This window comes from Corynebacterium sp. (genome assembly GCF_030532195.1).
Taxonomy (GTDB): domain Bacteria; phylum Actinomycetota; class Actinomycetes; order Mycobacteriales; family Mycobacteriaceae; genus Corynebacterium.
This window is the reverse complement of the sequence record NZ_JAUNLP010000001.1, coordinates 346028-403698: the sequence shown is the minus strand read 5'-3', so window position 1 is coordinate 403698 and position 57671 is coordinate 346028. Positions and strand designations below refer to the sequence as shown.

Below are 57671 nucleotides of genomic sequence, written 5' to 3'. Positions count from 1 at the left end.
GCGTGACCGTGACGTTCTCGATGCATTAAATGACGCATTAAATAAGGAGCAGTAACCGCAGTGGCACGTGTCCGAATTGCCCGTCCCATGCATGTTGTGGGCTGGGGTATTGCATTGGTTGCACTGGCGTGGTTCACCGGCACGCAGACGGCCGGGAACATTGACCGTGACTTCGCAGGTTGGGTCAGCGGCTTTCACGGCCAAGGCGGCGGCAGCGTGGACTCTTTCATGCTGAGCCTCAGCGAGATTATTCGCCCGTTGTATATAGCACCTGTCACCGTGGTGGGCGCGCTTGTGATGTGGTCGCGATTTCGCGCGTGGGCGCTGTTGCTGCCAGCTTCTTTCGGTTCGGCCATCCTGGTGACGTACGCGATGAAGTGGTACCTCGACCGCGATCGCCCCGGTGCGGAATTCTCCCTGGTCAGCCTGAATGATGCGGCATTCCCGTCCGCTCATGTCGCGGCGGTGACCTCCAGCGGCATGGCCACAATTCAACTAGCCATGCCGGTGTTGCGTCGCACGGCTAAAAAGCTGCTTGACCTCGCGATTATCGCGCTCATCGGCGCTGTGGCACTATCCCGCGTGTGGGTAGGTGCGCATTGGCTCACCGATGTTATCGGTGGCCTCATCGCAGGAATTATCGGCCTGATTATTGCGCTGTTAGTGCTTAGGAGATGGCCACGAGCACGGCGCTATGCGCATTTTTAGTGTCCTCGTAAAAGTCCACTAGCTCGCGGTAGCGCTTGGTCGCAGTGGCTTCGTCGATAAGCGAGCCGTTGTCCTTGATACGTGCTTCAATGTCGACGCCGGCGAGTGTCTGCAGCACCTCGCCCACGCGATCAGCGCGGATGACAGCGGCCAGCGGCTTGCGGCAGACGCGGTCGGCGCCGAGGATGGCCTCAGCCATGGGATCACCGAGCGCCTGGCCGTCGATGGGGTTTCCGGTCAGCGTGCGCAGCAGGGACTCCCAGTCGGTGTCGATGTCGAGGGCATCCTCATCGGGAACATCGACGAAGTGCTGCAGAATGAGCTTTTCCGCACCGTCGGCAACGAGACCTGCCGTGCCACCCTCAGTCGTCGACGCCGGCGCTGCCAGCTCCGTCAGCCGACCGGCTTCCTCGTCGGAAATGCGAAGGTATTCGGCGCAGAGTTTCTGCATCTGGGGACTCCTTTTCAGCGGGGCGCGTGCGATTGGGTACTTCTACGATAGTAAAGTGACCCGGGTGATTTCATCAGTTATTGCCCGAGAACTCGCCGACACTGGCGTAGACGTTGCCGAAAGCAGCATCGCCGCTGCCATCAAGCTTCTCGATGAGGGAAACACCGTCCCCTTCATCGCGCGCTACCGCAAGGAAGTAACCGGCGGGCTCGACGACACTCAGCTGCGTTTCATTGAAGAACGCGTCACCTACCTGCGCGAATTGGAAGATCGTAAGCAGACAATCCTCGCCGCTATCGAAGAGCAGGGCAAGCTTAACGACGATCTCAAGGCGCGCATCCTCGCATGCGATACCAAGGCTCGCCTGGAGGATCTCTACCTGCCGTACAAGAAGAAGCGCAAGACCAAGGCCGATATTGCCCGCGAGGCCGGTTATGAACCGCTGGTCAATGAGCTGCTGGCAGATCCCGCGGCAGATCCCGAGACCTTGGCCACCAAGTACGGTGAGGCAGCAGGCGCCGATGCCAAGGCTGCCCTGACCGGTGCCCGCGCCATTTTGGTGGATCGCTTTGCCACTGACGCCGACTTGGTCGGTTCCGTGCGTGAGCAGGTGTGGTCCAGCGGTTCCGCAGCCGCCTCCGTAGTCGAGGGCAAGGAGTCTGCGGGCGCGAAGTACCGCGACTACTTCGACCACAACGAACCGCTGGAGACCATGCCCAGCCACCGCGTGCTGGCTGTCCTGCGTGGTGAAGCCGAGGGGATTCTCACCCTTAATATCGACGCTGGCGAGGACGAAACCTACGAGCACATGATCCGCGAAGCCTTCGAGCTTCCCGACGGCGGCACCTCCAAGTGGATTGACCAGGCCGTTCGCTTTGGTTGGCGTACCAAGCTGGAAGTCTCTGCTGCCCTGGACGCTCGCACCCGCCTAAAGGAGCGTGCCGAGGCAGAGGCCGTCGAGGTCTTCGCCCGCAACCTTCGTGACCTGCTACTGGCAGCTCCTGCCGGTCAGCGTGCCACTCTCGGCCTGGATCCGGGATACCGCAACGGCGTCAAGTGCGCAGTTGTCGACTCCACCGGCAAGGTTCTGGACACCGCCATCGTCTACCCGCACCAGCCCCGCAATGACTGGTCCGGTGCCAAGGAGCAGCTGGCCACTCTCTGCGCCACGCATCGCGTGGAGCTCATGGCCATCGGCAACGGCACTGCCTCCCGCGAGACCGAGACTTTGGCCCGTGAAATTGCCGATCTCATCGCCCAGGCCGGTGGAAAGAAGCCGACTCCAGTAGTCGTCTCTGAGGCCGGTGCTTCTGTCTACTCCGCATCCTCGCTGGCTGCGGCCGAATTCCCGGACATGGATGTCTCCCTGCGCGGTGCGGTCTCCATCGCTCGTCGCCTGCAGGATCCGCTGGCCGAGTTGGTCAAGATCGACCCTAAGTCCATCGGCGTCGGCCAGTATCAGCACGATGTGTCCCAGACCAAGCTCGAGCACTCTCTCGATGCCGTGGTGGAGGATGCTGTCAACGCCGTCGGCGTCGAGGTCAACACCGCCTCCGCACCGCTGCTCGGCCGCGTCGCCGGTGTGTCTGCCACCGTTGCTGACAACATTGTCGCCTACCGAGACGAAAACGGCGCCTTCACCTCCCGCAAGGAGCTTCTCAAGGTTCCGCGCCTCGGCCCCAAGGCCTTCGAACAGTGCGCCGGTTTCTTGCGCATTCACGGTGCCGCCAATCCACTGGATTCCTCCGCAGTACATCCAGAGTCCTACCGCGTTGTCGACGCCATCGCCGCCGCAACCGGCGTCAGTGTTCAGGAACTCATCGGAAACACCCGTGTACTTTCCAAGGTCCGTGCCACAGACTTCGTCGATGAGGCCGCCGGTATTGGCTTGCCCACCGTCCAGGACATTTTGTCCGAGCTGGATAAGCCTGGTCGCGACCCACGCCCCGAATTTGTCACCGCTACTTTCAAGGAGGGCGTGGAGAAGGTCTCCGACCTCACGCCCGGCATGATCCTCGAGGGCACCGTCACCAACGTCGCCGCCTTCGGAGCGTTTGTCGACGTCGGAGTCCACCAGGACGGCCTCGTCCACGTCTCCAACATGGCGCGCGGCTTCGTTTCCGATCCGCACGAGGTGGTCCGCTCCGGCGAGGTCGTCAAGGTCAAGGTCCTCGACGTTGACGTCGAGCGCAACCGCATCGGTCTATCGCTCCGGCTTGACGACGACGCTTCGGATGCCAAGCCCAAGCGTGACGAAGGCGGCTCCCGCAGTAAGAAGCGGAGCAAACGCCGTGGCGGAAACCGGGGTGGCGGCGGTGCCATGGCCGATGCTCTTCGCCGCGCTGGTTTCTAGGCCCGCAGTCTATCCAGGCGGGCGTTGATATCGCCCGCCACCGCTCTGGCTTGGCCATCCGGTACGACCACTGTGTAACTCGCGCCTGTAGTCTCGATTTTGACTGCCTCGCCTGAGCGTGCCGCCAGCATCATCTGGCCATCGAAGTTGTAGCGCAGCCCCAGACCACCACCGTCTGCCCAGTTGTACTTTGATGGCTCGGCATACTTCACAGTTTTTAGGTCTAGCGGGATGCGAACTTTGAGTGGGCCACACCCCATGAAAAGCAGAATCTTGTCATCGTGGACATCTAGGCCGGTTTCGTAGCCAATCAAGAGCAGGGGAGTGCACAGCAGGAAGACCACGCCTACGCTGGGCATGAAAAATAGCAGCACTATGGAAACTGCCACCCACAGGCCAATAAAAACCCGCATGCTGTTCGAATATTTGACGGACATCCGTTCCGTTGGCCGCTCCCGCGGAAGACTTTTGGGTGGCGTGTCGGTTACCGGGACGTCGTAAAGCGAGCTGTAATCGCGCAGACCACGTGCTACCAGAAAGCCGATGGCGAGGCCGAGGAGCGTGCCCAAAACTACCCACTGCCAGGGCAATTCGACTGTTGTGGGGTCTTCGATGCCCATTTGCGGAAGTGTGATCCCCAGCGGAATGGCGCTGATGAGGCCGAAAATTGTCCATGCTGCCATCGCATTTATACGGCGGAAAACGAGTGGGCTTTTTGTTGAAGCGCTGAACCAGCCAATCTGAACTACGGCAAGTGACACAATGAGACAAGTCACCGCGCTTGCCAGCGGCGACATGAAGCCGTCTGGTCTACCTGAACCGCTCCAATGCGTTGCTACTTTCTCCGGCAATCTATCCGAAAGTGCCAGTACGAGGCCGAAAATTGCCGCAGCGACGATGCTTGGGACGATGATGGTGCCCCAGACCGCTCTGGAATCGAACTTGGGCACGGTTTTCTCTGCCATGAGGTTAGGGTAACAAAAGCGGCGGATTCATTGGCCTAAGTGTTCGAAAAAAATACGAGAAAAAGTCAAAAAGGGTATTGACGATTCGAACGTAATTGCTAGAATGGAGATATCAAGCATGAAAGTACTTGAACTTCTCTACTCGGCGCCGGGGCGGTAATTGGCGCCGGGTGGGGTTTGGGGAACAATGACTGATAGCAATAGTCCGACCGGCCAACCAACCGATGTTTACCAAGCGGCACTGCTGCCTGAAGCTCCGCAGTTTTTCCACGAAATGTCAGACAATCCACTAGCGGCCTTCGGTATCCATCGCAATCGCGTTGAGCTGGATATTGTCTTTAACTGTGTGCCGCCGTCTATGGATGTAGATGTAGAGGCATTCATTGCGGAAGTCGCACCAGAGCTGGGCATTTCCCGGTCAAAAGCGATTGGGTATGTCGAAATTGGCATTCAACTAACTGCCATGCCCCGCCTTGCTGCTTTCCTCAAAGCTCGAGCGCACTTGCCCATGTCGCACTTGCTCACCATCGCCCGTGCCACCGCACCCCTGCGGAAGCCGGAGGTGCTTACGGAGGTAGAGCAAGAGCTCGCGCGCTTTGTTATTCCGCGCAAGCATGGGGAGGTCCTCCGTGGTGTACGTAGCCTGCACAAGTTCCTGCAGCGCGTCATCGAACAAATCGAGCCTCAGCTGCGTCCGAAAAACCTGCCCGGCGATGTCGATCCACTTCTTCCCGCAGGTGAGCGCGAAGTAGCAGGCGAGAGTATTGGGTTTGAAGAAGGTGAATATTTCTCAGAGGTATTCATGGAACTGGAGAAAACCCGCGCCCTCGAACTCAAAGCAACGCTGGAGGCTATTTCCACCTCGGCTGGTTGTACCCGCGTCGAGGCGCTTACACATCTCCTTCGTGGAACTGCTGAGGCTAAAATCGTGCTCAACCTCTACTGCCCGGCCACCGAGGAGCGCCCCCGCGTTGCGTGGCTCGGCGGTGCCGGCTGGATCTCGGAAATGGCGACGCAGGCGTGGATAGACAAGGTCACGCATATCCGCTTGCTTGCCGACGAAACCACGGAGGGCTACGTCCCGACCGAGAGCCAGCGGGCCTATGTGCAAGGGCGTGATGGTACGTGCCGTTTTCCAGGCTGTGACGTCCCCGCGGAGTACTGCGATATTGACCACATCAACCCCTATAACAAGGAAAAGCCAGAAGAGGGTGGGGCAACCGAAACGCCCAACCTGCACTGCCTGTGTCGCAGACACCACAATTTGAAGACCGCAGGTCTCTGGAACGTCACACGTGACCGGGGCGGAGTAGAGGTGTGGGCGTCGTCAAGCACTGGAAAGCAAGCGGTGAGCATGGAAGACGGACCGCTCGCCGGACACGGTCGGTATAGCTTTGATAAGCGTGGGCTGCGGATGGCGCAGACTTTGGCGGAGTGGAATGAGTACCGGCGGCAGTTGATCGAAGGATCGGAGTTGTTGGTTGAGAAAGCTCGCGAGAAGGTGAAGCAGGATCGCGAGGCGCAAGAGGAAGCCGCCGATGCCACAGACAACAATCCCGACAAGGTGAGTGACACCTAGTTTGGTTTCTGACCTGGGAGTGTGTAATAATCTCCAGGTTGTCTTTATAGACAGCTTTACCTGTTTCGGGCATGAACCGGCCGAGCGTCCCAAGATATGGGAAAGAGCCGCCAGGGTCCTCTGTCTATGCGAAAAGTAAAGGAATAAGTTTCCATGAACATTCTTGACAAGGTTGATGCAGCGTACCTGCGCGACGACATTCCGGAGTTCCGCGCTGGTGACACCGTTGAGGTCGACGTGAAGATCGTCGAGGGTAAGACCGAGCGTATCCAGGTCTTCAAGGGCGTTGTCATCCGTCGCCAGGGTGACGGTGTCCGTGAGACCTTCACCGTCCGCAAGATGTCCTTCGGTATTGGTGTTGAGCGTACCTTCCCGGTCCACTCCCCGAACATCGATGAAATTCGTGTCGTCTTCAAGGGCGATGTCCGCCGTGCCAAGCTGTACTACCTGCGCAACCTGCGCGGTAAGGCTGCACGCATCAAGGAGCGCCGCTAATCTCTTAGCAGCTCCCAGCACTACTTGGTGCACAAAATCCCCGTCGGTACTCGGCGGGGATTTTTTAATGCGCTTTCGTCGCCTTAAGCGCAGTCGCGTATAGTCTTTTCCCATGACCGCCGACGAATCTCGCGAACAGTCCGAAGGCTTCTCTGGCTTTCGTAACCTCGATGAAACCCTAGATGAAGGAACCGAAAAGTCCACTCCGTGGTACATCGAGATTCCCATCATTGTCCTTATCGCTCTGCTGATTAGCGCAGGTGTGCAGAGCTTTATCGGACGTGTCTACGTGATTCCGTCCGAGTCAATGCAGCCGACCTTGAACGGCTGCGCTGGCTGTACAGGCGACCGAATCTGGGTGGATAAGGTCTCCTACAACTTCTCGGACCCCGAGCCTGGCGATGTCGTCGTCTTTAATGGCCCAGAATCCTGGAACAGCACGTATGTGTCGCAGCGTTCGACCAATCCGATTGCGAATTCTCTGCAGACCGTAGGCTCCTGGATTGGCCTTGTCGCGCCTGATGAAAATGCGCTGGTCAAACGCGTTATCGCAACTGGTGGTCAGACCGTCCAGTGTCAGCCAGGTGACCCCGGCATTATGGTCGACGGCAAGCTCACCGAGCAGGACTTCATCAAGACACCGCCGGACAAGCTAGTTAATCCGACCCTCGGCTCGGAACAGTGCGGTGGCCCGTACTTCGGCCCGGTGAAGGTCCCGGAGGGAAATTTGTGGGTCATGGGTGACAACCGCACCAACTCTGCTGACTCCCGCTACCACATGGGCGATGAGCTGCAGGGCACTGTGCCAATGGACAACGTCGTCGGCAAGGTTCAGGCAATCATCCTGCCGTTCAGCCGCATTGGTGGCGTCGATGATCCGGACATCCAGCACAATTAACGCCAGCACAATTAACCTGCCGCCAGCCCCCAAACTGCGCAAACTCAAGCAGGCGCGCACGATGGAAGTCGCCCTGTCCAAGCGCGGCTTTGGCCCGGTCGCGGGTGTCGATGAGGCCGGTCGCGGGGCCTGCGCAGGTCCCATCGTCATTGCGGCGTGTTGTCTGCCAGAGCGCCCCATCTCCGAGCTGGACAAACTCACCGATTCCAAGAAACTCACGCCACATATGCGCGAGCATCTGTTTCCTCTGATCAAGCGGTTTGCGACGTCGTATAGCGTGACGACGATTCCTGCGTCCGACATCGACCTATTCGGTATTCAGGATGCGAATGTGTCCGGAATGCGCCGAGCCGTCGCGGGGTTGGCACACAGACCTGGATATGTGCTGACCGATGCCATGAAAGTGCCAGGCTTTACCGCGCCCTATTTACCCGTAATTGGCGGGGATGCGGCATGTCGTTGCATCGCTGCTGCGAGTGTCTTAGCCAAAGTCACCCGTGACCGCATTATGGTTGACCTATCGGAAAAGTATCCGGGCTATGGTCTGGCGGAGCATAAGGGCTACGGCACTGCGTCGCATATGGAGGCGATTGCCAGCTTGGGAGCGACACCAGAGCATCGCTGGTCCTATCGCAATGTGCGCACCGCACAAGCGAAGTACCAGGCACTAGTAGCGGAATAACTTTGCCCCTCAACTATTTTTCAAAGGAGCCGTCGCGGTCGTGAGCGCAGAAGATCTAGAAAACTACGAGGCTGACGTTGAACTCTCGCTGTACAAGGAGTTCCGAGATGTTGTTAGCCAGTTTTCCTACGTCGTCGAGACGGAGCGCAGGTTCTATCTGGCCAACGCCGTGGAGCTGATTCCGCACAACAGCGAAAACGAGGTCTACTTCGAGCTGCGCATGTCGGATGCCTGGGTGTGGGATGTCCATCGCCCGGCGCGATTTGTTCGCTACGTGCGTGTCATTACGTTCAAGGACGTCAATATCGAGGAGCTGGACAAGCCTGACCTGCGGCTTCCGTAGCGTTTGGGTGCATGCAGCTAGTTATCCACAACTGAAAAACTATCCACAGATTGAGCCTTCCGGAACGCTTTCGGAAGGCCTTTGTTGTCTTTGTTATGTCACTGTTGAGTCCACGCAAACGGATAACAGGGGGACGGGGTCATGACGAATTTCAGTCAGTTGGATAACAGAGCGCTGGGCGCGGCCGGAGAGAGTCTGGTTGCGGGGATTCTACAGGCTGACGGGTGGGAGATTGTGGCTCGCAATGTCCGTGTGGGCCGCTTTGAACTCGACATTATCGCCACCGATGCGGATGGGCGTCTGCACGTTATTGAGGTCAAGACTCGCCGCGGCAACAACTTTGGCGATGGGCGAGAGGCAATCACAGACCAAAAGTTGAGGCATCTGCGGGTGGCATCGGCACGGTGGTTGGCGAAGCAGGACCGGTTGTGGACGGGCGGTATTGCCATTGACTGTGCGGAAGTCACAGTTTTGGGCCAGACTACGGCGCGTGTTGATTTCCTCGAAGAAGTGAGCGCGTAAATGACCGTTGGAACGGCACTGGCGGTGAGCCTCAGCGGAATTGAAGGAACAATTGTGCAGGTCGAGGCCGATGTTGGTAGAGGTCTGCCCGGTATGTACATCGGTGGGTTGGGCGACGCAGCAGTTGGTGAGGCGAAGCACCGCGTGCGCACGGCAGCGGCGAATTCGGAAATGCCATGGCCGAAGACCAAGGTCGTGGTGAGCCTGTCTCCTGCGCACATCCGCAAGCACGGCACAAGCTTCGATTTGGCAATTGTCTGTGCAATTCTCATCGCCTCCAGCGATAATGCGGAGGCTCGCGGTCGTCTGCGCCGCACTGTTCTCATCGGCGAATTGGGGTTGGACGGCTCGATTCGCGCAGTCCGCGGTGTGCTCCCACAGGTCCTCGCTGCCCGCGACGCCGGCGCGCGGTGGGTTGTCGTCCCCGCCGCCAACGCCGCGGAAGCAGCGCTCGTAGACGGCATCGCTATCGGCACCGCCGACACGCTCGCCCAACTATGGCAGTGGGTGGAAACCGGGGCAGGGCTTGCCACTGCGCTTGCCGACGGCCACAGCGACCCCACCTTCACAACAGATTTGGCCGATGTTGATGGTCAACCCGACGCACGCTTCGCGCTTGAGGTAGCCGCAGCCGGTGGCCACAACCTGTTTATGCAGGGCTCCCCGGGGACGGGAAAGTCCATGTTGGCGCAGCGCCTGCCAACTATCCTGCCGCCGCTTGAAAAGTGGCAGCAGCTGGAGGTCACCGCCCTACACTCGGTAGCAGGCGCACTGGGCGATACGGACACACTTGTGCATCAGCCACCGTTTGTCGCACCACATCACAGCGCGACGGTGGCAGCGCTGGTGGGAGGCGGAGCCGTCCCGAAGCCAGGTGCCATGAGCTTGGCGCACCATGGAGTGCTCTTTCTCGACGAAATCACGCTTATGCGCCCGGCAGTGCTCGATGCCCTGCGTATGCCACTGGAAAGTGGCGCGATCATTCACATGCGGTCGCACCATCGCGTCGTTTTCCCAGCCCGCACGCAACTGGTTATGGCCGCCAATCTCTGCAGATGCGGTGCGGCCTATGCCAGCGAGTGCACTTGTTCGAGTACGGAGCGCGCTAAGCACCAACGCGCGCTCTCCGGCCCGCTGCGTGACCGCATTGATTTGCATGTCACGCTGAGCCCCAGTGGTACCAGCCTGGGAAAGCGGGGTAATGAAAGCTCAGCGGTAGTGCGTGACCGCGTATTGGAAGCCCGCGAGAGAGCCGCCTGCAGATGGTACAAGTTGGGCATCGCCGAAGATGAGGTCACTACTAATGCGTCGGTGCCGAGACCGTGGCTTCGTCGTCAAGCGGGATTGGACGAGGAAGCGATGGCGCTTTTGGATTTTAAGCTCAAAGCGGGGGAGATAACGCAGCGGGGAGTGGACAAGGTGATTGCCGTGGCGTGGACGCTCGCGGATTTGGCGGGACGCGAGACCTTCGATTTTGAGCATGTGCAGCGTGCCTGTCGCATGCATGATCATTAGGAGGGGGAATATGGACGAACTGCACGCGTGGGCGTACCTCAACCGCGTGGTAGAGGCAACGCACCCAGAAATTGTGCCGCTCGTTGAGGAATTTGGGCCGGTCGAGGTGGCGGAGCGAATCAAGGCGCGCGCCGGGCTGACTCCAAGTGCTCTCAGCACAACCGGGGCGCGCGCCGATATCGACCGCAGCGCTCAAGATCTTGAGGAGGCCTGGGAACTCGGTTGGCGGCTGATTCATCCGGGGAGTCCCGAATGGCCGACAGAGCAATTCACGTGCTTTACGACGCTCGATGTCCGTGACCGCGCCGATGCCCCGCCTTTGGCGCTGTGGGTAAAGGGACAGGATTTGCGGGAGGCAGCAGCGGAGGCGGTCGCACTGGTGGGAACTCGAATGGCCAGTAGCTATGGACTGCAAGTGGCAAGCCAGTTCGCACAGCAGTGTGCTGAGCACCGCATTGGTGTCATCAGTGGTGGAGCCCTGGGAGTGGATGCCGCAGCGCATCGCAGCGCATTGGCTGCGGGCGGGACAACAGTGGTGGTTTCGGCAGGCGGTGTAGGCGTGAACTATCCAGCGTCGCATGCGGAGCTTTTCGACGACATTGCGCAGTCGGGCACGCTGATTACTGAGTATCCGCCGGGTGTGCGCCCGGCGCGGCATCGGTTTTTGACCAGGAATCGGCTGGTGGCAGCATTGGCGCAGGCCACGGTCGTAATTGAGGCGGGGTGGCGTTCTGGGGCCCGCAACACGGCGACGTGGGCAACGCGGTTGAAAAAGCCGCTGGGAGCCGTGCCGGGACCGGTGACCTTGCAGACAACCACTGGGTGTCACGATTTGATTCGACGCGGGGAAGCGGTGCTGGTGTGTAATGCCGACAATGTGCGCTCGCTCTATCAGACTGTGGGCTCTGTCGATGAGGATGGTCAGTTGGAATTGCAATGGGCACATTCGCCGGTACAAAAGCTCTCGCGCAATGAGCTTGCGGTGTACGACGCGCTCAATCCGGTAGAGCCCGTGGCGGTTCGAGAAATCGCCGCGCAAGCTGGCTTGTCAGTTGCCCTTACTACGCACCTGCTGCTGGAGCTGCAGCAGCAGGGCTTGACCTGCAGGGTTAGCGACGGCTGGATGCGCAGTTGAAGTCTTTCCAAAACTTTTTCAAAATCTATTGCATTCCCGCTCCCAATAAATATAATAGGTAAGGCAAGCCTAACTGGTTAGGGCTGGGCTTGTGACATGGGTGAGGCACGAGGCAGTGGTTCCGGCATAAGTCGGGGCCACTGCCTCTCTCGTTGTCTATAGCGCGTCCACTAGGGTTGACTGCGTGGCTATTGAATACGACGTGCACGATGAAGACCTGGGGCTCTCGCCAAATCTCGAGGCGATTGTCATGGACTTCCTCGATGAGCTGTCGTTTTCCCGCGGCCTTTCCGATGCCACCGTCCGCGCCTATAAGTCCGACCTGGTCCCGCTGTTGACCGGTCTCGACACCATCAACGATCTTTCAACCGCCGTTATCCGCGCGCACCTGGGGGCTAAGCACGCACAGGGTGCAGCGCGGTCATCGTTAGCCCGCTTGACGACGTCCATTCGGCAGTTCTGCAGCTGGCTTGTCGCACGGCAGATATTGGATGTGGACCCGTCGGCGCGGTTGTCGTCGCCAAAGAAGCATCGTCATCTCCCTGAAGTGCTCTCACCGGAGAAGATGGAAGGTGCCATCGACAAGGTAGCCCACGACGACAGTCCGACGGCTGCGAGGGATTTGGCCATCGTTGAGCTGCTCTACGCCACTGGAATGCGCGTTGAGGAACTCTGTAGCGCGGATATTGGCGATGTTGACTTCGGCGCTCATGTGGTCTCGGTGGTGGGTAAGGGCAACAAACAGCGCATTGTGCCCTTTGGCAAGCCGGCCGAAGCTGCACTCAAAGGCTGGCTGAAGGCGCGTGCAGAGATGATTGCGCAATCCGACAAGGCTGACACTCAAGCGCTCTTTTTAGGTGTTCGCGGTGGACGGCTCAACCCTCGCCAGGCGCGCAGGGTGGTGCATAAGTGGGCAGATGTCTCGCCACACGCGCTGCGGCACTCGGCGGCCACCGCAATGGTCGAAGGTGGTGCAGATCTGCGAGTGGTCCAGGAAATGCTAGGACACGCTAGCCTTGCAACCACCCAGATCTATACCCACGTATCCACCGACCGTCTCCGCGAAGTGCACAAGCGTACTCATCCGCGGGCGTAGCGGCCTTATTGCACTGGTTTATTGCGCTGGTTTCAAAACAATCGACCGACGCTGAAGTAAATCCAGTGGATTGAGGTAATCCTGGCCACGCAGCGCGCCCCAGTGAAGCCCCGGCTCAGGATGCTTGAGGTTAGAGGAAAGATGGCCGATAACATCACCGGCTGCCACAAGGTCGCCCTTTTTTAGCTCGGTCGTGATGGGCTGATAGGTGGTGCGAATGCCGTCGGCATGCATGATGGACACCGACGTCATGCCGGCAATGGAGCCGGAAAAGTGAACCACTCCCGCGGCCGAAGCGCGGACTTGCTGGCCGGGCCGAGCGTTCAAATCTACGCCGCGATGTCCAGCTTGCCAGCGCTTTTCGGGTGGGGCAAAGTCGCGCACAACAGTGCCATCGACGGGGCGGGTGTGACGGATGGTGGACAATGGTGCAGTAGAGGTTTCAGCGGCAGCGGTCGACAGGACGGCTACTGCGAAGAGTGCTACGGTGCCAACTAGCGAGCGCCTGATTCGCGGAAGAGTTCTCATGCGCGAAGTGTGACGGACGCAAGGACCGTCGACAAGCGAAAAATGCTCTTTTGATGGCGAGCTGTGGATGATTGCAGACCCCTGTGGATGCCTCGGCGTGTCAAATATTGCGGCTAGCGCGATATATCGGATAAGATGACGCTCGCGGTGTCTGCCTTAACTGGTAGAAACTAGCAAAAAGACTACGCGCGCGCCCCATTCCGGCTGTTTCATGGGTGCTCAGCAGAAAGTTGTTGGGTGTGGAGCAGCGGGGGAGCGCTAGGGCACAGGGAAAGCCTGTGCGATGACTCTAACCACCTATATCGGATAAGAAAGGAAGGGAAGCAGCCGCAGCCCTAGTCAGGCTGGCCGTGAGGATCTTCCCTGAACATGACATGGCTGTTGTTTCCATGCGAGAACTGCTCGATGCCGGTGTCCACTTCGGTCACCAGACCCGTCGTTGGAACCCGAAGATGAAGCGTTTCATCTTCACCGAGCGCAATGGCATCTACATCATTGACCTGCAGCAGACCCTGACCTACATCGACGAGGCTTTCGAGTTCGTCAAGGAGACTGTCGCCCACGGCGGCAACATCCTGTTCGTCGGTACCAAGAAGCAGGCTCAGGAAGCCGTCCAGAACGAGGCAGAGCGCGTTGACATGCCATACGTCAACCACCGCTGGCTCGGCGGCATGCTGACCAACTTCACCACCGTTTCCAAGCGCCTGGCTCGCCTGAAGGAGCTTCAGGCAATGGACGCTGCAGAAAACGGCTACGAGGGCCGCGGCAAGAAGGAAATCCTGATGCTGACCCGCGAGCGCACCAAGCTGGAGCGCACCCTGGGCGGCATTCGCGACATGTCCAAGGTTCCGTCCGCACTGTGGATCGTTGACACTAACAAGGAGCACATCGCTGTCTCCGAGGCTAAGAAGCTGGGTATTCCGGTTGTTGCCATCCTGGACACCAACTGCGATCCGGATGACGTTGACTTCCCGATCCCGGGCAACGACGACGCAATCCGCGCTGCTTCCGTGCTGACCCGTATCATCTCCACCGCTGTTGAAGAGGGCAAGAAGGCTCGCGCTGAGCGCGAGGCATCCGCTGCTCGCGAGGCAGCAGGCGACGCTCCGATCGAGTCCGCCGCTGAAAACACCGATCAGGCTGCAGAGATGGACGCCGAGGGCTCCGCTGCAACTGAGACGGCAACCGCTGAGTAAAGCTGAACTTTCTAACCACAACAAGGAGGAACGCCCAGCATGGCGAATTTCACCGCTGCTGACGTCAAGAAGCTCCGCGAGCTGACCGGCTCCGGCATGAAGGCTTGTAAGGACGCTCTCGTCGAGACCGATGGCGATTTCGACAAGGCCGTCGAGATTCTGCGTATTAAGGGCGCTAAGGACGTCGGCAAGCGTGCAGAGCGCACCGCTGCCGAGGGCCTGATTGCTGTTTCCGGCAACACCATGGTTGAGATCAACTCCGAGACTGACTTTGTTGCGAAGAACCAGGAGTTCATCGACTTCGCTAACAAGGTTGCCGAGGCTGCAGCTGCAGTTAAGGCAAACACCCCGGAGGAGCTCGCTGCCGCTGAGGTCGACGGCAAGACCGCTGCTGAGGCCACTCAGGAGCTGTCCGCCAAGATCGGTGAGAAGCTGGAGCTGCGTCGCGCAGTCACCCTCGAGGGTGAGAACATCTCTGTCTACCTGCACCGTCGTGCAGCTGACCTGCCGGCCGCCGTTGGCGTGCTGGTTGCCTACACCGGTGAGGGCGAGCAGGCTGAGGAAGCCGCTCACGCCGCTGCTATGCAGGTTGCCGCTCTGAAGGCTCAGTACCTGACCCGCGAGGACGTCCCGGCTGACCGCGTCGAGGCTGAGCGCGCTGTCTACGAGAAGATCACCCGCGAGGAAGGCAAGCCGGAGCAGGCTATTGCCAAGATCGTCGAGGGTCGCTTGAACGGCTTCTACAAGGACGTCGTCCTGCTGGATCAGCCGTCTGTCGCAGACCACAAGAAGACCGTCAAGTCCCTGATGGACGAGGCCGGCATCACTCTGACCGGTTTCGCTCGCTTCGAGGTTGGCCAGCACTAATTGCTGCTCCTTAGAGCATGTCTAGCTGCTAGCTAGGTTTCACAAACGCCCCGTCCTGGGTAAGGGTCGGGGCGTTTTTGCATGGCTTCGCTGCTTGTTCGCGCTGCTTGTCGATGGCGCTTATCGGTAGCCTCGGTGAGTCAAGTAGGCCTGACTGCCTCGATTAGGTAGACTCATCTGCGACTTTTTAATCGGCGAGAAAGGTGCAATAGAGATGGCGGAATCTGTCGAGCGCAATGGCTTCAAACGTGTGATGCTCAAGCTCGGTGGCGAGATGTTCGGCGGCGGCAAGGTTGGCGTTGACCCGGACGTGGTGCAAAACGTCGCCCGCCAAATTGCCGAAGTTGCTCGCGAGGGCGTCGAGGTCTGTGTCGTCATCGGTGGCGGCAACTTCTTCCGCGGCGCTCAGCTCCAGCAGCGCGGAATGGACCGCGCCCGCTCGGACTACATGGGCATGCTCGGTACGGTCATGAACTGCCTGGCGCTGCAGGACTTCCTGGAGCAGGAGGGCATTGACTGCCGCGTCCAGACCGCCATCAACATGGCGCAGGTAGCAGAACCGTACCTGCCGCTGCGTGCAAAGCGCCACCTGGAAAAGGGCCGCGTGGTCATCTTCGGTGCCGGCATGGGCATGCCGTACTTCTCCACCGACACCACAGCCGCTCAGCGCGCCCTGGAAATCGGCTGCGAGGTGCTGCTGATGGCCAAGGCCGTCGACGGTGTCTACTCCGCCGATCCGCGCGAGGTCCCGGATGCAGAGCTGTTCAAGGACATCACTCACCGCGAGGTCCTCGAACGCGGCCTGCGTGTCGCCGACGCCACCGCTTTCTCGCTGTGCATGGACAACGATATGCCGATTCTCGTGTTCAACCTGCTTACCGACGGAAACATTGCGCGCGCGGTTGCCGGCGAGCAAATCGGTACTCTGGTTCACAGCTGATAAATTTGTTGGTACCAAGCTTTTTCCCTCAAACACGAGAAATTCGAGGTTAACGAAATAATGATTGATGAAGTCCTGCTGGATTGCGAAGAAAAGTACGGTAACTCCGTGGAGCACTGCCGCGAAGAGCTGACCCACATTCGTACGGGTCGCGCAAACCCGGCAATGTTCAACGGTGTCATCGCTGAGTACTACGGTGTGCCGACTCCGATTACTCAGATGGCTACGATCTCCGTGCCGGAGCCGCGCATGCTGCTGATTAAGCCGTATGAGCTCAGCGTCATGGGCGATATTGAAAACGCAATTCGCAATTCCGACCTCGGTGTGAACCCGACCAACGACGGTCAGGTCCTGCGTGTGACCATTCCGCAGCTGACTGAGGAGCGCCGCCGCGAGATGGCCAAGGTCGCTCGTGCCAAGGGGGAAGATGCCAAGATTGCCATCCGCAATGTCCGTCGTAAGGGCATGGAAACTCTGAAGAAGATTCAGAAGGATGGCGACGCCGGTGAGGACGAGGTGCAGGCTGGCGAGAAGGAACTCGACCAGGTCACCAAGAACTACGTCGAGAAGGTCGACGAGCTGGTTGAGCGCAAGGAAGCCGAGTTGATGGAGGTTTAGGCCTTCACATTCGTCCGGGAGAGGGGAAATGAGGCGTCTATGCCATCGACGAGTCGGGATAAGGTCCTAGACGATATACGTCATATCAAGCCGCGAAATTCGGCGGGCAGGAATCTGCCGGTCGCAATTGGTGTAGGCGTCGCACTCGGCGCCCTTGTCATTACCTGCCTGCTACTGGGAACAGTCGCGTGGAACATTTTGATTGCCGTCGCAGGTGGCCTCGCTACGTGGGAGGTCTGTGAGCGACTGCGTGAATCCGATTGGCAGGTTCCCCGCCCGGTCATGATTGTTGGCGGGCAGCTCATGATTTGGCTGTCCGTCTTTTGGGGCGTTGACGGCCTCATCATGGGCCTAGCTGTCACATTGATGTCTCTGTTTGTGACGCGGCTATTCCTCCACGGTCCCGATGAATCACCGCGCAATTGGCTGCGCGATGTCTCTGTCGCCGTGTTTGTGATGATGTGGATTCCATTCTGCGTGGCCCTGGCTGCTCGCCTGGCGCAGATGGAAAACCCCTGGGGAGTTGATCCTCGGTGGGTGATGGTGACCTTCATGCTGGGCGTTGTCGCCAACGATGTCGGTGGCTACGCCGCCGGCGTGATGTTTGGTAAGCACCCGATGGCGCCGAAGGTCAGCCCTAAGAAGTCGTGGGAAGGATTCGGCGGCTCACTGCTGCTCGGCGGCATCACCGGTATCTTGACCACCACGTATCTCTTGCATGGTGAGTGGTGGAAGGGGCTCGTGCTCGGCATCGCCCTGGTTGTCTCCGCCACGTTGGGGGACTTGGTGGAGTCCCAATTCAAACGGGACCTGGGCATCAAGGACATGTCCTCGATGCTGCCAGGTCACGGTGGCCTCATGGACCGCCTCGACGGCATGCTGCCGTCAGCCGCGATGACGTGGCTGATTCTGCAGCTGTTTACCCTCGTCTAAAAAACCTACTTGTTGCCCTTGCGGATCTGTCGACGCAGATCCAGCATGCGCCAGCCACCAATCAGCGCGGTAATTAGCGCACCCAGGATCGCCGCGAACAGCATGCCCACGCCAACCGGGAAGTTCCAGGTCCAACCAAACAGGTGCAGCGCCGACTCCTGCTGGTTCTGCAGAATGAATACCAACAGGACAATCAGCAAAATAGCGCTGACAACAAGACCAACCCACATCGAGCCGGCAGTTGTCTTCTTCACCTTGGGCTTCGCCGGGGCAGGAGCCGGCTCCGGCTGTGTGTCAAAATCGCGGGTGGGCTCGAGATCGCGGCCAGCTCTAGCAGAGCCGGTTGCCGAAGGCGCCTGCGGGGTATCGAACGAAGCATCGTCGAAAAGCGGTCGGTCGCTTCCTGTCATGTCACCTCGTGGGGTGTCGTAGTTAGGCTGATTAGCGTTAGTCATACCTATTATTCAACACGCTTTTCCAAGTCTGTACCACTTGTAACGCGCACATAAATTGCGCGCATTAGGCCAAAACTGCCAGTACATGCGAAAATGGGAGCCATCATGGCATCTTCACTTCCAATTGTTCTTAACGCCCCACGTCGCGGCATGCCTGCGACTCACTTTGCGGACCTTGATGTTGAGGAGCGAAAGGCCGCGGTCAAGGAGCTGGGTCTGCCAGCATTCCGCGCTGACCAAATCGCGCGTCATTACTTCGGGCGCCTAGAGGCAGACCCGATGACGATGACGGACCTGCCAGAAGCAGCTAGGCAGAAGGTCAAGGACGCACTGTTCCCGGAACTTCTCACACCCGTACGCCACATCACCTGTGATGAGGGGGAGACACGCAAGACTCTGTGGCGCGCAGGCGACGGTACGTTGCTCGAGTCGGTACTGATGAAGTACCCAGACCGCGCCACGCTGTGTATTTCTTCTCAGGCCGGCTGTGGAATGGCCTGCCCGTTCTGTGCAACGGGGCAGGGAGGCTTGCAGCGCAACCTGTCGACTGCCGAGATTGTCGATCAGGTCCGTGAGGCCGCAGCGACAATGGCCGCAGGAGGCGGACGTCTGACCAACATCGTTTTCATGGGTATGGGTGAGCCGCTGGCTAACTACAAGCGCGTTCTTGCCGCCGTGCATCGCATCACCCGCCCGGCGCCGGAGGGCTTCGGTATCTCGATGCGCAACGTCACCGTATCCACCGTCGGTTTCGCGCCGAATATTCGCAGGCTTGCCGACGAAGACCTCTCGGTCACTCTGGCCGTCTCGTTGCATACGCCAGACGATGAGCTGCGCGACGAATTGGTGCCAATCAATAACCGATTCACCGTGGCCGAGGTCCTTGACGCCGCTCGGTACTACGCGGATAAGACCGGCCGTCGTGTGTCCATTGAGTACGCACTGATCCGTGACATCAACGATCAGGATTGGCGCGCAGATCTACTGGGCAAGAAGTTGCACAATGCATTGGGCTCCCGCGTGCATGTCAATCTCATTCCACTGAACCCAACTCCGGGCTCCAAGTGGGATGCGTCTCCAAAGAAGCGACAGGAGGAGTTCGTCCGTCGCGTCCAGGCTCAGGGTGTGCCATGTACCGTGCGCGATACTCGCGGCAATGAGATTGCCGCAGCCTGTGGTCAGCTGGCAGCCGAGGAAGTATAGAACTGGTCTGCTCCCCGCCATTTAAAGGGGAGCACATAGCAAAAAAGACCCGCACACCGAAAACAAGGTGTGCGGGTCTTTGTAATGTATACGCTTACTTGTCCTGGCCCTCCGGCAGTCGGTTCCAAGAACGCAGCTGGGAATCGGTCAGCTCAGCGTAGACGCCGGTGCCGTTAACCTGGTCGCGAGCCCACTCTGGCTCGATGTGACCCTCCGGCTTGTTGTGGCCGGTAACAGTGCGGACCTGAGAGCCACGCGGGGAGAACAGCTGCAGCAGCAGGCCGATGGCAATCAGAGCAGCAATGGCGATCAGCCAGTAATTCTCAACGTTGCCCTTGTGGTTACCAATGGTCATGCCCAGCAGGAAAATCACGGAAATCCAGCCGGCCTTCTGCATAGCGCTCTTGCTCAGACCGTGCCAGCCCCACTTCGCCGACGGCTCGTCGAGGGTGCTGACGCCGCGGTAAATTTCTTCCTTTGGCTCGTGGTTGCTCACTTGAAAGTCCTCCTGTTAACACTTCCGGCGAATTGCACTTAGTTATGCACTTCAGTCTAAAAGGCGATTTTGCTGAAAGCGACTGAGCGCATTTTCAGACAATCTTGAGTATCGGGTGTAAGGATACCTTAGAACTTGCTGAAATTGGGACTTAGCCCCGCGCGAAACTCCTTGACCGTGTGCTGGTTTGCCCAAAGTGGGGGTAGGGTGAGCTGTCGTGACATTTCTTCTTGGAGTTTTGCTCTTCGCTGTGGGCATCGCGGCGACTATCGCCCTTCACGAGTGGGGTCATCTCACCGCGGCTCGCCTTTGCGGGATGCGCGTGCGCCGATACTTCGTCGGATTTGGCCCAACGCTGTATTCCTTTAAACGCCATCACGAAGCAGGTGGCGGACACGACACGGAATACGGCATCAAGGCCATCCCATTCGGTGGCTTCTGCGACATCGCAGGCATGACGGCTCAAGATCCCCTCGAGCCGGGTGAAGAACCCTATGCCATGTACAAAAAGCCGTGGTGGCAGCGCATTATTGTGATGCTCGGCGGCGTGACCATGAACCTGATTATCGGGTTTTTGATCCTATACTTTATCGCCGTGACCTGGGGTCTGCCCAACATGGGAAAGGAAATGGCGCCGCGTATTCAGGCGGTGCAGTGCGTTTCTCCGGCACAGCGTGACGACGGCACCCTGGAGCCCTGCACCGGTGCCGGCCCTGCTGAGCGGGCCGGTGTGCGTCCGGGAGACGTAATTGAAAGGGTAAATGGCACCAAAATCACCTCATATCCCGAGGCCGTCTCTCTCATCGGCAGCGCCGCCAGCGGCGATATCGAGCTGACCCTCAATCGCGGCGGCACCGTTCACACGGTGACGGTCACTCCAGAGGTGGTCAAGCGCAAGACTAACGACGGTCATGACATCGACCAACCTGCCATCGGTATCGCCTTCCAGCGGCCAAAGACCATTGTCAATGAGTACAACGCGGTCAGTGCCATCGGTGGCGCGGCTAGCTTCACTGGCAGTCTTTTTGGTGCGGTCTGGACTGGTTTGTTGTCGATTCCGGAAAAGGTACCGGGAATCGTCTACTCCATCTTCGGTGGACAGCGAGATCCGGCCAGCCCAATGAGTGTGGTCGGTGCTTCTCGCGCCGGCGGCGAGCTGGTGGAGATGAACCAGTGGCCATCATTCTTCCTGCTGCTGGCCAACCTCAACTATTTCCTGGCGGTGTTCAACCTCGTGCCACTGCCGCCACTGGACGGTGGCCACATCGCAGTGGTGATCTACGAGCGCATTCGCGACCGTATTCGCCGCCTGCTGGGCAAGAGCGAGTTAGGACCTGCCGATTACACCAGGCTGATGCCGGTAACACTGGCTTTTACTGCGGTACTCCTAGTGTTCGGTGTGCTGGTTATGGCCGCCGATGTCGTCAACCCCATCGTGCTCAACCGCTAACCGTAAAGCAGATGTCAATTTGCGGCGTGCCAGCGTCGTCGTAAAGCATTGCGGTGCTAACGTCAGCCCACATGGAACATACTTCGCGCCGCAGGCCTCTGGCCCGGAGCATTTCGGCTGTGACAATTGCAGGACTTGTCATGTCGCTCGCCGCGTGTACTCCGCGGCCCGATACTGGGCGCGATGTTTTGGAAGAGTTCTTGAGCGCGCTGGGGTCGGGGGACGTAGCGCGGGCAGCGGCATTGACGGATCATCCGGAATCTGCGGAGGGGGATTTGCAGGCCGCGAAGTCGGGTCTGCAGGAAGCCGGACTGGACTACGAAATCGACAGTATCGATTCCAGCGGGAATCAGTCATCTGCGGATGTGGCGATGAATTGGAAGTTGCCACATGAGCGACACTGGAACTACGACACAACCTTCACGCTTACCAAGACGGAGTCGGGGCAGAAGGATTGGACACTGCGGTGGACTCCGGCATCGTTGCATCCACAGCTGGGGCGGAATCAGCATCCGGAGTTGCGTACTATACCGGCAACTCGACCGTCGGTAGTTGGCTCAGATGGTGCAGCTCTGCTGGAGCCGGGCACGGTGCACCGCGTCATTGTGGACCGCGATGCGGTGGTTGATGTGCAGTCGGCAATTAACCGCGCCGCCACGGTGATTAATAACGAAATGCCTGAAGACGGGCCGAAACTGGATGCCCGCAAAGTCGGGTCTGAGGCAATTGGTGGCAAGGGCAATTACTCGTTGATTGTGCTGCCGGCCAATACTCCGGATCGCGTGAAGGACGACCTGAATAATATTGACGGGATTACTGTCAACGATGAGGCCGCGATGGTACGTCCTGATCCCGGCTTTGCCCCGGATCTGATGAGCCGCGTGGAAAAGCTCGTGGCCGAGGGGGATTCCGGAGCTGATGGCTGGAATATCGTGGCTGCCAATGAGGATGGCGCGGTCGTCGGCACGCTCTTTGAAACCTCGCCGAACGTGGCGCCGGCCATTCAGGCATCCATTAGCAAGAAGGTCCAGGATGCCGCGCAGAAGGCCGTGGACACTCGCCAGGATGCGAAAGCAATGCTGGTGGCCATTCAGCCGTCGTCGGGAAAGATTCTGGCGGTCGCACAGACCGAGGAAGCAGACAAGGACGGTGATCTGGCGCTGATGGGGCAGTTCCCGCCGGGCTCGACGTACAAGATCATCACGGCGGCGGCTGGCGTGCAACATCAGGGCCTGACGGCTAGCTCCACGGTGCCGTGCCCAGGGTCTATGGAGATCGGGCCGCGAATCGTTACTAACTACAACGGCAGCGGAGTCGGAGATACCTCGCTCAGCGATGCGTTCGCGAGGTCTTGCAACACCACCTTCGGTAACATCGCCCACCAGCTCAAGCCAGGGGAATTCAAGGAAGAGTCCCAGAATTTCGGCATTGGCATCAATTACCACATTGCTGGGCTCGACACGATTACCGGCAGTGTCTCCGATGGGGAAAACGAAGTAGAGCGCATCGACGCCGGCTACGGACAGGGACACGACTTGGTCAGCCCGTTTGGCATGGCGCTGGTATCCGCTACGGTTGCGGCAGGTCGCACGCCGACGCCATCGCTGGTGCCGAGCGCGGGAACGTGGCAGTCGAAAGTCTCGCAGCCCATCGATCCAGCGGTGCTTGACCAGGTGCGCCAACTCATGCGTGCGGTGGTGACCTCCGGCACTGGTACCGCGATTGCCGGCCGTGGCGAAGTCTATGCCAAGACTGGTGAGGCCGAGTACTCTGGCGGTTCCCACGCATGGTTCACCGGATACCGCGATGACCTGGCCTTTGCCACACTGATTGTCGGTGGCGGCGGATCGGAACACGCGGTGGCCATCACGGACAGGTTCTTTGCCAATCTCGATGAGGGGCCGGCCGAGGACGAGGGAGATGCTGGAGCAGCTGAATAGCTAATCCGGGGTGGGGAGTAGAGTATGTGCCATGACTCAGCGTTCTCCACTTACTCAGCAAAAGTCCACGCCAATTCGAACTGTTCCGGCTCATATTGAGCGTCCTGAATACGCGTGGAAGGACGAAGTTCAGGAAGGAGTCGGCGAACCACTGGTTCAGACTCCGGAAGATATTGAGAATATGCGGGAGGTCTCTCGCATTGCCGCCAATGCCTTGGTTGAGGCCGGTAAGGCAGTTGCCCCTGGTGTAACCACCGATGAGATTGACCGTGTGGTTCACGAGTACCTGCTCGATCATGACACGTACCCGTCTACTTTGGGCTACCGCGGATATGAGAAGTCCTGCTGTGTTTCTCTCAATGAGATTGTCTGCCACGGCATTCCGGACACACAGGTGATTGAAGAGGGCGATATTGTCAATGTCGACGTCACTGGTTACAAAAACGGTGTCCACGGCGATACCAACGCCACTTTCTTCGCTGGTGAGGTCTCGGAGGAGCACCGCCTGCTAGTAGAGCGCACTTACAACGCCACAACGCGCGGCATCAAGGTCATCAAGCCGGGTCGTGAAATCAACGTTATCGGCCGCGTAATTGAGTCCTACGCCAAGCGCTTTGGATACAACACCGTCCGTGATTTCACTGGTCACGGTGTGGGGACGACCTTCCACAACGGTCTGGTTGTGCTGCATTATGACGAGCCGAGCCAGGACACCGTCCTGGAGCCAGGCATGACTCTGACGGTTGAGCCGATGATCAACCTCGGTGAGCTGCCGTACCACATCTGGGACAACGGCTGGACTGTCCAGAATGATGATTTCAAGTTCACCGCTCAGTTTGAGCACACCGTATTGGTGACCGACAGCGGCATGGAGATCCTGACCCTGCCGGATGAAAAGAATGTTCCTGGCCAGTTCCAGACGGGCTGGAGGCCAGAGGCATAAAAACAGATGCAGGCACCAGCATCGCTTATCGCTGGCTGTACGTCAGATGCCGGCAAATCGGTGCTAGTCGCCGGTATGTGTCGGCTGCTTGCGCGCCGTGGCGTAAAAGTCGCCCCTTTTAAAGCGCAGAACATGTCCAACAACTGCGCCGTCACACTTGACGGTGGAGAAATTGGTCGCGCGCAGGCGCTGCAGGCGCTGGCCTGCGGGCTTGAACCGGATGTCTCCTTCAACCCGGTATTGCTCAAGCCCGGCTCCGATCACACCAGTCAGGTGGTGGTCAAAGGCAAAGCTGACGGGCACGTCAGTGCGTTGACGTATCGGTCACGTCGTAAGGCGCTACGCAGTATCGTCGGCGAGACGCTGGAGCAGCTGCGCGCGGACTACGAGGTCGTCCTGTGCGAAGGCGCCGGAAGCCCCGCGGAGGTCAATCTGCGAGACTCCGACATCGCCAATATGGGGCTCGCGGAAATGGCGAACTTGCCCGTCGTCGTAGCTGGCGATATTGACCGCGGTGGGGTGCTGGCGCATTTCGTCGGCACACATGCAATTGTTAGTCCAGCTGACCGCGCGCGCATCACGGGTTTTATCGTCAACAAGTTCCGCGGTGATGTCTCACTGTTGACCCCGGGTCTGGACGTGGTGCGCGAGCACACGGGAGTGCCGGTGCTTGGGGTAGTGCCTTTTATTTCCGGGCTGTGGATTGATGCTGAGGATTCACTCGGCACCGTGGCGGGTGCTGCAGTCGGTCCTGCCACCGCACCGCTGGGCACGGAGACGCTGTCTGTCGCTGCAATCCGTTTGCCGCGCGTGTCCAACGCCACTGATATTGAGGCGCTGGCGTGCGAGCCAGGCGTGTCCGTGCACTGGACGGTCGATCCGTCAGTCATCGCCCGCGCCGATCTGGTCGTGCTGCCCGGATCGAAGTCGACGGTCGCCGATTTGGCGTGGCTCCGCGCCCAGGGGCTTGACGACGTCCTGGTGAACCGAGCCTCCCAGGGGCTGCCGCTGATGGGCATTTGTGGTGGATTCCAAATGCTTTGCACCACAATCAGTGACTCGGTGGAATCTTCCGCTGGCACTGTCCAGGGCCTCGGTGTGTTCGATATCGACATCGACTTTGCACAGACCAAGACTCTGGTGAGCCATCCGGATGGCTCATATGAGGTCCACAACGGCCAAGTTGTGCGCAGTGCGGAGCAGCCTTTTATTGAAGATGCCGCAACCGGAGAGACCGAAGGCGCGCGTCGCGGCATGGTCATTGGTACGCATCGCCATGGTTATCTCGAGGTTGACCAGGTTCGGCGTGACCTGCTTGAACAGGTTGCGGCGGCTGTGGGGCGCGACGGCTTCGTCGTCAACCCCAACACTTCGTTTGCCGCTGAGCGACTCCGACAGGTGGACCTGTTGGCGGATGCCGTTGAGCAACACCTGGCTGGACCTGCATTGGCCCGGGCAACAGGTATTGAACAGTTGGCCTAGTCGTCGAATTCCAGGCCCAGGATAGCGTTTTCAATCAGCTCTGGCAGCGCTGGGTGAATCCAGTGCTGTCCCTTGACAACTTCGCGTACGTCCATCTCGAAGCTCATCATCTGGATACACTGCTGAACCAGGGTAGCGGCCTGCTCGCCGATGAAGTGAGCACCTAGCAGACGACCAGTTGCACGGTCGGCGATGAGCTTGGCAAAGCCGTCCTTGTCCTCCAGTGCCCAGCCGTAGGCCACGTCACCGTAGTTCTGAATCTTGACTGTGATTTCCGTGCCGTTTTCCTTGGCCCAGGCGCGAGCCTCATCCTCGGTCATGCCGACCTGGCCAATCTGCGGGTGAGAGAATATGGCCGACGGAATGTAGCGGTGGTCGAAGGAACGCAGGTCATCCGGGTGCAAAACATTGTGGAAGACAACCTTGGCCTCGTGGTTGGCAATGTGCTTGAGCTGGTACGGGCTCGAGACATCACCGAGTGCCCACACGCCGTCTGCGGTGGTGTGACCGTGCTGGTCAACCTTGACTCGACCATCTTCATGCATCTCCACACCGCCGGCCTCGAGGTTCATGCGGTCGCCGTTTGGAACACGGCCGGTGGCCACGAGCAGAGCATCGGCTGCGAGCTCCGTGCCGTCGTTAAGCGAAGCCGTAATAATCTCGCCGTCCTGGCGAAGAGCGGTGATAGAAGTGTTCTTGCGGATGTCAATGTCGCGGGCGGCGACATCGTGGAAGCGCTCGGCGATATCGCGATCGCAGCCGCGCAGCATGACATCGGAACGCACAAGCATGTGTACCTTCGTGCCAAACGACGCGAAGACATGAGCGAACTCGCTGGCGATATAGCCGCCGCCGACGATAATCAGCTCACGCGGGAGCTCGTCGATGCGCATGATGTTTTCGTTGGTGTAGTAGTCAACACCTGACTCGGCGATGAGGCGTGGGATCTGCGCGCGCGAGCCAGCGGCGAGAATGATGTTGTCAGCGGTGATTTCGACATCTTCTTCACCGATGTCGGTGCGAATTGTGCGCGGGCCAACAAAGGTGGCGTGACGGTCGTAGACATCGATGTTCGGAGTTTCATCGCCGCGACGGTAGGCCTCGCCGCCATCAGCAATCTGGTCGATGCGCTGGGCAAAGACGCGATCCTGAATCTGCTTTAAATCGACAGAGTCGAACGTGCCGTGAACGCCCAGACGGCTGGCCTCACGGATATTGCGGGCGGCGTCGGCTGCGAGCACAAACATCTTGGTGGGAATACAACCGACATTAAGGCACGTGCCGCCGAATCGGCCTTCTTCGACCAGGGCGATCCGGACATCGTCATACTCCGGGGTGGGAATGGAATTACCAGACCCAGTACCGATAATGATGACGTCATAGTGGCGTGGGGAAGTCTTAGCGGTCACAAACTCTCCTAGCATTCTGGTCGAACTAGTCTGTTTCAACTGTACTTAGCCTTGATTTATTCCGACTCCGTGCCGGAATCGACAGTGGCGAGGAACCGGAATGTCTCATCGAAGGCGCGTTCCAGGGCATCTGGCTGCGACAAGTAGACATCGTGGAGGGCGCCCGGAATTGCGACATCGCGAGCCTGCGGGCCTAGGTTCGAGGTGGCCTCAGCAATCTGCTCGGTATTGAGAACAGAGTCCACGCGGCTGAGCTCTGGTGTGTAGTCGGAGCCGAGCAGGTAGTTGTCGGAGTGGAGCACCAGTGTGGGCACACCAGTGTCGATTCCGCGAGCGACACGACGCTGACCGGTCACAATGGCGCTGAGCCACTGCCAATTCTTGTCGTGGCCAGTAATGGGTTTGAAATTTTGGTCATATTCCCAACGTCCCTCGTGCTGGCCGCTAATGGATTTGCCGTAGCCGCCAGAGGACTGCACCGGGATGAGATTGTTCGGGCGAATCTTTGACATTACGCGGGCAGCCAGCGAATAGACCGGAGCCTTTGCCTTTGAGACATGCAGCGTCAGCCAGGGGGAATTCAGCACTGCCGAGGACACCGTAATCTGGCGGGTCGATGGGGCGTGGCCGCCAACAGAACGCAGCCAGTCCAGCCACAACACGGCGATAAGGCCCCCGGTGGAGTGTGCATTGATGGTTACCGTCGTGTGCCCAGCTTTCTCCAGCAATTCGAGTGCGCGGTTGAGCTCCTCGAAATAGTGCGTCAGATCGCTGCAGCCGTGCCACGTCTGTCCCGGCAGGTGGGCGCGGCCGCACTTGCGCAGGTCAATGGCATAAAAGGCATAGCCCTCGGCGTGGTAGCGCTCGGCCACGTGCGTTTGGAAGAAGTAGTCCGACATACCGTGAATCCAGAGCGCTGCGGGCCGTATGTGGAAATCGCCTGCCGACGAATCGGGGCAGTAGCGGACCAGTACTGCGCGGATGTTGCCCTCGCCATCGGGGTCTTCACCGAGCTCGATGACGTGTTGCCCATAACCTTCACCGAGGTTATCGGGGTTAAATCCGGGGGTAGTGAAATCTGGAATATCGGTAGTCACAGGCCCTAGCCTAGCGCCGAATTCCGGGGGTAGTGGGTTTGTGTGACACAATGGTTATTGGACTGAGTCGGTAGCTCTGTTTCGCGCCTACAAGATGTGCGCGCGTTCGTGCGCGGGCGCCAGTTGAATCGCCAGTTGAATTCAGTAATCAAGTTAGAAGGATGTTGACAGCAAAATGGCTGATAGCAAGCTTCCTGCTTCCAAGGGCGACGAAGTAGATGTCGTCCTCATCGGTGCAGGTGTAATGAGTGCGACGCTGGGTGTGCTGCTCAAGGAGCTCGAGCCATCCTGGTCACAGGTCCTGTTCGAGCGCCTCGATCAGCCCGCCAAGGAGTCTTCCTCCCCTTGGAACAACGCCGGTACCGGTCACTCCGCACTGTGCGAGCTGAACTACACGCCGGAGAAGAACGGCAAGGTCGATGTCACTAAGGCAAAGACTATTAATGAGCAGTTCCAGGTTTCTCGTCAGCTGTGGACCTCCCTGGTTGAAAACGGCACTTTGACCGACCCGAAGGCCTTCATCAACGCAGTTGACCACACCACCTTCGCTCAGGGCCCGGAGCAGATGGCATTCATGCGTCGTCGCTATGAGGCACTGGAGCAGGAGCCGCTGTTCCACGGCCAGGAGCTCATTGAAGATCCGGATCGTTTCGCCGAGTACCTGCCGCTGATGTCGGAGGGCCGTGACTTCTCCAAGCCGGTCTCCGCAATTCGTAACCCGAACGGTACTGACGTTAACTTCGGTGCACTGACCAAGCAGTACCTGGAGGCTCTGTCCGAGAAGGGCACTGAGATCCGCTACGGCCACGAGGTCACCGGTCTGAAGCGCGACGGTTCCAAGTGGATTGTCACCGTGAAGAACCTCCACACCAAGGACGTTCGTACCCTCGTTGCCAACTTCGTCTTCGTTGGTGCTGGCGGCGACGCACTGCCGCTGCTGCAGAAGGCTTGCATCAATGAGATTCGCGGTTTCGGTGGTTTCCCGGTTTCCGGTCAGTGGTTGCGCTGCACCAACGAGGAACTGATTGCCAAGCACGACGCTAAGGTTTACGGCAAGGCTACTGTCGGCACCCCACCGATGTCCGTTCCGCACCTGGACACCCGTGTCATCGACGGCAAGCGCGGCCTGCTGTTTGGCCCGTACGCCGGCTGGAACATGAAGTTCCTGAAGAACGGCAACAACCTGGACCTGATTAAGTCCCTGCGTCCGGCTAACCTGCCATCCATGATCGGTGTCGGTATTCAGGAGATGGGTCTTACCAAGTACCTGATTACTGAGGTCATGAAGGACTTCGATGCTCGCATCGAGTCCTTGCGTGAGTACGTCCCGAACGCTCGTCCGGAGGACTGGGAGCTCATCGTTGCTGGCCAGCGCGTGCAGGTCATTAAGCCGATGAAGGCTCCGAAGTTCGGTTCCCTCGAGTTCGGTACCGCTGTCATCAATTCCTGGGACGGCACTATCGCCGGCCTGATGGGCGCTTCCCCGGGCGCTTCCATCGCCCCGGCCGTCATGATCAGCCTGATCGAGCGCTGCTTCGGTCGCCACATGGGCAAGTGGGCTCCGAAGCTCAAGGAGCTCGTCCCGTCCTACGGCACCACTCTGGCTGATGACCCGGCTCTGTTTAAGCAGGTTTGGGAGGCTTCCCAGAAGACCCTGAAGCTGGAGCGCTAAGCCGCATAGGCCAAAGAGTTCAACTCGCTTAACAGTTATCTACCCCGCCCTGAGCGCTTCACTCACGGTGGGGTAGAACTGTATCTATGGAAAAAATCGCGTCGACAAGCCCTCGCAATGTGGAACCCACTTTTCCGTTTACCGCAATCGTGGGGCAAGAGCGGCTCCAGCTGGCGTTGATTCTCACCGCCCTCGTGCCTGAGATTGGCGGTGTTGTCATTCGCGGTGAGAAGGGCACTGCGAAGACCACGACGGTTCGCGCATTGGCGCCATTCCTCAGCGGCTTACTGGTCAATCTGCCGCTGGGTGCGACAGAGGACCGCGTCGTCGGTTCCATCGATGTCGAAACTGTGCTGACCACCGGTCATGCCCGCTTTAATCCTGGGCTGCTCAGCGCCGCTGATGGTGGCATTCTCTACGTCGACGAAATCAACCTACTGCCGGATCACCTGGTGGATTCCGTGCTCGACGCCGCAGCTACTGGTCGCGTCGTCGTCGAGCGCGATGGCATCTCTCATTCGGCTACATCACGCTTCGTGCTGGTGGGCACCATGAACCCCGAAGAGGGCGAACTGCGCCCACAGCTTCTTGACCGCTTTGGTCTCGCCATCGACGTGGTCGCCTCGAAAGATCCGTCGATACGCGCGGAGATTGTCTCCCGTCGGCTGGATTTCGACGCCAATCCTGAGGACTTTGTCACGCGCTTCGCCGACGCGGATGCCGCGCTCAAGGATCGCATCGAACGGGCGCGCACGCTGCTTGACGACGTCGCCCTGACCCCGACCGTCCTGGGGCAAATTGCCAGCGTCTGCGCTGCTTTTGATGTTGACGGTATGCGTGCGGATATCGTCATTGCGCGCACTGCCCGCGCTCATGCCGCATGGCGGGTGGCCGAAGATGAGTCCGCGCAGCCTGGTGAGCCTATTGGGATTGACCAGGAAGACATCAAGGTAGCCGCCGAGATGGCACTGCCGCACCGCCGTCGCCGCGATCCCTTTGACGAGCCCGGTCTGGACCAAGATCAGCTGGACGATGCCTTAGATCAGGCACAGGAGGAGTTTCCGGAGGAACCCATCGAAGAGCCGGATGATGCGGATTCGATAGGCCAGACAGAACAAGATGCCCAGCCAGAGCAGCCCGAGAATCAGCCTGCTGCTGGCGGAAAGGCAGGTCGCGCCAACGCTGGCGCCCCCTTTCGCCGTTCGTAAGATCAGCATCGACGGGGTCGGCCACGGTTCGGCCGGCAGGAGGTCCAAGGCTATCGGCCCGCGCGGCAGCACCATTGGCGCCAAACGCGGCGGACACGGAGTCCACGTGCCGGCAACCGTGCTGGCAGCCGCCAACCGCGGTGCCCGTATTGATCAGACAGCAACCGATGCGCAGGTTTTGCCGCTTATTCCTACGGACATTCACGGTGCGATTCGGCAGGGCACTGAATCCGATCTCGTGGTCTTTGTGGTCGATGCTTCAGGCTCGATGGCGGCCCGCGACCGCCTGGCCGCAGTCACCGGGGCCGTGACCTCGCTACTGCGCGACGCCTATCAGAACCGTGACAAGGTTGCCGTTGTAGCCTTCCGCGGCGGTGGCGCAGAGGTGCTGTTGCCGCCGACGAAGTCGATTGATGCGGCAGTGCGCAGGCTTGCAGATGTCCGCACCGGCGGCCGAACTCCACTTGCCCAGGGTCTCATCACCGCTCATGATCTGGTGGCGCGGGAGGCTCGCAAGGAGCCATCGAGGCGCGCAATCATGGTGCTGCTCTCTGACGGCCGCGCCACCGGCCAGGATGGCCTGCGGCAGGCGCGGGCGGCGGCCGCAACGATTCGTCGTCAAGCGTTGGCGGCATCCGTTGTCATCGACTGCGAGCGCTCCCGGGTGCGCCTCGGACTAGCGCAGGAAATTGCGGCGGAAATGGGCGCGACCTGCGTCAACCTCACCGAACTGAGTGCTGAATCCGTTGCCGGTGTCGTTCGTGCATATCATCATAGCCATGGCACAAGGAAAGCTTGACCCCAAATCTATTCCCGACGACGGGCTGACCACGAGGCAGCGTCGCATGATTCCGATCACTGCCGTGCACACTGGCCCCGGCAAGGGCAAGTCCACGGCGGCGTTCGGCATGGCGATGCGCGCGTGGAATCAAGGCATGAATATCGGCGTGTTCCAATTCGTTAAGTCTGCCAAGTGGAAGGTCGGCGAGGAAGCTGTCATGCGTCGGCTCGGCGCGCTTCACGACGACACGGGCGAGGGCGGCCCGGTCGAATGGCACAAGATGGGCGAGGGCTGGTCCTGGTCGCGCAAGAAGGGCACCGAGGAGGACCACGCCCAGGCAGCGGCGGAGGGCTGGCAGGAGATTAAGCGTCGCCTCTTGAATGAAGAGCACGACTTCTACGTCCTCGATGAGTTCACCTATCCCATCAAATGGGGCTGGATTGATGTCGACGATGTGGTGGAAACGCTGCGTAACCGCCCAGGCCGCCAGCATGTGGTGATGACCGGCCGCGATGCGGATCCGAAGCTCCTTGAGGTCGCTGACCTTGTCACCGAGATGACCAAAATCAAGCATCCGATGGATGTCGGGCGCAAGGGGCAGAAGGGCATCGAGTGGTAGCTCCTGGAATTGTCATCGCGGCGACGGCCTCGGGGACGGGAAAGACCACCATCTCCACTGGTTTGATGCGGGCGTTGTCACGCAATCACCAGGTCGCGCCGTTTAAGGTTGGCCCTGACTACATCGACCCTGGCTACCACGGTGTCGCGGCAGGGCGGCCGGGCCGTAACCTGGATTCGTTCATGTGCGCGCCAGAGACTATCGGTCCGCTGTATGCGCATGGCTCCGACGGCTGCGATATCGCGGTCATCGAGGGGGTCATGGGGCTTTTCGACGGCCGCATTGGGCACGACCCACTGTCCATCGAGGGATCCACTGCGGAGATTGCTTCGCTCCTGGGCCTGCCGGTCGTTCTAGTTGTCGACGCACGGCACATGTCGCAATCGGCAGCCGCAGTCGTGCATGGTTTTTCCACTCTGCGTACCGATGTGCGCGTCAGCGGTGTCATTATTAACCAGGTGGGAAGCCAGCGACATGCTGACATCATCACTCGCGCTGTCGAGGCAATGGGAATTGAGGTACTCGGCGCTATCCCGCGTGTGACCGATATCGAGGTGCCCAGTAGGCATCTGGGGTTGGTCACCGCAGTTGAGCAGGGCGAACAGCTGGAGGCCGTCATTGAATCGATGGCCAACTTGGTGGAGCGCTTTATCGATATCGAGCGGCTGCAAGGCCTGGCCAGTATGCCGTATCCCGCTGAGCCCTGGGATCCTTCGAGGAAGGTTCAGCCACTTCCAAACAAGCGCCGCATGCGCGTGGCAGTTGCGGCTGGCCCTGCGTTTTCCTTTACCTATGCCGAGCACCGCGAGCTGCTGCGCGCCGCCGGTGCCGAGGTTGTGGATTTCGATCCGCTGGTCGATGACCTGCCCGCCGCCGATGGCTACATTGTCCCCGGCGGCTTTCCAGAGGAGCACGCAGAAGCTCTGTCACTGCGCGATGATATTCGTCGCGATCTTGTCCGCGCTATCGATGACGGGGCTCTAGTCCACGGCGAATGCGCAGGTTTGCTGTGGCTACTGGAGGACTTGGGCGGTCGCCGCATGTGTGGTGTCATTCCGGGCCGCGCATTTATGGCACGGCTGAAACTCGGCTATCGCGAGGCAGTGTCGTTGACGGATTCGGCCTTGTGTCCCGCCGGCACCAGGGTTCGTGGCCATGAGTTCCACAAGACCGCGCTGTCGAAAGACACCGCAGCGGCCGCAGAAGCAGCGGGCTGGCGGCCAGCCTGGGCGTGGCGCGGCTACCACGGCGAGACTGTTCACGACGGTTTCATTTCCGAGTCAGGACGAATTCACGCTGGTTACCTGCACGTTCACCCTGTGGGTGCGCCAGCTACCGTCGGTAGTTTTGTCCGCGCGTGCGCCAGGTAAAGTAATAGCCATGAGTTTGCTTCTCAAAGACTACGGTGTGTTGGTGATTGGCGGTTCCACGGCTGCAGAGCGCGTGATTCCTCGGTTATTGGACTCTGGCGCCGACGTCACCGTGTGTGAAGGCGGAGAAGTAACCACCGCTATTGAAGCCTGGGCCGCAGATGGCCGTATTTCACTGTCTCGCACTGGTTTTACCGAGGCAATGAGCTGGGGCAAGGCCCTGATGGTGTGCTGCGATGAGAACCTGCTGCGCGAAGTTACTCGGGAGGGGCATCGCCGCGGCATTCTGGTCGACGATGAAACCGGTTCCGCACGGCCACTGACTCCAGTCGCGCTGACGGGACGCCGCGCGTCCCGCGCAGGTGATTTGGCAGGTCAGGTCGCGCTCGTCGGCGGTGGCCCGGGCGATCCTGGATTGATTACCGTCGAAGGCCGCAGGCTCCTTCGGCTTGCCGACGTCGTCGTGGCCGACCACTTGGGGCCGCTGTCGCTACTCGGTGAGTTGGAACCCGATGTCGAGATTATTGATGCAGGCAAGCTGCCCTATGGCCGCGCCATGGCGCAGGAGCGCATCAATGAGCTGCTGGTCCACCGCGCTCGTGAAGGCTACTTCGTTGTGCGACTCAAGGGCGGTGACCCATACATCTTCGGCCGTGGCTTTGAAGAGCTGAAGGAACTGCAGAAGGCCGGTGTACCCGTGCGCGTCGTGCCGGGTATTTCCTCCGCACTGGCAGTACCGAGCTCAATCGGCATTCCGGTGACCATGCGCGGCATCAACCACGAGTTCACCGTGGTTTCTGGCCATGTTCCTCCAGGGCATAAGACCTCGCTGGTCAACTGGGATGCGCTGGGGCGCATGCACGGCACCATCGTCATCATCATGGGCGTGAAGAACGGTCCGAAGATCGCTGAAGCCCTGATGAAGGCCGGTCGTAGTCCGAAAACACCGGCTGCTGTCATTCAGGACGGCACGATGCCGAATGAGCGCTCCCTGCGCTGCACACTGGGCGAGCTCGGCGAGCAAATTGTGGAGGCGGGCATCAAGCCCCCGGCCGTCATCATTATCGGCGAGGTCGCTGGTTTGGATGCGAGCAATGACGAAGCAGAATAAACCGAACAAGCAGAACAAGAGGGCAGGGCTTTTTACGCGCTTGCTTGCCGACGAACAGTTGCGCAGCGCCATCTGGTTCGGTGCGGCGGCCTTCCTGGTGTTCTACTTAGGCGCAATGCTGCTGCTTCGCTTAGTCATGGTTGACGGCAGCGGCTCCAGCTACGACAGCATCATTATCGCTGTCGTGGCGCTGATTGCCGCTGTTATTGCAGGCCGGAAGCGCTATAACGACGACGTTTAATTTTCCGGGACGCGGAAGATGAGGGTGCCGTCGTCAAGCGTGACATCGTGAACAGCAGCGCGTGCGATATCGACGGCATCATCCGGGGTGGCCGGGGCTTCGTCAGCGAGCGCAATCGTGCGCGCGAACAGGCCCTTGTAGTGCTTGTTGAAGTGACTGACCACCTTGTCATCGGCGGTGAGCACAGTCATGGTCGTCGCATTTTTGACTTTGCCGAGGTTGGCGTAGGTGCCTGAGCGTAGATCGATGAGGAAATCCACCTGCTCAAGTGCCTCGGTAATCGCTGTGCCCCAGCGACGTTTCATTGTCGGTGCAGGCGTACCTGGCTGATCAGCGTAGGGGAGCTTGACCGTGCCGGAGAGCCGATAGTGCGGGATGAGGTCCTCACCGCCGATGACACCGAAAAGGGCAGACCCGATGGCGAGCCGCGCGCGGCCGGTGGCGGGGAGATCCGCGGGGGAGAGCGCGTCGTAGAGCACGCCGGTGTAACGCTCGAGCGCGGGCATCGTGGGGGAGGCCATGAGCTCTGCGTTGGCGGTGACCTCATCTGCCAACCGAGGCCCCAATTTCAGTGTTTCCATTGCGAGCGCGGGGTCGGCACTCAGTGCTACCAAGTCCGATGCGATGTGCCTGCGAATTGGGGTGAGTGAATCGAAACTCAAGGTGGAAAAATTGAGTTTGGAATGGCTGCCACCTCGGGCTTTGGTCTCAGATGGGGGTAGGACAACGAGCATGGGCACCATAGTAATGCCCCACATGTTGCAAAGAATTGTCGGCGGGTAAAATCATCACTCATGATTACGCGAATGTCCCAGTTGTTCCTGCGCACCCTGCGCGAGGATCCCGCTGACGCCGAGGTCCCTAGCCACAAGCTGCTCGTCCGTGCCGGCTACATCCGGCGAACTGCTCCCGGCGTGTACTCCTGGCTGCCCCTGGGCTTGAAGGCTCTGCGCAACGTGGAAAAGGTTGTGCGCGAAGAGATGGAAGCCATTGGCGCACAGGAATTGGCATTCCCGGCACTTTTGCCACGTGAGCCGTATGAGGCCACAAACCGCTGGACCGAGTACGGCCCGGAGCTGTTCCGTCTGAAGGACCGCAAGGGCGCGGACTACCTGCTCGGCCCGACGCATGAAGAGATGTTCGCGCTGGCCGTCAAGGACCTGTTTAGCTCATACAAGGACTTCCCGACGACGCTGTTTCAGATCCAGACCAAGTACCGCGATGAGGCACGTCCGCGTGCCGGTATTCTGCGCGGCCGTGAGTTCGTAATGAAGGACTCCTACTCCTTCGACATGGATGATGAGGGACTGGAGCAGTCCTACCTCAAGCACCGTGGCGCCTACCAGCGCATTTTTGACCGTCTCGGCATTAAGTACGAGATTTGCCACGCAACCTCCGGTGCGATGGGTGGCTCGGCCTCCGAGGAGTTCTTGGCTGTCAGCGCCAATGGTGAGGACTCCTTCGTGGTCTCCTCCGATGGTCAGTACGCCGCAAATGTTGAGGCCGTGGATATTCCAGCGGCCGAGCCGCAGCCGATTTCGGGCCAGCCGGCGGCAGAGGTCCGTGAGACTCCGGACTGCACCACCATTTCCGCATTGGTGGACTGGGCAAATACTGCTGGCAACCTGGGCCGCGACATCACCGCTGCCGATACCCTGAAGTGCATCCTCGTCGCTGTTGACCCGAAAAAGGTTGACAAGGAGGGCAATGCACTGCCGGAGCAGCTGACCGCTATTTTGATTCCGGGTGACCGCGAGGTCGACGACAAGCGCCTGGAAGTTGCCTTCGAACCGGGCGAGGTGCGCCTGCTGGAAGACAAGGACTTCGCTGCCAACGACTTCCTGATCAAGGGCTACGTGGGCCCGAAGGGCCTGGCAGACCACGGTGTGAAGGTTCTCGCGGACCCGCGTGTCGCAGAGGGCACGTCATGGATCATCGGTGCCAATGAATCCGGCAAGCACATCGTCGGTGCGGTCGCTGGCCGTGACTTTGCCATTGAGGGCATCTGCGATGTCGCAGAGGTTCGCGATGGTGACCCAGCTCCGGCAGGCCACGGCACGCTGAAGATTGAGCGCGGTATCGAGATCGGTCACATCTTCCAGCTGGGCCGCAAGTACACCAACGCCTTTGAAATCGACATCCTCGACGTCAACGGCAAGCGTGCTCGTCCGACCATGGGCTCCTACGGCATTGGCGTCTCCCGCCTGGTGGCTGTGCTCGCTGAGCAGCAGCTTGATGAAAAGGGGCTGAAGTGGCCAGTCTCGGTTGCACCGTACAAGGTCCACATTGCTGTGGCCGGGAAGAATGCCGACGCCGCCGCTGCCGCTGAGAAGCTGGCAGAGGATTTGGACGCTTCCGGCATTGAGGTCATCTTCGATGATCGTCCGAAGGTCAGCCCGGGCGTGAAGTTCAAGGACGCTGAGCTGCTGGGCATGCCGTTTGTGGTCATCTTTGGCCGCGGCTACGCCGACGGCAAGGTGGAGCTGCGCAACCGACTCAGCGGAGAGACTATGGACGTGGCTGCTGACTCGATTACCGAGCAGTTAATCGAGCTGACCCGGCAGGCCTAATTGGTCAGATTTAACTCAGAGCCCCGGTAGGGGCTCTAGGTCATTTCCGGCCATCGCTGCCGCACCACCGGCAGCCACCCCAGCGGCCTGGAGCGCGAACAGGCGCATTGAACCATTCTTGGCCGCCTTGAACACATCCTCCCAGGCCTGCGCGCAGTAGCGCTCCAGGGCAGTGATGTATTCCACCGGCTTTTGCTGTGGTGATGGCACATCCTTAGGCATATAGCCAGCAGCCCCCTCGGGCACTTCTGCGCCGCTGGCCTCCAGCACGGTGCGGGCACGGTCGCGCAGCATGCGGTGGCGATCACCGCGAGCCATCAGTGCGGACGTGGCATCGGCAGTAGTCGCAGGCGCCGCCACACCAACGCCGTAAATCAGCATGTACTCGGCTTTCAACGCGGTGGTCAGCTGTTCCTCCGCGTCCGCGGTGAGTCCATCGCCTACGGGGACGGGCGGGATTAACTCCTCCCAGTCCGCACCTGCCGCACGAAGGCCCAAGACCAGTCCGCCGTCAACCGCCGTCGCCAAGCGAGCAGTGTGGTCCGCGCGCAGCGTATTGCGATTTTCCAGGCAGTCAGTTAGCGCCACATTGGACCGTGCGTCCATCAGCACATCCTTAGGTGTGGCGTTCGGGGGCAGAGGCACATCAATGGCCCGATCAGTGCCACATTCTTCAACTGGTTTGCCATCTTTACGAGTACCGCAGGCACGCGTGATTTCCTCGTTCAGTGCAGTCAGCTGCGCTTGACGCAGCGCTGCGAGGTTCGCGTCGGCGTCGTTAAGCACCTTGGCATCGCGCGATGCGAGGGCACTGAGGACCTCCACGCCGTAATCAGGCCGTGGCGCCACCAGATTCGAGCATGCGGCAAGCGCTGGCAGCGTACCCATCGCGAGTGCCGCGCCGAGAAAACCGCGGCGGGAGACGGCGCGCGAAGTGGTTGACGCGGAACCAAAAGCGGGGGAGGAGGACTGATCAATCACCTCACTATGGTGCCACGGCCGCGCGAACTTTGTGTCAATGTGGTGCTAGGAAACGGCCCCACCTGCACGCTTAAGGATTCGTGACCTGTACACTCTGTGGTTATGGCGATACCCGCACCCGAGAAAATTGAAGAGTTTGTGTCTCCCGTGCTCACGGAGATCGGTCTTGATGTGGAAAACGTCAAGGTCATTCGCGCTGGGGCCAAGTCCCAAATCATTGTGCAGGTTGACGCGGATGAGCGTCCTGACCTGGACGTTCTAGAGCAGGCGACCCACGAGGTCTCCGCAGCTCTAGACGCCGCCGAGGCGCGCGGTGACGCCGACTTCGGCACACAGGGCTACACGCTGGAAGTCTCCACGCCAGGAATCGACGCCCCACTGACGCAGCCACGCCATTGGCTCCGCAACCGTGGGCGCATCGCAGAGATTTCGCTTGCCGACGGAACGTCGCTGGCAGCCCGCATTGGCGCGCTGTCGCCAGATGGAGATTCGGTGATTCTGGTCACCTCAAAGGGGCCAAAGGGCCGTTTGAAGGCTGTCGGGCAAAGTGTCCAATTAACCGATGTCGCACGTGCAGTGGTACAAGTTGAATTCTCTAATCCACCCGCAGCTGAAACGGAATTTGCGGGTCTAGACTATGACGATGCCTTGACCAGGCTGGAGGATAACAAGTGAAGATTGAACTAGCCGCCCTTCGTACCTTGGAAAAGGAAAAGGGCATTCCCGTCGACGAAATGCTGGGACTGGTCGCCCGCGCATTGCGCGAGAGCTACCGCGATACCACTGCGCCGGCGCGCTACGCACGCGTCGAAATCGATCGTGAGACCGGTGACGTCATAGTCTTTGCCCAGGAACGCGATGACGAGGGCAACCTCATCTCCGAGTGGGACGACACCCCAGAGGACTTTGAGCGAACCGCTGCCTACGCAGTGCGCCAGACTATCCTGTCGCGTCTGCGCGATGCGGAAAGCGACAAGGTTCTCGACGAGTACGGTGATTTGTCTAACCAGGTCATCTCCGGCGTCGTCCAGCGGGATGTCTATGCCAATGAAAAGGGCATCGTTGTCGTACACATCGGCTCTGAGGCCAATGGCCGTGACGGCATCCTCATGCCGGCTGAACAACTGCCGGGCGAAGAACTCAAGCACGGTGACCGCATTAAGTGCTACGTCGTCGGCGTGAATAAGACTCCGCGTGGTGTGGCAATTCACCTTTCGCGTACGCACCCAGAGCTGATTCGCAAGCTCTTTGAGCTGGAGGTGCCGGAGGTCGCAGACGGTGCAGTTGAGCTGATTTCGATTGCCCGCGAGGCAGGTCACCGGACCAAGGTCGCTGTGCGTCCAACCGTCAAGGGTCTCAACGCCAAGGGTGCATGCATTGGCCCGCGTGGTCAGCGTGTGAGCTCGATTATGAACGAGCTCAAGGGCGAAAAGATTGACATCATCGACTACGACGAAGACCCGGCGAAGTTCGTTGGTAATTCCTTGGCTCCGGCCAAGGTGGTTAGCGTCAAGATTATCGATATGGAAGAGCGACGCGCGCATGTCGTTGTTCCGGATTACCAGCTGTCGCTGGCAATCGGTAAGGAAGGTCAGAACGCGCGTCTGGCCGCTCGGCTGACCGGCTGGCGTATCGATATTCACTCGGACGCGGAGTAATCCCCGGTTTCGCAGTAGCGAAGTTGCTGTCAGGGCGGAGAAGTTGCCTGGAGGTTGGCACTTTTCCGCCTTTTCGGGTTATGCTTAGAGGTGGCCAAACGACATGGCGTGGTTTTCTATGCGATTTTTCACGCCGAGATACAACGCAGAAAGGTGGGTGCGTCGAGAGTATGACGACATCGCGGGTTTTAAACCCGAATTCGGCTACTCATGCACCCACGCGTACTTGTATCGCAACCAAGCAGCGCCGAGATCGTTCGCAGCTGCTGCGCATTGTCGCAACTACCCGCCCAGATGGATCGGTTGCCGTAGTGCCAGACCCGTATCGGAAGATGCAGGGCCGAGGCGCATGGATTACGCCGACACTGGATGCCTGGGAAACAGCAAATCGGCGCCGAGCATTTGGCCGCGCACTGAAGGTGTCTACGCAGGTGGACGCGTTTCCGGTTAAACAGTTTATCGCGACACACTATGCCACGGAATCGCCTGATTCCTCGGCTGCTGTGGATTTCGATAAGCAGGGAGGCAGGAAAAATGAGAACAGAAAGTCCTAAACACTGATGAGCACACGATGAAGCATCAGCGATGAACGGCAATACGTAAAGAGGGAGCCCAGCAGGCGCTCTCGGTGCGCGGACCAATCCGTCACCGGGCGCTGCTCGGCCCCCACTAGTGAGGAGAGCAGTGTCCGGAAAGCTACGTGTCCATGAGCTCGCAAAGCAGCTCGGGGTCACCAGCAAAGAACTACTCGCCGAGCTGAAGGCTCAGGGCGAGTTTGTCAAGACCGCATCGTCGACCGTGGAACCCCCGGTCGTTCGCAAGATGAAGAAGGTCTACGAAGAGAAGAATGCAGCCGCAGGTGGCGGCGCTGCAGACGCCTCCAGTGAGGCAGCTGCGGCCAAGCCTGCCGCAAAGCCAGGCGCCAAGCCTGCTGCAAAGACTTCCGCTAAGCCGGCAGCGAAGCCAGGTGCAAAGCCTGCCGCCCCGTCGGCTGCTAAGCCTGCGGCAAAGCCAGGTGCAAAGTCTGCCGCCCCGTCGGCTGCTAAGCCAGGTGCAAAGCCTGCCGCAAAGCCAGGTGCTAAGCCGGCTGCTAAGGCAACCCCGACACCGGGGCCGGCGCCCAAGCCGGGTGCACAGCCCAAGCCGGCAGCCAAGCCAGCAGCAAAGTCCCCGGCCCCCAAACCGGGTCAGGAAATGCCACGCCCGCAGAAGCCGGCTGGCCCGAAGCCGGGTCCGAAGCCAGGCGCACGTGCTCCGCGTGTAGCAAACAACCCATTTTCCACTGGTGGGTCCTCTCGCCCGGCTCCGCGGCCATCGAATATGCCGCGTCCGCAGGGTCGTCCAGGCCCGAAGCCGGGCGGACGCCAGGGCGGACCGCGCCCACAGGGCGGCCACGGCCGTCCGGGACCGAAGCCAGGCGCACGCCAGGGTGGTTCTCGCCCACAGGGCGGACAGGGCCGCGGCAATAAGCCGAGTGGCAATCGTCCGACCCCGGCAATGATGCCGTCGCACCCGAACCCGGGGCAGATGCCGGCAAAGGCTCACCGCGGTGGCGGTGGCGGCTTCGGTGGTCGCGGCCGTGGGCCGGGCGGTCCAGGTGGCGGCCCGCGTGGTGGTCGTGGTGGCCGCCGCGGTGGAACTGCAGGTGCATTCGGGCGGCCAGGAGGCGCCCCGCGTCGCGGACGTAAGTCGAAGCGCCAGAAGCGGCACGAGTACGAGGCAATGCAGGCCCCATCCGTTGTCGGCGGCGTCAAGCTGCCTAACGGTAAGGGCAAGACCATTCGCCTCGCGCGCGGTGCATCTCTGTCTGACTTCGCTGAGAAGATCAATGCCGACGCAGCATCGCTGGTCCAGGCACTGTTCAACCTCGGCGAAATGGTGACTGCAACTGCGTCTGTCTCCGATGAAACCCTGCAGCTGCTGGGCGACGAGATGGACTACAAGGTTCAGGTTGTCTCCCCAGAGGACGAGGACCGTGAGCTGCTCGAGTCCTTCGACCTGCAGTTCGGCGAGGACGAAGGCGACGACGAAGACCTGCAGCAGCGTCCGCCGGTGGTTACCGTCATGGGCCACGTCGACCACGGTAAGACCCGCCTGCTGGATACCATCCGTAAGGCGAATGTCGGTGGTCACGAGTCCGGCGGCATCACTCAGCACATTGGTGCATACCAGGTGCCGGTGGAGCTCGATGGTGAGAAGCGCAAGGTGACCTTCCTGGATACTCCGGGTCACGAGGCCTTTACCGCTATGCGTGCTCGTGGTGCAAAGTCCACGGATATCGCCATCCTGGTTGTCGCAGCTGATGACGGCGTCATGCCGCAGACGGTTGAGGCAATCAACCATGCGAAGGCCGCTGATGTGCCGATCGTGGTTGCAGTCAACAAGATTGATAAGGAAGCTGCGGATCCGCAGAAGATTCGTGGTCAGCTGACTGAGTACGGTCTCACTGACGAAGAGTGGGGCGGCGACACCATGTTCGTCGACATCTCCGCTAAGCAGGGAACCAACATCGACCAGCTGCTGGAGGCAGTGCTGCTGACTGCAGACGCTTCGCTGGATCTGCGCGCCAACCCGGATATGGACGCTCAGGGTGTTGCCATTGAGGCTCACCTCGACCGCGGCCGTGGCCCGGTTGCCACCGTCATTGTCCAGCGCGGTACATTGCGCGTCGGTGACTCCATCGTCGTTGGCGATGCCTACGGTCGCGTTCGCCGCATGGTCGACGAGTACGGTCAGGATGTTGAGGAAGCCGGTCCGTCCCGTCCGGTTCAGGTGCTCGGCCTGACCTCGGTTCCGGGTGCAGGTGACAACCTCCTGGTGGTCGACGAGGACCGCACGGCTCGCCAGATTGCGGACCGTCGTGACGCACGTCGTCGCAACGCTATGCAGGCACGTCGTCGTAAGCGCGTCTCCCTGGAGAACCTGGACGAGATTCTGAAGGAGACCAACACCCTCAACCTGATCCTGAAGGGCGACAACGCCGGTACCGTCGAGGCACTGGAAGAAGCCCTGCTCAAGATCGAGGTCGACGACGAGGTTGCGCTGAACATCATCGACCGCGGTGTCGGTGCTGTCACGCAGACGAACGTCTCGCTGGCTGCTGCGTCTGACGCCGTCATCATCGGCTTCAACGTTCGCTCCGAGGGCAAGGCCACCGAGGTTGCCAACGCTGAAGGCGTTGACATCCGCTACTACACGGTGATTTACCGCGCTATCGAGGACGTTGAGGCTGCTCTGAAGGGCATGCTCAAGCCGGTCTACGAGGAGAAGGAGCTGGGTCGCGCAGAGATCCGCGCCATCTTCAAGTCCTCTGCAGTCGGCCTCATCGCTGGTTGTATGGTCGAGTCCGGCAAGGTTCGCCGTAACGCCAAGGCTCGCCTGGTGCGTGACGGCAATGTCATCACCGACTCGGCGACTATTGAGTCGCTGAAGCGTGAGAAGGACGATGCCACCGAGGTCGCAGCTGGTTACGAGTGCGGTATGGTGCTGTCCTACCCGGACATCCAGGTCGATGACATCATCGAGGTCTACGAGATGGTTGAGGTGCCGCGCACCTAATCGCTGGATTTGCTTCCGCGTTAACAAGCGCATAACTGCTATAAAAGGCGTCCCGCAAGGGGCGCCTTTTTGCGTACCATCCAGCATATGGGGGTTAGACAACGATGGTGGTCACGAGCGTGCTTAGAAGGAGGGCTCGCTGAAAATCGTCGTAACGCAATGCGTAACGCGCAGGCGGTGATTTTTCCGTGCGCCGTCGGCGACTAGAACAACTGATACAATTACGCAGTTTGGAAAAACCTTCCGCCAACTGATCGAGGAGATGATGGTCATGGCAGATCCGGCACGGGCACGTCGCCTGTCCAAGCGAATTCAGGAGATTGTCGCCAGCTCGATTGAGCGCGAAATTAAGGATCGGCGTCTTGAATTCGTGACTATTACCGACTGTCGTGTCACCGGCGATTTGCACGACGCGACGGTGTACTACACCGTGCGCGGTCGTTCTCTGGATGATGAACCCGATTACGAGTCCGCAGCGGCGGCGCTGGAAAAGGCCAAGGGCCAGCTGCGTTCCCTGGTCGGGCGCGGCACTGGCGTGCGCTACACGCCGACGCTGACTTTCGAGGTCGACACGGTGCCGGAAATTTCCGCGCATATGGAGGCGTTGTTGGATAAGACTCGCGCTCGCGACGCGGAGCTTGCAGAGCAGGCAAAGAACGCCAAGCCTGCCGGCGACGCCAATCCATACCGCGACGAAGAGTAAGTTCTTCGCAGACGCCACACTCTCTGATGAAAGGGGCACTTTTACCGTGACCACTTCTCCGCAGGCTCAGGAGCAGGCCGCTCACCAGCTTTCTCAGGCGATTGGTCGCCGTATGTCAAAGCCGATTCAGCAGACGCAAGACATGCTTGCCGACGCGAAGAAAGTCGGTGTCATCTGCCATGTTCACCCCGATGCGGATGCCATTGGCGCCGCGTCTGCGATGGTGATGGCTCTCCGGCAGCGCGGCATTTTCGCTGAAGCCTCCTACGGCGAAAGCGACCTACCGGCTAAGTCGCTGCTGACAATCCCAGGTTGGGACCGCTTTGTTGAGTACGTTGACCTGGAAGAAGACATCGACACCTGGATCACGGTTGATTGTGCCAGCCCGGGGCGCCTCGGCGCGCTGGAAGAGCGCGTGATGGCTTCTGATCGCATCATCAATGTCGACCACCATTCGACCAACACTCGCTTCGGCACTGTGAACTTGGTCGATGAACTGGCTGAGTCGTCCACGATGGTGCTGCTGGACTTCTTCGGAGTGTGGGGCATCAAGCTGACCCGTGAGATGGCGCATGCCCTCTACGCGGGTCTGCTGACAGATACGGCTTCCTTCCAGTTCGGTCGCTCCCGCATGCACACTGCAGCGGCGCGTCTGCTGGATAAGGGCCTGGACCCGCGCACCATTGGCGCGCAGCTGCTGGAAGAACACCCCTTTGAGTACCTGCCATTCCTCGGCCGCGTTCTGTCGACGGCCACACTGGTGCCGGAATGGGGCGGCGGCGCAGGTCTGATTCATGTCGTTGTCGACTACGACCAGACTGAAGGTGTCGGCCACGACGAAATTGAGTCGGTGGTTGATATCGTTCGCACCACTAATGCCGCTGATGTGTGCGCGGTGCTCAAGGAGTATGAGCCGGGGCAGTGGGCGGTGTCGCTGCGCTCGCGTGAGCGTGTCGACGTATCCCAGGTCGCCCTGGCAATCGGTGGCGGCGGCCACCAGCGTGCGGCAGGACTGACACGCGACTGCACCCGCGCGGAGTTGCTCCAGGCAATCCTGGACACCAGCGATGTTGCCGCAAAAACACTGACCGACGACAGCTCTAGCGAGGCCTAAAAGGATTGTCGGACTCGGCTCATACTGAAATTCAACAGACACACGCCCCAAGCGACGTCAGCCTCCGGGCAATAGTTTCCCTGGCGCTGCCGGCGCTGGGCGTGCTGGCGGCTCCAGCGCTGTATGTGCTGCTGGACACCGCCGTCATCGGTCGACTGGGAGCCATTGAACTGGCGGCCCTTGCTGCGGGGTCGACGGTCTTTTCGGTTGTCACCACGCAACTGACATTCCTCGCCTACGGCACAACTGCGCGGTCTGCCCGCGCGTTTGGGCGTGGCAATGTCGATGAGGCAGTGGCGGAGGGCCTGCAAGCGACGTGGGTCGCGGTTTTCGTCGGCCTTACTCTCTGCGTAATCATGCTGGGCTTTGCGCCCACCTTTACCGGCTGGTTGGCACCACAATCAGATGTTGCCCACGATGCCGGCCAATGGTTGCGCACAGCCGCCTTCGCCATTCCACTGGTGCTTATCGCGCAGGCGGGAAATGGCTGGCTACGCGGCATTCAAAATACGCGTGCGCCACTTGTGTATGTCCTCTCAGGCCTTATCCCAGCGGCAATTATTATTGTCCCGCTGGTCCGCGCTTTCGGGCTGGTGGGCTCGGCCATGGCAATCCTGGTCGGTGAACTGATTACCGGTGGACTCTTCCTGCGCGCCCTGCTTGTGGAGTGCAACAGCCGCCACTTGCCACTTCGCCCGAATGGTTCGACCATCAAGAGCCAGCTGGTTCTCGGCCGCGATCTAATCGTGCGTTCCCTGTCGTTCCAGGTGGCGTTTCTTTCCGCCGCTGGCGTCGCTGGTCGCGTCGGCCCTACCGCCCTTGGCGGACACCAGGTCATGCTCCAGCTGTGGAACCTGATTTCCCTGGTACTCGATTCGCTTGCGATTGCCGCGCAGACGCTAGCTGGCGCCGCTCTCGGTGCCAGCTCCACAAAGGTCGCACGCTGGACCGGCAAGCGCGTCACACTCTGGTCGTCAATTATTTCGCTCGGTCTGGCAGCAATTTTCGCGCTGGGAAACGTCTTGATTGTCCGCATTTTCACCGATAACCAGGGCGTCACCGATGCGATTACATCGGGTCCATGGTGGATACTCGTAGCGATGATTCCCATCGGCGGCGTGGTCTTCGCTCTCGACGGCGTGCTTCTCGGTGCCGGCGATGCCGCCTATCTTCGCAACGCCACCGTCATCGCTGTGCTCGCAGGCTTCCTGCCGCCGGTGTGGTTGGCACAGGCTTTTGGTTGGGGCTTGGTCGGCATCTGGTGCGGCCTACTTCTGTTTATGATTTTGCGACTGGTGTTCGTCGCCACGCGCTTTAGCGGTGAGAAGTGGTACGGCGTCACGGCATGATTTCGCTTGACGACGTCCACGAGACGCTCATCGCCAATCTGCCAGCGGGAACAAAACTGGTGCTGGAACCCAATGCCACGCGCCCTTTTGACCCGCAGGAACTGCAGCAGCTCCACGTGCTCGAGCAGAAAGTGTGCGATGGTGCCGTGGCAACTCGGCAGCGAGATTTTGCCCGTGGCCGCAAAGCCGCGCACGAAGCGCTTGAGCAGTTGGGGCTCCCGGAAAGCGATGGCATTGGTGTGTCGGCCGCCAAAGCGCCGCTGTGGCCGAGCGGGGTCGTGGGCTCGATTAGTCACTGCGATGTTGCGGTCGCTGCGGTGGTGGCGCATGCTGCGCAGTTGCGTGGCATTGGTCTCGATGTCGAGGTTGACCAGGACATGGAACCGGGTGCCATTGACGCTGTGCTGCGCGCCGATGAGGAACGTATCGACTCCCTGGTGCAGTTCAGTGCCAAGGAATCGATGTACAAGGCCTGGGAACCAATCATGGGGCAGTGGCTGGACTTTTCGGAAGTTTCTGTGCAGCCTGTCCGACTCAGACGGCAGCCGCTGGCACATCTATTTCGAAAGCGCAGCGGTCTAACCTCCGGAGAGTTGGGAATCACGTTTCATCGCGACGTGCCGCAGATCTTCCGAAACATCAATGGATGTTGGGTACGTGGCGCTAGTGTGGTAGCCACCGCTGTGTGGCTCCCGCGTGACTAAAATACCGCAGGTTAGAGAGTCGCAGGGCGCACTACGAACACCGTCTTGGCGCGTTTGCCAGACTCAGTGACCAGTGCGGGGACGCGACCACTTGGTGCTACTGCCGCGTAGACACCGCGCATCCCAATCGGCTCAAGCCACTTACCTTGGGTCAAATCGTGTGCTTCTTGCTCCGTGACCTCGCGGGACGCAAAGCAGCGCAAACAAGCCTGGTCAAGGCTCATCGGCAGCAGATGTGCCGCGCGCTGTGGCAAAGGACGGCGCATCTCGGCAATTTCTGGGTGCTCGGCATCGTATTTTTCGGCCATGTCTGTCAGCTGCGGGATGGTCAGAGCATCATCGAGTGTGAAGACGCCGGCAGCCGTGCGACGCAGTGCCGTCAGGTGACCGCCCACGCCGAGGGTTTCACCCAAATCGCGGGCGAGAGCGCGAATGAAGGTGCCGGCGGAGCAATCGACCTCCACATCGATGTCAATACATTCTCCTGGGCGCGCGGGGTCGGTGTCGTGGCGGATATCCACTACCTCGTAGCGGCTAATCGTGACTGGACGGGCGGGGATATCGACCTTCTCGCCACGGCGAATACGCTCATAGGCACGCACACCATCAATCTTGACGGCTGACACCGCAGCGGGCTTTTGCATAATCGTGCCGGTAAATTCCGCGACTTTGTCCCGAATCATCTCATCGGTTACCGCTGCCGCCGATGATGTGGAGAGCAATTCGCCCTCGGCGTCGTCGGTAAGCGTGGCGGCGCCCAGCCGAATAGTTGCGCGATAGGACTTGGTATCGGCGTGCACGTGCGGTAGAAAGCGTGTGCCACGGCCGATGCCGAGGACGAGCACGCCGGTGGCCATGGGGTCGAGCGTGCCGGAGTGGCCGACTTTCTTGGTGCGGAAGATACGGCGAAGTTTGCCCACGACATCATGGCTTGTCCAGCCCTGAGGCTTGTCTACAATGACGATTCCGGAGTCTGCAATCGGATCGAGGTCGGTCATAGTGGCAATCCTATGTTGCGGCATTTGCAGTGTGTTAAACGGCAACCAGTTACACTTGCTCCTTGTGGAGATTTGGAATGGCTTGGACAAGGTGCCCGCTGACTTCGGTGACTCGGTAGTTACCGTCGGAGTTTTCGACGGTATTCACCGCGGTCATCAGCAGTTGATTAACCAGACCGTGCAGGATGCGCAGGCGCGCGGGGTGAAGTCGATTCTGATGACTTTTGACCCCAATCCGGTCGCGCTGTTCGCCCCGGATAAGGTCCCACCGGCGCTGTCGACGGTTGCTCGCCGCGCGGAACTCGCCGAGGCCGCGGGGATCGACGCGATGTTGGTCGTCGCATTCGACAAGAAGTTTGCCAGCATCCCCGCTGACGAATTTGTCAGCACCGTCATTCGCGATCAGCTGCACGCCAAGGCGATGTTTGTCGGCCAGAACTTCACTTATGGCCAAAAAGCCAAGGGCAATGCGGACACATTGCCGGAACATGGTCGTGCGGCTGGGGTAGAGGTCACTATTGTCGACCTGCTTGCCGTCACCGCAGAGGGCACCACGGACCGTGACTCGTCGACACGTATTCGCGGTCTGCTTAACGACGGCGCCGTGGCCGCAGCCGCCGAGTGCCTGGGGTACTACTACCGTGTCGATGGCCGTGTTATCCCAGGCCAGGGTCGAGGGGGCGCACAGCTGGGCTTCCCTACGGCCAATATTGATTTTGCCGACGGCCTGGCTATTCCGGCCGATGGTGTCTACGCCGCCTGGTTTAGCGCTCAGCCGACCGAGGCGCGGCCAGAGGCCGATGGTCAGGGCAATATTGAGTTCGGCGAGCGCTACCCGGCAGCGGTGTCGGTCGGCACCAATGTCACCTTTGGCGATACTGACCGCACGGTTGAGGCATATGTCATTGACCGCGAGTCCAATCTCTATGGCACATACGGTCAGATTGAGTTTGTTCGCCGTATCCGCGGGATGGAAAAGTTCGATTCTGTGGAAGCTCTCATTGAGCGCATGAATCAGGATGTTGTCGATACCAAGGCCATCCTCGATGAGGCCATTTTGGATAAGAACAGCTAGCTGATAGAGTATCTCCTCGGCTGTAACTGCGGTCCACAAGCAGTTACCACGATTGAGCGATTGATTACGGCGGTTATTCGCCGCAGCGTTGCTTGGTTGCTTGATGCCGAGTTAGTGGACTGAAACAACGATTACAATTGGATTTTTGAGGAGCTAGATTTTCATGGCTTTGAACACTGCACAGAAGGCAGAGATTCTCAAGGAGTTCGGCCTGCACGAGACCGACACCGGTTCCCCGGAGGCTCAGGTTGCACTGCTGACCGCTCGCATTCGTCAGCTGACCGAGCACCTGAAGCACCACAAGCACGACCACCACTCCCGTCGTGGCCTGCTGCTGCTGGTTGGTCGCCGCAAGGGTCTGCTGCAGTACCTGCAGGACAATGACATTCAGCGTTACCGTAAGCTGATTGACCGCCTGGGCCTGCGTCGCTAAGCCTCTGCAGCTGCATCTTTCGTAGCTTAAGACTTTTCACCCGTCGCGCGTGAATTCCCTTAGTTGGGAAGCTCACTGCGGCGGGTTTTTGCATTTGTGAATTGGATGCGGGATGTACCTGCCAGGGGCACCGGGTGCATAGTTGATACGAGAACTTCCCGAGTTACCTGGTAGAATGCTGGGCGCAAACAAAGTCCACTCGATTTGATGAAGGCGACATCGATGATCGCCGCTAGTTCTAGGAGTAAGACACCTATGGCCAACAGCAAGGCTGTTGAATACTTTTTTGACGAGGATTACGGAATTACCGAGGCAGTAGCCACAATCGATAATGGCGATTTCGGTACCCGCACCATTCGTTTTGAAACCGGTCAGCTGGCCCGTCAGGCAGACGGTTCGGTGACCACCTACTTGGACGAGGACACAATGTTGCTGTCCACCGTCACCGCTTCCAACCAGCCCCGTGAGGGCTTTGACTTCTTCCCGCTGACCGTCGATGTCGAAGAGCGCATGTACGCTGCGGGCAAGATTCCGGGTTCGTTCTTCCGCCGTGAAGGTCGCCCGTCCACCGATGCCATCCTGGCATGCCGTCTGATTGACCGCCCGCTGCGCCCGACCTTTGTCAAGGGCCTGCGCAATGAGGTTCAGGTTGTCGTCACCGTGATGTCCTGGGATCCGAAGGACCGCTACGACGTCGTGGCCATCAACGGTGCTTCTGCCGCCACGCAGCTATCCGGCCTGCCGGTCTCCGGCGCCGTCGGCGGCGTTCGCATTGCACTGGTTGCAGATGAGGATCACCCGAAGGGCGCTTGGGTTGCTTTCCCGACGGAGGAGCAGCATGAGCAGGCTCTGTTCGAGATGGTTGTCGCTGGCCGTATTGTCACCCGCAAGCGTCGCGGCAAGAATGTCGAAGATGTCGCCATCATGATGGTGGAGGCCGGGGCAGGGGAGACCGTCGTCAAGCGCGTTGCCGACGGTGCGCCGGCACCGACCGAGGACATCGTTGCCGCTGGCCTTGAGGCTGCGAAGCCGCACATCAAGGTGCTGTGTGAGGCACAGAAGGGCCTGGCTGAGCGCACGGCGAAGGAGACTCAGGAATTCCCGCTGTTCCCGGCGTACAGCGACGATGTGTTCGCTGCGGTCGAGAAGAAGGCCACCAAGAAGCTGGCCAAGCTGCTGACCCTGCCGGGTAAGCAGGAGCGCGATGAGGCGACGAACTCCTACATGGAGGAAGTCGAGGAGCAGCTGGTTGACCGTTTCGTCAGCGATGATGTTGATGAGCAGGATGCATCCAAGCAGATTCGTGCGGCATACAACGCTGTCATGAAGCAGATCGTCCGCGACAAGATCCTGACCGAGGGCTTCCGCATTGACGGCCGCGGTGTCACCGACATCCGTGACCTGGGCGTTGAGGTTGGCCTGGTTCCGCGTGCGCACGGTTCCTCGCTGTTTGAGCGCGGCGAGACTCAGATTCTGGGTGTGACCACCCTGGACATGCTGAAGATGGAGCAGCAGATCGACTCGCTGACTCCGACCAAGTCCAAGCGCTACATCCACCACTACAACTTCCCGCCGTACTCCACCGGCGAGACTGGTCGCGTCGGCTCCCCGAAGCGCCGCGAGATTGGTCACGGTGCGCTGGCTGAGCGCGCACTGGTGCCGGTCATTCCGTCCCGCGAGGAGTTCCCGTACACCATTCGCCAGGTCTCTGAGGCGCTGGGCTCCAACGGTTCGACCTCGATGGGTTCGGTTTGTGCATCGACGCTGTCGCTGTACAACGCCGGTGTGCCGCTGAAGGCTCCGGTCGCTGGTATCGCTATGGGTCTGGTTTCCGGCGAGGTTGACGGCGAGAACCGCTTTGTCGCCCTGACCGACATCCTGGGTGCGGAGGACGCATTCGGCGACATGGACTTCAAAGTCGCCGGTACTGCTGACTTCATCACCGCCCTGCAGCTGGATACCAAGCTCGACGGCATTCCGTCGAAGGTCCTGGCTGATGCGCTGTCGCAGGCACGCGATGCTCGCCTGGCAATTCTGTCCACCATGGCAGAGGTCATCGAGTCCCCGGATGAGATGAGCAAGCTGGCTCCGAAGATCACCACGGTCAAGATTCCGGCTTCCAAGATTGGTGAGCTGATCGGCCCGAAGGGCAAGACCATCAATGGTATTACCGAGGAAACCGGCGCTGAGGTCTCCATCGAGGATGACGGCACCGTGTTCGTCTCCGCCACCAGCGGTGAGGCTGCTGACGCGGCACTCGAGCAGATCAACGCGATTGCTAACCCGCAGCTGCCGAAGGTCGGCGAGCGCTACCTGGGCACCGTCGTCAAGACCGTTGCCTTCGGTGCTTTCGTCTCCCTGACCCCGGGCCGCGACGGCTTGATCCACATCTCCAAGCTCGGTGGCGACAAGCGCATTGAGAAGGTTGAGGATGTCATCAACGTCGGCGACAAGATTCAGGTCGAAATCGCTGACATCGACAACCGCGGCAAGATCTCGCTGGTTCCGGTCGAAGACGACTAATGCGTGACGACGTAAGGATTTGCTCTATGTAGCCTCCGACAACGCGATTAGCGACGGCGCGGTTAGGTCATAATTGACCTAACCGCGCTTTTGTTTTGGGTTAATCTCGGGTTGCGAAGGGATTAATTTTCGAACCCACGTGGAAGGTGATTTGCGCATGCAACTTTTCGCGCACGATCATGAATTCATCGACATTGCCGCCGGTGACTATGCTGCGAGCATTTCCCAGTTCGGTGGCGGCCCGAGAGCTCTGGAGTACCGTGGCCTGCCACTGCTGACGGACTATCCCAAAGGATTTAATCCACCCCTGTCCGCAGGTACCCTCCTGGCACCCTGGCCGAACCGAGTCGCCGACGGAGTATTTATCTTCGATGGGGAAGTACATCGGCTAGATATTTCCGAGCCGTCGCGGGCCAATGCTATTCACGGCTTTGTCGCCGACCGCATCTGGTCTGTTGCCGATGTTGATGCCAGTAGCGTCACCTTGCAGGTAGAAGTTGAGCCACAGCCGGGCTGGCCTTGGGAACTCGAAATGACCGTGCGTTGGCAGGTCACGGCTGAAGATGGTCTATCAGCCCAGTTCACAGTGCATAATCGCAGCGATAGTGAGTGCCCGTTTGGCCTGGGCTGGCATCCGTACTTAAGCGCTTTGGGCGCTGATTTTGCCAGCTGCACACTGCGGCTGCCCGTGGATAAAAATCTGCCGCTAGAGCCAATTCGAAACTTGCCAGCTGGTCCGGCGGTGTCAGCGGATTCGGTGCTCCCCGGTGTTCGAGAGGGAGTATCAATGGAGGGGCTGTGGCTGGACCACTGCTTCGTTGCCGCCGAGGAGACAGCGGAAGGCGGCTCACCGCGCCGTCGTGAAGCGCACTTGGTTGGACCAAGTGGCAAGGGGGCAGCACTCTGGGCTGATGATGAATTCCGGTTCTTCCAGGTCTACATTGCCGACGCGGGGCGTCGAGAAGGTTTTCCTGGGCACGGAAGTGCGATTGCGGTGGAACCAATGACATGTCCGCCGGATGCGCTGCGCTCCGGTACCGGTTTGCTGCGAATTCAATCGGGAGCGACCAAGACTTTGGCAATGGGGCTTCTAGCGTTCACGAATGAAGATTAGTTTTGCCCAGTTGAGGGGCGTGCGGCCCCCTCAATCGGGTTAAATCCTTCTTGATTAATTCATCTTGAATTAAGAAAGAAAAATACACTGGAGGACGAATGTAAAAGAATAGGTCTTCCTTTTGTGCGGGGTAGTGGCAATCTGACCCTACAGTTCGCGGTAGGTCTAACCACTTTCACGGCCGTCGCTGGGCGTGCGCCATATCTCAGGTGCCGAAATAAGGGAAATCCCTATTCGTGCATTTCCTGAATACGTTTCAACCGCCTAACCGCAAGGAGGCCGTCGTGATAGTGGCGCAATCAGCCCTAAGACTCGACGCGACATGGGTGGATTACTCCATCGTTGCTCTCTACTTCCTATTCGTTCTCGGCATTGGCTGGGCTGCTCGAGCCAAGGTGTCCAGTTCCATTGACTTCTTCCTCTCAGGGCGCTCGCTGCCGGCCTGGGTGACAGGGTTGGCGTTCATCTCAGCCAACCTCGGTGCCGTGGAAATCGTCGGTATGTCCGCAAATGGTGTGCAATACGGTTTCCAGACCATGCACTACTTCTGGATTGGTGCCGTCCCTGCCATGGTGTTTTTGGGCATTGTCATGATGCCCTTCTACTACGGCTCCAAGGTCCGTTCAGTACCGGAATTCATGCTGCGTCGTTTCGGCCCCGGTGCACACCTGGTCAACGCGATTTCATTCGCTATCGCGCAGCTGCTAATCGCGGGTATCAACCTTCTGTTGCTGGCCAAAGTGGTCAATGCACTACTTGGCTGGCCACTGTGGCTGACGTTGGTTGTCGCGGCAGTCATCGTGCTGTCCTACATCACGCTGGGCGGACTGTCCGCGGCAATCTACAACGAGGTGCTTCAGTTCTTCGTGATTGTCGCAGCTTTGTTGCCACTGACTCTAATCGGCTTGCACAGCGTCGGCGGATGGTCTGGGCTGAAGGAAAAAGTTGCCACAGAATCGCACTTCCACACCTGGCCGGGCACGGATATTTCCGGTTTTGATAACCCCGTAATTTCCGTCATTGGACTGGTGTTCGGTCTCGGCTTCGTGCTGTCGTTTGGCTACTGGACAACCAACTTCGTGGAGGTTCAGCGCTCCATGGCCGCCGATTCACTGTCGGCCGCACGCAAGACTCCAATCATCGGTGCTTTCCCAAAGATGTTCATCCCGTTCATCGTCGTGCTGCCGGGCATGATCGCCGGTGCCACCGTCGCACCAATCATGGATCAGACCGCCAAGCCTAACGACGCAATTCTCTACCTAATGAGAGATTTGCTACCCAACGGTCTGCTGGGCATCGCAATCGCCGGTCTACTAGCAGCCTTCATGGCAGGCATGGCAGCGAATATCTCCGCGTTCAATACAGTCTTTAGCTACGACATTTGGCAGACCTATGTCATCAAAGATCGAGCTGATGACTACTACCTCAAGGTCGGCCGTATCGCTACCGTTGGCGCCACCGTCATCGCAGTGTTCACCGCATTGATTGCTGATAATTTCGGCAACGTCATGGACTACTTGCAGACGCTATTCGGCTTCTTCAACGCACCGTTGTTCGCCACCTTCCTCATCGGCATGTTCTGGAAGCGCATGACACCGGCAGCAGGTTGGTCGTCTCTGCTCGCAGGTACAGGTGCTGCGATTTTGTACTGGTACATCTCCGAGTTCACGTCGGCAAGCGCAACCATCTTTGACCTGCCGGGGCAGGGCACTGCCTTCGTCGCCGCCTCCGTCGCATTCGTCGTCGATATCGCGGTGGCCGTGGTCGTTTCCCTCATGACAACGCCGAAACCCGATGAGGAGCTGGTGGGCTTCGTCAAGTCTGTCACTCCGAAGGCCAACCTCACAGATGCTGCCGAAGCAGAATTGCCACTTCTACAGCGAACTGTTCCGCTGGGTATCTTGTGCCTGGTGATGGTCGTAGTTCTCAACATCGTTTTCGCATAGGAGCTAGTGAGAGATCATGTCGCGCACACAAAACAATTCAGCTGACAAAGCGACTGCCAGCACCGGTAAAAAGAAGGCAGGTGCCTTTGACATTCGCAACGTCATTGGGGCTCTGATTGGTCTCTACGGCATCATTTTGCTGCTGTCGTGGCTGTTCCTCGATCCCGGAGTAAACCCAGAGACCAACGTTGCCAAAGAACCGATGTATAACCTGTACAGCGGAGTAGCACTGGTCGTCTTTGCAATCGTTTTCTTTGTCTGGGCAAAACTGCGCCCAACGGTTGTCGAAGAATCATAAGGAGGAGAAAGTGACAACCGACACCCCGCATTCTCACGCTTTTTCGGTAACGCGCACTACGCTTGCCGACGGTCGCGAGCTAATCTACTTCGACGATGAACCGGACTATGTTTCGGGTAAGAAGACTCGAAAGTTAACGGACGAACGTGATCTGCCCAAGGCGATTACGGAGTCAGAGCTGCGCCAAGACCCTCTGACAGGTGATTGGTACTGCTACGCGGCACACCGTATGAACCGCACCTTTATGCCTCCTGCCGGTGAGAACCCATTGGCGCCGACGCTGCCTGGTCAGCTTCCCACAGAGGTGCCTGCCAGCGACTACGACGTGGTGGTGTTTGAAAACCGCTTCCCATCGTTGTCGATGCACATGGAGGTTCCAGATGACTTTGCCACAACAGTCGACGGTGCCGAGATATTCCCTCGCAAGCCGGCCTTGGCTCGGTGTGAAGTTGTGTGTTTCACGCCGAATGTTTCCGACTCCTTCCGCGATCTGACCTTCACACGTGCCCGCACCGTTATTGAAGCGTGGGCGCACCGCACAGCGGAACTCAGCAAGATTGACGGCGTGCGGTTGGTATTCCCCTTTGAAAACAGGGGCAAGGAAATCGGGGTGACACTGCAGCATCCGCATGGGCAGATTTACTCCTACCCTTATCTGCCACCTCGTGCGGCCGCCATCGCGGCACGCGCGAAGGCCCACTTTGACACCACCGGTCGCGACCTTTTTGATGATGTCCTGGCGGCTGAAAAGACTTCAGGTCGACGCATCATCGCAGAAGGGGAATACTTCACCGCCTTCGTGCCAGCTGCAGCAAAGTGGCCAGTCGAAGTCATGCTGATGGCAAACCGCGCCGTCGGCGACTTCCAGGAGCTGACCGATGCGGAAAAGGACGAGCTGGCGGCAATGTATCTTGACCTGCTGCGACGTATTGACCGGTTCTTCCCCGGCATCGACAAAACGCCGTACATCGCAGCCTGGAACCAAGCTCCGGTAGGCGAGGATCATCAATTTGGGCGCTTCCACCTACAGCTCTATTCCATGATGCGCTCCGCAGGACGCATGAAGTTCCTTGCCGGTTCAGAGTCCGGGCAGGGAGCCTGGATTTCGGATACAACACCAGAGGCAATCGCGGACCGCTTCCGGGAAGTTGGCCAGACTCGCTGGCTGCCTACTCGTACCCATAAGCAGGCAGTTTCTGATGTAACTGAGCAATTCCGCCGTAGTTTCGGATCAACACCACAGGGCGTTTTCGCAGCCCCAGGCAGGGTGAACCTGATTGGTGAGCACGTCGACTATGCCGACGGTATCTGCCTGCCGTTCGCGTTGACGCAGAATACTTTTGCAG

55 protein-coding genes and 1 pseudogene (2 of these 56 running past the window's edge) are annotated in these 57671 nt (G+C 59.5%); 46 read left to right on the top strand and 10 right to left on the bottom strand.

What is annotated here, in order from left to right; translation table 11 throughout:
• Positions 1-55 carry the final stretch of a tRNA (guanosine(37)-N1)-methyltransferase TrmD gene (gene trmD / locus Q4E11_RS01795; RefSeq protein ID WP_303163131.1) on the top strand. It extends 833 nt beyond the left edge of the window, so the window shows 55 of its 888 coding nt (coding positions 834-888); its start codon lies off the left edge, out of view; its stop codon occupies positions 53-55.
• Positions 56-60: 5 nt separating this feature from the next.
• Positions 61-708, top strand: coding sequence for a phosphatase PAP2 family protein (locus Q4E11_RS01790; protein ID WP_303163130.1), 648 nt, complete (start codon positions 61-63; stop codon positions 706-708).
• Here the strand turns inward: Q4E11_RS01790 and Q4E11_RS01785 are convergent.
• Positions 668-1159, bottom strand: a complete 492-nt coding sequence (locus Q4E11_RS01785; RefSeq protein ID WP_303163128.1) for a DUF1877 family protein — start codon at positions 1157-1159, stop codon at positions 668-670. The two genes, Q4E11_RS01790 and Q4E11_RS01785, sit on opposite strands and share 41 nt — an antisense overlap.
• A 64-nt stretch (positions 1160-1223) precedes the next feature.
• On the opposite strand from Q4E11_RS01785, the gene Q4E11_RS01780 reads away from it, so the two are divergent.
• Positions 1224-3512: a Tex family protein gene (locus Q4E11_RS01780; protein WP_303163125.1), complete on the top strand. Its 2289-nt coding sequence runs from the start codon at positions 1224-1226 to the stop codon at positions 3510-3512.
• Here the strand turns inward: Q4E11_RS01780 and Q4E11_RS01775 are convergent.
• On the bottom strand, positions 3509-4477 hold the full coding sequence (locus tag Q4E11_RS01775) for a DUF1648 domain-containing protein (protein ID WP_303163123.1): 969 nt from the start codon (positions 4475-4477) through the stop codon (positions 3509-3511). The two genes, Q4E11_RS01780 and Q4E11_RS01775, sit on opposite strands and share 4 nt — an antisense overlap.
• A 187-nt stretch (positions 4478-4664) precedes the next feature.
• Between Q4E11_RS01775 and Q4E11_RS01770 the strand changes: the two genes are divergently transcribed.
• The 9 genes from Q4E11_RS01770 (at position 4665) to Q4E11_RS01730 (ending at position 12742) form a co-directional block, all read left to right on the top strand.
• Entirely contained in the window at positions 4665-6056 is a 1392-nt protein-coding gene (locus tag Q4E11_RS01770; RefSeq protein WP_303163122.1) for an HNH endonuclease signature motif containing protein, read from the top strand.
• Between the two features lie 153 nt (positions 6057-6209).
• Entirely contained in the window at positions 6210-6551 is a 342-nt protein-coding gene (gene rplS / locus Q4E11_RS01765; protein WP_303163119.1) for a 50S ribosomal protein L19, read from the top strand.
• A gap of 112 nt (positions 6552-6663) precedes the next feature.
• The gene (gene lepB, locus Q4E11_RS01760; RefSeq protein WP_303163116.1) at positions 6664-7449 is read left to right on the top strand and encodes a signal peptidase I; all 786 of its coding nucleotides are present in this window, start codon (positions 6664-6666) and stop codon (positions 7447-7449) included.
• The gene (locus Q4E11_RS01755) at positions 7424-8131 is read left to right on the top strand and encodes a ribonuclease HII (RefSeq protein WP_303163113.1); all 708 of its coding nucleotides are present in this window, start codon (positions 7424-7426) and stop codon (positions 8129-8131) included. Before lepB ends, Q4E11_RS01755 begins: the two co-directional genes overlap by 26 nt.
• 40 nt (positions 8132-8171) lie before the next feature.
• Positions 8172-8474: a DUF2469 domain-containing protein gene (locus tag Q4E11_RS01750; protein WP_005509529.1), complete on the top strand. Its 303-nt coding sequence runs from the start codon at positions 8172-8174 to the stop codon at positions 8472-8474.
• Positions 8475-8615: 141 nt separating this feature from the next.
• On the top strand, positions 8616-8996 hold the full coding sequence (locus tag Q4E11_RS01745; RefSeq protein WP_303163102.1) for a YraN family protein: 381 nt from the start codon (positions 8616-8618) through the stop codon (positions 8994-8996).
• The gene (locus Q4E11_RS01740; protein WP_303163100.1) at positions 8997-10511 is read left to right on the top strand and encodes a YifB family Mg chelatase-like AAA ATPase; all 1515 of its coding nucleotides are present in this window, start codon (positions 8997-8999) and stop codon (positions 10509-10511) included.
• Between the two features lie 10 nt (positions 10512-10521).
• Entirely contained in the window at positions 10522-11646 is a 1125-nt protein-coding gene (gene dprA, locus Q4E11_RS01735) for a DNA-processing protein DprA (protein WP_303163099.1), read from the top strand.
• A 250-nt stretch (positions 11647-11896) separates the two neighbouring features.
• The gene (locus Q4E11_RS01730) at positions 11897-12742 is read left to right on the top strand and encodes a tyrosine recombinase XerC (protein WP_368410394.1); all 846 of its coding nucleotides are present in this window, start codon (positions 11897-11899) and stop codon (positions 12740-12742) included.
• Between the two features lie 18 nt (positions 12743-12760).
• Here Q4E11_RS01730 and Q4E11_RS01725 read toward each other — a convergent pair whose 3' ends face one another.
• Positions 12761-13270 carry a murein hydrolase activator EnvC gene (locus Q4E11_RS01725; protein ID WP_303163097.1) on the bottom strand — a complete coding sequence of 170 codons (510 nt, stop codon included), beginning with the start codon at positions 13268-13270 and terminating at the stop codon, positions 12761-12763.
• A gap of 374 nt (positions 13271-13644) precedes the next feature.
• Between Q4E11_RS01725 and rpsB the strand changes: the two genes are divergently transcribed.
• The 5 genes from rpsB (at position 13645) to Q4E11_RS01700 (ending at position 17824) form a co-directional block, all read left to right on the top strand.
• Complete coding sequence (rpsB, locus tag Q4E11_RS01720) at positions 13645-14466, top strand: 30S ribosomal protein S2 (RefSeq protein ID WP_303163475.1); 822 nt, start codon at positions 13645-13647, stop codon at positions 14464-14466.
• Between the two features lie 39 nt (positions 14467-14505).
• Positions 14506-15333, top strand: a complete 828-nt coding sequence (gene tsf, locus Q4E11_RS01715) for a translation elongation factor Ts (RefSeq protein WP_303163095.1) — start codon at positions 14506-14508, stop codon at positions 15331-15333.
• A gap of 214 nt (positions 15334-15547) precedes the next feature.
• Positions 15548-16273, top strand: coding sequence for a UMP kinase (gene pyrH, locus Q4E11_RS01710; RefSeq protein ID WP_303163093.1), 726 nt, complete (start codon positions 15548-15550; stop codon positions 16271-16273).
• Between the two features lie 60 nt (positions 16274-16333).
• Positions 16334-16891, top strand: a complete 558-nt coding sequence (gene frr, locus Q4E11_RS01705; protein ID WP_303163091.1) for a ribosome recycling factor — start codon at positions 16334-16336, stop codon at positions 16889-16891.
• Between the two features lie 39 nt (positions 16892-16930).
• Positions 16931-17824: a phosphatidate cytidylyltransferase gene (locus Q4E11_RS01700; protein WP_303163088.1), complete on the top strand. Its 894-nt coding sequence runs from the start codon at positions 16931-16933 to the stop codon at positions 17822-17824.
• Between the two features lie 5 nt (positions 17825-17829).
• Here Q4E11_RS01700 and Q4E11_RS01695 read toward each other — a convergent pair whose 3' ends face one another.
• Entirely contained in the window at positions 17830-18279 is a 450-nt protein-coding gene (locus Q4E11_RS01695) for a lipopolysaccharide assembly LapA domain-containing protein (protein ID WP_303163087.1), read from the bottom strand.
• A 105-nt stretch (positions 18280-18384) separates the two neighbouring features.
• Here Q4E11_RS01695 and rlmN point away from each other — a divergent pair, with 105 nt between their 5' ends.
• Complete coding sequence (gene rlmN, locus Q4E11_RS01690) at positions 18385-19482, top strand: 23S rRNA (adenine(2503)-C(2))-methyltransferase RlmN (protein WP_303163084.1); 1098 nt, start codon at positions 18385-18387, stop codon at positions 19480-19482.
• A 94-nt stretch (positions 19483-19576) separates the two neighbouring features.
• Here the strand turns inward: rlmN and Q4E11_RS01685 are convergent, their stop codons facing one another.
• On the bottom strand, positions 19577-19978 hold the full coding sequence (locus Q4E11_RS01685) for a DUF2631 domain-containing protein (protein WP_303163082.1): 402 nt from the start codon (positions 19976-19978) through the stop codon (positions 19577-19579).
• Between the two features lie 217 nt (positions 19979-20195).
• Here Q4E11_RS01685 and Q4E11_RS01680 point away from each other — a divergent pair, with 217 nt between their 5' ends.
• From Q4E11_RS01680 to Q4E11_RS01665, 4 genes are all read left to right on the top strand, one after another.
• Positions 20196-21428, top strand: coding sequence for an RIP metalloprotease (locus tag Q4E11_RS01680; protein WP_303163080.1), 1233 nt, complete (start codon positions 20196-20198; stop codon positions 21426-21428).
• A gap of 119 nt (positions 21429-21547) precedes the next feature.
• Positions 21548-23368, top strand: a complete 1821-nt coding sequence (locus Q4E11_RS01675) for a penicillin-binding transpeptidase domain-containing protein (protein ID WP_368410391.1) — start codon at positions 21548-21550, stop codon at positions 23366-23368.
• A gap of 31 nt (positions 23369-23399) precedes the next feature.
• A complete protein-coding gene (gene map / locus Q4E11_RS01670) occupies positions 23400-24311 on the top strand; it encodes a type I methionyl aminopeptidase (protein WP_303163072.1) in 912 nt (303 codons plus the stop codon).
• A gap of 6 nt (positions 24312-24317) precedes the next feature.
• Positions 24318-25793, top strand: a complete 1476-nt coding sequence (locus Q4E11_RS01665) for a cobyric acid synthase (RefSeq protein WP_303163069.1) — start codon at positions 24318-24320, stop codon at positions 25791-25793.
• Here Q4E11_RS01665 and mtr read toward each other — a convergent pair.
• Both mtr and Q4E11_RS01655 read right to left on the bottom strand, forming a co-directional pair.
• Positions 25790-27202: a mycothione reductase gene (mtr, locus tag Q4E11_RS01660; RefSeq protein WP_303163066.1), complete on the bottom strand. Its 1413-nt coding sequence runs from the start codon at positions 27200-27202 to the stop codon at positions 25790-25792. The two genes, Q4E11_RS01665 and mtr, sit on opposite strands and share 4 nt — an antisense overlap.
• A gap of 56 nt (positions 27203-27258) precedes the next feature.
• Positions 27259-28299, bottom strand: a complete 1041-nt coding sequence (locus tag Q4E11_RS01655; protein ID WP_303163064.1) for an alpha/beta hydrolase — start codon at positions 28297-28299, stop codon at positions 27259-27261.
• Positions 28300-28474: 175 nt separating this feature from the next.
• Here Q4E11_RS01655 and mqo point away from each other — a divergent pair, with 175 nt between their 5' ends.
• The 7 genes from mqo (at position 28475) to Q4E11_RS01620 (ending at position 35301) form a co-directional block, all read left to right on the top strand.
• Positions 28475-29971 carry a malate dehydrogenase (quinone) gene (mqo, locus tag Q4E11_RS01650; protein WP_303163061.1) on the top strand — a complete coding sequence of 499 codons (1497 nt, stop codon included), beginning with the start codon at positions 28475-28477 and terminating at the stop codon, positions 29969-29971.
• An 86-nt stretch (positions 29972-30057) separates the two neighbouring features.
• A complete protein-coding gene (locus Q4E11_RS01645) occupies positions 30058-31179 on the top strand; it encodes an ATP-binding protein (protein WP_303163058.1) in 1122 nt (373 codons plus the stop codon).
• On the top strand, positions 31091-31978 hold the full coding sequence (locus tag Q4E11_RS01640) for a VWA domain-containing protein (RefSeq protein WP_368410390.1): 888 nt from the start codon (positions 31091-31093) through the stop codon (positions 31976-31978). The genes Q4E11_RS01645 and Q4E11_RS01640 overlap by 89 nt, the downstream gene beginning before the upstream one ends.
• Positions 31959-32579 carry a cob(I)yrinic acid a,c-diamide adenosyltransferase gene (gene cobO / locus Q4E11_RS01635; RefSeq protein ID WP_303163056.1) on the top strand — a complete coding sequence of 207 codons (621 nt, stop codon included), beginning with the start codon at positions 31959-31961 and terminating at the stop codon, positions 32577-32579. Before Q4E11_RS01640 ends, cobO begins: the two co-directional genes overlap by 20 nt.
• Positions 32573-33949 (top strand): cobyrinate a,c-diamide synthase, encoded by a 1377-nt coding sequence (locus tag Q4E11_RS01630; protein ID WP_303163052.1) that lies wholly within the window; start codon positions 32573-32575, stop codon positions 33947-33949. Before cobO ends, Q4E11_RS01630 begins: the two co-directional genes overlap by 7 nt.
• 10 nt (positions 33950-33959) lie before the next feature.
• The gene (gene cobA / locus Q4E11_RS01625) at positions 33960-35060 is read left to right on the top strand and encodes a uroporphyrinogen-III C-methyltransferase (RefSeq protein WP_303163049.1); all 1101 of its coding nucleotides are present in this window, start codon (positions 33960-33962) and stop codon (positions 35058-35060) included.
• Complete coding sequence (locus Q4E11_RS01620; protein WP_303163046.1) at positions 35044-35301, top strand: hypothetical protein; 258 nt, start codon at positions 35044-35046, stop codon at positions 35299-35301. The genes cobA and Q4E11_RS01620 overlap by 17 nt, the downstream gene beginning before the upstream one ends.
• On the opposite strand, the gene yaaA is transcribed toward Q4E11_RS01620, so the two are convergent.
• Positions 35298-36035 (bottom strand): YaaA family protein, encoded by a 738-nt coding sequence (gene yaaA / locus Q4E11_RS01615; protein ID WP_303163044.1) that lies wholly within the window; start codon positions 36033-36035, stop codon positions 35298-35300. The two genes, Q4E11_RS01620 and yaaA, sit on opposite strands and share 4 nt — an antisense overlap.
• A 60-nt stretch (positions 36036-36095) precedes the next feature.
• Between yaaA and Q4E11_RS01610 the strand changes: the two genes are divergently transcribed.
• A complete protein-coding gene (locus Q4E11_RS01610; RefSeq protein ID WP_303163041.1) occupies positions 36096-37871 on the top strand; it encodes a proline--tRNA ligase in 1776 nt (591 codons plus the stop codon).
• Positions 37872-37886: 15 nt separating this feature from the next.
• On the opposite strand, the gene Q4E11_RS01605 is transcribed toward Q4E11_RS01610, so the two are convergent.
• Positions 37887-38852 (bottom strand): DUF4439 domain-containing protein, encoded by a 966-nt coding sequence (locus Q4E11_RS01605; protein WP_303163039.1) that lies wholly within the window; start codon positions 38850-38852, stop codon positions 37887-37889.
• A 102-nt stretch (positions 38853-38954) separates the two neighbouring features.
• On the opposite strand from Q4E11_RS01605, the gene rimP reads away from it, so the two are divergent.
• The 8 genes from rimP (at position 38955) to Q4E11_RS01565 (ending at position 47938) form a co-directional block, all read left to right on the top strand.
• Positions 38955-39527: a ribosome maturation factor RimP gene (gene rimP / locus Q4E11_RS01600; RefSeq protein WP_303163036.1), complete on the top strand. Its 573-nt coding sequence runs from the start codon at positions 38955-38957 to the stop codon at positions 39525-39527.
• Positions 39524-40510, top strand: coding sequence for a transcription termination factor NusA (nusA, locus tag Q4E11_RS01595; protein WP_303163034.1), 987 nt, complete (start codon positions 39524-39526; stop codon positions 40508-40510). The genes rimP and nusA overlap by 4 nt, the downstream gene beginning before the upstream one ends.
• Before the next feature lie 170 nt (positions 40511-40680).
• Positions 40681-41064 (top strand): YlxR family protein, encoded by a 384-nt coding sequence (locus Q4E11_RS01590; protein ID WP_303163032.1) that lies wholly within the window; start codon positions 40681-40683, stop codon positions 41062-41064.
• Positions 41065-41194: 130 nt separating this feature from the next.
• The gene (infB, locus tag Q4E11_RS01585) at positions 41195-44068 is read left to right on the top strand and encodes a translation initiation factor IF-2 (protein ID WP_303163030.1); all 2874 of its coding nucleotides are present in this window, start codon (positions 41195-41197) and stop codon (positions 44066-44068) included.
• A gap of 271 nt (positions 44069-44339) precedes the next feature.
• A complete protein-coding gene (gene rbfA / locus Q4E11_RS01580; RefSeq protein ID WP_303163027.1) occupies positions 44340-44771 on the top strand; it encodes a 30S ribosome-binding factor RbfA in 432 nt (143 codons plus the stop codon).
• A gap of 46 nt (positions 44772-44817) precedes the next feature.
• Positions 44818-45885 (top strand): bifunctional oligoribonuclease/PAP phosphatase NrnA, encoded by a 1068-nt coding sequence (locus Q4E11_RS01575; RefSeq protein ID WP_303163024.1) that lies wholly within the window; start codon positions 44818-44820, stop codon positions 45883-45885.
• Positions 45886-45890: 5 nt separating this feature from the next.
• Positions 45891-47234, top strand: a complete 1344-nt coding sequence (locus Q4E11_RS01570) for an MATE family efflux transporter (protein WP_303163021.1) — start codon at positions 45891-45893, stop codon at positions 47232-47234.
• Complete coding sequence (locus Q4E11_RS01565; RefSeq protein WP_303163019.1) at positions 47231-47938, top strand: 4'-phosphopantetheinyl transferase; 708 nt, start codon at positions 47231-47233, stop codon at positions 47936-47938. Before Q4E11_RS01570 ends, Q4E11_RS01565 begins: the two co-directional genes overlap by 4 nt.
• Before the next feature lie 11 nt (positions 47939-47949).
• Here Q4E11_RS01565 and truB read toward each other — a convergent pair whose 3' ends face one another.
• On the bottom strand, positions 47950-48936 hold the full coding sequence (truB, locus tag Q4E11_RS01560; protein ID WP_303163016.1) for a tRNA pseudouridine(55) synthase TruB: 987 nt from the start codon (positions 48934-48936) through the stop codon (positions 47950-47952).
• Between the two features lie 64 nt (positions 48937-49000).
• Between truB and Q4E11_RS01555 the strand changes: the two genes are divergently transcribed.
• The 8 genes and pseudogenes from Q4E11_RS01555 to galK form a co-directional block, all read left to right on the top strand.
• Positions 49001-50011: a bifunctional riboflavin kinase/FAD synthetase gene (locus Q4E11_RS01555; protein WP_303163013.1), complete on the top strand. Its 1011-nt coding sequence runs from the start codon at positions 49001-49003 to the stop codon at positions 50009-50011.
• A 163-nt stretch (positions 50012-50174) separates the two neighbouring features.
• Positions 50175-50444, top strand: coding sequence for a 30S ribosomal protein S15 (gene rpsO / locus Q4E11_RS01550; RefSeq protein ID WP_303163010.1), 270 nt, complete (start codon positions 50175-50177; stop codon positions 50442-50444).
• Positions 50445-50699: 255 nt separating this feature from the next.
• Positions 50700-52967 (top strand): polyribonucleotide nucleotidyltransferase, encoded by a 2268-nt coding sequence (locus Q4E11_RS01545; protein WP_303163006.1) that lies wholly within the window; start codon positions 50700-50702, stop codon positions 52965-52967.
• 157 nt (positions 52968-53124) lie between these two features.
• Complete coding sequence (locus tag Q4E11_RS01540; RefSeq protein WP_303163003.1) at positions 53125-54081, top strand: aldose 1-epimerase family protein; 957 nt, start codon at positions 53125-53127, stop codon at positions 54079-54081.
• Between the two features lie 284 nt (positions 54082-54365).
• The gene (locus Q4E11_RS01535; protein WP_303163472.1) at positions 54366-56027 is read left to right on the top strand and encodes a sodium:solute symporter family protein; all 1662 of its coding nucleotides are present in this window, start codon (positions 54366-54368) and stop codon (positions 56025-56027) included.
• A gap of 16 nt (positions 56028-56043) precedes the next feature.
• Positions 56044-56325: a cell wall anchor protein gene (locus Q4E11_RS01530; protein WP_303163000.1), complete on the top strand. Its 282-nt coding sequence runs from the start codon at positions 56044-56046 to the stop codon at positions 56323-56325.
• A 10-nt stretch (positions 56326-56335) separates the two neighbouring features.
• Positions 56336-57481: pseudogene (galT, locus tag Q4E11_RS01525) on the top strand (galactose-1-phosphate uridylyltransferase); the annotation flags it as partial.
• Positions 57482-57490: 9 nt separating this feature from the next.
• Positions 57491-57671: the 5' portion of a galactokinase gene (gene galK, locus Q4E11_RS01520; protein ID WP_303163470.1), read on the top strand. Its footprint extends 1076 nt past the window's final position; 181 of the gene's 1257 nt are visible here — the first part of the coding sequence; the start codon lies at positions 57491-57493; its stop codon lies off the right edge, out of view.

Bases quoted from the DNA above. Each gene is read 5' to 3' on its own strand.
- Q4E11_RS01645 (WP_303163058.1), top strand. From the start codon at position 30,058: ATGGAAAAAATCGCGTCGACAAGCCCTCGCAATGTGGAACCCACTTTT.
- rimP (WP_303163036.1), top strand. From the start codon at position 38,955: ATGGCGATACCCGCACCCGAGAAAATTGAAGAGTTTGTGTCTCCCGTG.
- rplS (WP_303163119.1), top strand. From the start codon at position 6,210: ATGAACATTCTTGACAAGGTTGATGCAGCGTACCTGCGCGACGACATT.
- rpsO (WP_303163010.1), top strand. From the start codon at position 50,175: ATGGCTTTGAACACTGCACAGAAGGCAGAGATTCTCAAGGAGTTCGGC.
- Q4E11_RS01620 (WP_303163046.1), top strand. From the start codon at position 35,044: ATGACGAAGCAGAATAAACCGAACAAGCAGAACAAGAGGGCAGGGCTT.
- Q4E11_RS01770 (WP_303163122.1), top strand. From the start codon at position 4,665: ATGACTGATAGCAATAGTCCGACCGGCCAACCAACCGATGTTTACCAA.
- Q4E11_RS01540 (WP_303163003.1), top strand. From the start codon at position 53,125: ATGCAACTTTTCGCGCACGATCATGAATTCATCGACATTGCCGCCGGT.
- Q4E11_RS01785 (WP_303163128.1), bottom strand. From the start codon at position 1,159: ATGCAGAAACTCTGCGCCGAATACCTTCGCATTTCCGACGAGGAAGCC.
- truB (WP_303163016.1), bottom strand. From the start codon at position 48,936: ATGACCGACCTCGATCCGATTGCAGACTCCGGAATCGTCATTGTAGAC.
- Q4E11_RS01530 (WP_303163000.1), top strand. From the start codon at position 56,044: ATGTCGCGCACACAAAACAATTCAGCTGACAAAGCGACTGCCAGCACC.
- Q4E11_RS01590 (WP_303163032.1), top strand. From the start codon at position 40,681: ATGACGACATCGCGGGTTTTAAACCCGAATTCGGCTACTCATGCACCC.
- Q4E11_RS01725 (WP_303163097.1), bottom strand. From the start codon at position 13,270: ATGAGAACTCTTCCGCGAATCAGGCGCTCGCTAGTTGGCACCGTAGCA.
- frr (WP_303163091.1), top strand. From the start codon at position 16,334: ATGATTGATGAAGTCCTGCTGGATTGCGAAGAAAAGTACGGTAACTCC.
- lepB (WP_303163116.1), top strand. From the start codon at position 6,664: ATGACCGCCGACGAATCTCGCGAACAGTCCGAAGGCTTCTCTGGCTTT.
- yaaA (WP_303163044.1), bottom strand. From the start codon at position 36,035: ATGCTCGTTGTCCTACCCCCATCTGAGACCAAAGCCCGAGGTGGCAGC.
- Q4E11_RS01695 (WP_303163087.1), bottom strand. From the start codon at position 18,279: ATGACTAACGCTAATCAGCCTAACTACGACACCCCACGAGGTGACATG.
- mqo (WP_303163061.1), top strand. From the start codon at position 28,475: ATGGCTGATAGCAAGCTTCCTGCTTCCAAGGGCGACGAAGTAGATGTC.
- Q4E11_RS01740 (WP_303163100.1), top strand. From the start codon at position 8,997: ATGACCGTTGGAACGGCACTGGCGGTGAGCCTCAGCGGAATTGAAGGA.
- Q4E11_RS01665 (WP_303163069.1), top strand. From the start codon at position 24,318: ATGCAGGCACCAGCATCGCTTATCGCTGGCTGTACGTCAGATGCCGGC.
- Q4E11_RS01745 (WP_303163102.1), top strand. From the start codon at position 8,616: ATGACGAATTTCAGTCAGTTGGATAACAGAGCGCTGGGCGCGGCCGGA.
- pyrH (WP_303163093.1), top strand. From the start codon at position 15,548: ATGGCGGAATCTGTCGAGCGCAATGGCTTCAAACGTGTGATGCTCAAG.
- Q4E11_RS01730 (WP_368410394.1), top strand. From the start codon at position 11,897: ATGGACTTCCTCGATGAGCTGTCGTTTTCCCGCGGCCTTTCCGATGCC.
- Q4E11_RS01640 (WP_368410390.1), top strand. From the start codon at position 31,091: ATGCCCAGCCAGAGCAGCCCGAGAATCAGCCTGCTGCTGGCGGAAAGG.
- tsf (WP_303163095.1), top strand. From the start codon at position 14,506: ATGGCGAATTTCACCGCTGCTGACGTCAAGAAGCTCCGCGAGCTGACC.
- rlmN (WP_303163084.1), top strand. From the start codon at position 18,385: ATGGCATCTTCACTTCCAATTGTTCTTAACGCCCCACGTCGCGGCATG.
- Q4E11_RS01775 (WP_303163123.1), bottom strand. From the start codon at position 4,477: ATGGCAGAGAAAACCGTGCCCAAGTTCGATTCCAGAGCGGTCTGGGGC.
- rpsB (WP_303163475.1), top strand. From the start codon at position 13,645: ATGGCTGTTGTTTCCATGCGAGAACTGCTCGATGCCGGTGTCCACTTC.
- dprA (WP_303163099.1), top strand. From the start codon at position 10,522: ATGGACGAACTGCACGCGTGGGCGTACCTCAACCGCGTGGTAGAGGCA.
- Q4E11_RS01700 (WP_303163088.1), top strand. From the start codon at position 16,931: ATGCCATCGACGAGTCGGGATAAGGTCCTAGACGATATACGTCATATC.
- Q4E11_RS01545 (WP_303163006.1), top strand. From the start codon at position 50,700: ATGGCCAACAGCAAGGCTGTTGAATACTTTTTTGACGAGGATTACGGA.
- map (WP_303163072.1), top strand. From the start codon at position 23,400: ATGACTCAGCGTTCTCCACTTACTCAGCAAAAGTCCACGCCAATTCGA.
- Q4E11_RS01755 (WP_303163113.1), top strand. From the start codon at position 7,424: ATGATCCGGACATCCAGCACAATTAACGCCAGCACAATTAACCTGCCG.
- cobO (WP_303163056.1), top strand. From the start codon at position 31,959: ATGGCACAAGGAAAGCTTGACCCCAAATCTATTCCCGACGACGGGCTG.
- cobA (WP_303163049.1), top strand. From the start codon at position 33,960: ATGAGTTTGCTTCTCAAAGACTACGGTGTGTTGGTGATTGGCGGTTCC.
- Q4E11_RS01565 (WP_303163019.1), top strand. From the start codon at position 47,231: ATGATTTCGCTTGACGACGTCCACGAGACGCTCATCGCCAATCTGCCA.
- rbfA (WP_303163027.1), top strand. From the start codon at position 44,340: ATGGCAGATCCGGCACGGGCACGTCGCCTGTCCAAGCGAATTCAGGAG.
- Q4E11_RS01610 (WP_303163041.1), top strand. From the start codon at position 36,096: ATGATTACGCGAATGTCCCAGTTGTTCCTGCGCACCCTGCGCGAGGAT.